Consider the following 55,523-nt stretch of genomic DNA (forward strand, 5'->3'; position numbering starts at 1 on the left):
GCCCGCCCACCTCGACCAGCGCCCTGATCATCCGCAACCGGCGCACATGGGCCTCGGTGTACTGCGCCTGGTTGTAACTGGTGCGCTCACCCGGGAAAAGGAGGCCCTCACGCAGATAGAACTTGATGGTCGGCACGGGAACGTCGGCCCGGCGGCTCAGCTCGGCGATCCGCATGAATCCTCCCTCGCAATCGCCTTGCCAGTCTAACCTCGGGATAGTAGAAAGCGCTTATATCCATTTTGGAGGCAGCCTCATGGAACACCGCCTGTTCGGACGGACGGGAGTGAAGGTCAGCCCGCTCTGCCTCGGCGGAATGATGATCGGTTGGTGGGGCGAGAACGGTTACGAGGAGTCGGCGAAGCTGGTCCGGCGGTCCCTCGACGCCGGGATCAACTTCATCGACACCGCCGACGCCTACTCGCACGGCGAGTCCGAGGAGCTCATCGGCCGCTGCCTGGCCGAGAGCGGGCTGCGCGACCGGGTCGTGCTGGCGACCAAGGTGCACAACGCGATGGGCGACGACCCCAACCAGGGCGGCAACAGCCGGCGCTGGATCATCCGGGCGGTGGAGGACAGCCTGCGCCGGCTGCGCACCGACTGGATCGACCTCTACCAGGTGCACCGCCCCGACCCGGCGGTGGACATCGACGAGACCCTCGGCGCGCTCACCGACCTGGTGCGCGCCGGCAAGGTGCGCTACATCGGCACCTCGACCTTCCCCGCCTACCAGATCGCCGACGCGCAGCGGGTCGCGGAGCAGCGCGGCAGGGAGCGGTTCGCCGCCGAGCAGCCGCCGTACTCGCTGCTGGCCCGGGGCGTCGAAGCCGACGTGCTGCCGCTCTGCCAGCAGTACGGCATGGGCGTGCTGGCCTGGAGCCCGCTGGCCGGCGGCTGGCTCAGCGGGCGCTACCGCGAGGGCGTCGAGCCGCCGCAGAGCAGGCGCGCCCCGCTCGTCCCCGGCCGGTACGACATGGAGCTGCCGGAGAACCACCGCAAGCTCGCGGCGACCGAGCGGCTCGCCCGGCTGGCCGAGGAGAGCGGCCTGACGCTGATCGAGATGGCGCTCGCCTTCGTGATCCAGCACCCGGGCGTGACCTCGGCGATCATCGGCCCGCGCACGATGGACCACCTGGAGAGCCAGCTCACCGCCGCCGGCGTACGGCTCGGCGACGACGTCCTCGACCGGATCGACGAGATCGTGGCGCCGGGCCTGACGATCAACCCCGCCGACGGCGGCTACCGCCCGCCCGCGCTGGTGAACGCGTCGCTGCGGCGGCGCAGGCCGGGCTGAACACGACTCGGAGGAGACCATGACCCTCAGCGGAATTCCCCGGACGACCGAACCCGCGACCCGCCCGCCCGAGGTGGCGACGGCCCGCGAGGACCTCATCACGGTGCTGTGCAGCGCCGTGATGATCAGCGGCCTGGCCGTCGACGGCTGGGCGCACAAGAACGTCATCACCACCCTCGAAGGCTTCTTCACCCCCTACCACGCCCTGATGTACGCGGGCTACGCGCTGACCGCCGCCTGGAGCTTCCGGATGGCCTACCAGCGGCGCCACCGGGTGGAGCTGTGGTGGCGGGACGGCTGGCCGCGCGGCTACCGGCTGGGCGCGCTCGGCGCGCTCATCTTCGGCGTCGGCGGCTTCGGCGACATGATCTGGCACCAGGCGATCGGCATCGAGATCGGCCTGCTCCCGTCGTTCAGCCCCACCCACATCCTGGCCTCGGTCGGCGGCATCATCCTCGGCACCAGCCCGCTGCGCTCCTGGTGGGCCTCCGGCGAGGGCGGCCTGCGCTCGTTCACCGGCGTGGTCGCGATGACGTACGCGGCCATGGGCGCGCTGGTCATGCTCAACTACGGCGCCTCCATGATGACCCTGGCCCCCACCCAGCCGTACGAGCCGGTGCTCGGCGTCGACTACGGCGGGATCATCGACACCGCCGAGGAGTTCCTCGCGGTCCAGGGCGTGTCCAGCTACGTGATCACCACCTTGCTGCTGACCGTCCCGCTGCTGCTGATGCACCGGCGGCGGGCGACCTTCGGGGCGGGGACCGCGCTGGTGGCGGGGGTCTCCCTGCGGCTGATGGTGATCAACGAGTTCCCCGACCCGTACCTGACCGTCTGCGTCGCGGCGGTGTGCGCCGGACTGCTCGCGGACCTGGCCCTGGTCCGGCTGGACGCGGTCCGCGGCCCGGACGCGCCGCTGCGGCTGCCGGCCGCCGGGGCGCTGTACGCGGCCCTGGTCTGCGCGGGTCAGCTCCTCGGGCTGCAGATCGCCGTGGGACTGCGCTGGCCGCCGGAGATGTGGACAGGGACCGTGGTGCTCGTCGCCGGGCTCGGCGCGCTGCTGGGCGGCCTGGCGGCACGCCCGGCGCCGGCGGATACCCGGATCTAACAGGGATGTCACACGGCCGCGACCCCAGACCATTGAAAGTAGATAGCAGATATCGCTACTGTTCATATACGCTCGCCGTTGCCGAGAGAGCTCGACGCGCCGACGGAGAGCGACATCCGTTGTTCACGCCACCTCCAGGGAGATGGGGATGTTCGCGGCAATAGGGAGATTTTGCGCAAGACGTCGCATATGGGTGTTCATAGGCGCGTTGCTGTTCGTCATCCTGGGCGGTGTCTGGGGCTCGGGAGCCGGCGGCATCCTCGGCGGCGGCGCCGGCCTGGACAACCCCAACGGCGAGTCGGCCGAGGCGAACAGCCTGCTGGCGGGCACGCTCGGGCGCCACGTGCCGGACGTGGTGGTCATCTACGAGAGCCCCACGATGACGGTGGACGACCCGGCGTTCCGGCAGAGCGTCGAACAGGTCGTCGCCAAGCTGCCCAGGAACACCTACGAGTGGGTGGAGACCTACTGGTCCACCAACTCGGCCGACTACGTCTCCGAGGACCGGCGCAAGACCTACATCGCCCTCCAACTGCCCGGCGCGGTGGAGGAGGAACAGGTCGTCGTCTACCAGCAGATCGAACCGCTCTTCGACGCGCCCAACCTGACCGAATGGCACGGCGGCCTCACCCCGATCGGCTACGAGTTCAACCAGATCAGCAACCGGGACCTCACCCGGGCCGAGCTGATCTCGTTCCCGCTGCTGCTGATCCTGCTGCTGCTCGTGTTCCGCAGCGTGGTCGCGGCGTCGCTGCCGCTCGCCATCGCGGTCATGGTCGCGGTCGGCTCGCTCGGCGTGCTGCGCGTGGTCGGCAGCCTGGTGGACCTGTCCACCGCGGCCATCAACGTGGTGGTGATCCTCGGCCTCGGCCTCGCCACCGACTACGCGCTGCTCATGGTCAGCAGGTTCCGCGAGGAACTCGCCGCCGGACGTGACGTGGAGGACGCCGTGGTGCGGACCACCGCGACGGCCGGCCGCACGGTGGTGGTGTCCGGCATCACGGTCGCGGTGACGCTCGGCGGGCTGGTGGTCTTCCCGTCCCGGTTCCTCACCTCGCTCGCCTACTCGGGAGCGAGCGTCGTACTGTTCGCGGTGCTGGCGGCGCTGTTCGTGCTGCCCGCGCTGCTGCGCCAGACGGGCCGCAGGATCGACTCGCTGCGCATCCCGCTGCCCTGGGGCCGGAGCGGCACGCAGGGCACCCGCTGGTACCGCACCGCGCACGCGGTCATGCGCCGGCCGGTCGCCGTGACGCTGGCGATCTCCGCGTTGCTGATCGCGCTCGGCACGCCGCTGCTCGGCGCCGTCTGGTCCCGCCCGGCCGAGTGGGCGCTGCCCGCGAGCTCCGACGCCCAGACCTCGACCAGGATGCTCGCCGAGGAGTTCCCCCTCGACCCGACCAAGGTGATCACCACCGTGGTCCGGATGCCCGGCCCGGCGGACACGCCCGAGGCCACGACCGCGCTGACCGAGTTCGCCGCCCGGCTGGACCAGGTCCCGGGCATCGACCGGGCGGCGGTGACCGGCACCCAGGGCGACCTGGCCAGGATCACCCTGGGCTACTCGCTGAGCCCGTACGACTCGGAGATCAGGGACACGGTGCACGCGCTGCGCGCCGAGCCGCCGCCGGCCGGGGCCACCGCGATGTTCACCAACCGCCCGGCCTCGATCGTCGACATGCTGGACATGCTCGCCGCGGGCCTGCCGTGGATGGCGCTCATCATCACGGTGGTCACGTTCGTGGTGCTGTTCCTGGCCTTCGGCTCGATCACGCTGCCGATCAAGACGGTGATCACCAACCTGCTGTCCCTGTCCGCGGCCTTCGGCGCCATCGTGCTGATCTTCCAGGACGGCTGGCTGTCCGGGTTGCTCGGCTTCGAGGCGCCCGGCTTCCTGGACGCGAACATGCCGCTGATGATCGCGGCCATCACGTTCGGCCTGGCCATGGACTACGAGGTGTTCATGCTGGCCAGGATCAGGGAGCACTACCTGGAGACCGGCGACACCACGGAGTCGGTGGCGGTGGGCGTGCAGCACACCGCCCGGATCGTGACGGCCGCCGCGCTGCTGCTGGGCGTGGTGGTGGGAGCCTTCGTCACCACCAACGTCACCGTGCTGAAGATGATCGGCGTCGGCGTCGTGGTCGCCCTGGTGGCGGACGCGACGATCGTCCGCGGGCTGCTGGTCCCCGCCTCCATGCGGGTGCTGGGACGGTGGGCGTGGTGGTCGCCCGCTCCGCTGGCCCGGTGGTGGAGCCGGCACGGGCTGCCCGAGGAGAGCGGCTCGCCGCTTCCCGCGGTCACCCCCGAGGTTCCGAAGCCGCCCGTGCGCGCCTGACCGGCACCAGCATGACCGGACCGTGGCCGTCGGGGCGGCCACGGTCCCGCCATGTGCCCCACCTAGTCAAAATTGCAATTAACACTCTCGTGTAAACAATGTGAATTGCATGAAACAAGAACGTGACAGATAGGCATCACAATGAGACGGAATCCACAGAAAAATAAGAAGTATATCGCCTAGCTTATAGGGGATGCTCGCTAATATAATCGGCAATGTCTCGATTCGGGGGAGCCTCGCACCATGGAGGCTGGGCGCGCACATCACCTGATAACTGCGCCATCGGGGGAACGATGAGCGACAAGACAACATTCGCTTCTAGGGTTGCACCGCAACGCGGGTGGAAGCCGGGGCCGGTTCTCCGCAAGCGTGACCACATCCGGATCCTCATCGCCGACGAACACAAGTTGATGCGGGAGGTGCTGCGCGAGGTCCTGCTCGCCGAGGAGGACTTCCGCGTGGTGGACGACTCCTACGCGCTGGAGTCGCTGGTGGACCTGGTGGCCCGGGTCCGGCCGGACGTCGTCCTCTTCGACATCGACAAACCACACATGACCCCCATCGACGTGGTGCGAAGCCTGCGTCAGGTGTCGCCGGACACGGTCGTGGCCGTGCTGAGCATGTACGACGACATCGAGCTGATCAAGTCGATGCTGCGCGCCGGCGTGCGGTGCTATCTGCACAAGGGCATCGGCAGGCAGGACCTGGTCTCGGCCCTGCGCGGCGTCGTGGACGCGGAGGGGAAGGTCACGCTGGCCGTCCCCAGGGAGACGTTCGTCAACACCGACACCGGTTACTCCGTCCCTCTGTCCGAACGGGAACAGGAAGTCCTCGCCCTGGTGGCGGCCGCGATGAGCAACCGGCAGATCGCCGGGCGGCTGTCGGTGACGGAAGGCACCGTCAAGCGTCACCTGCGCAACATCTTCCACAAGCTGGGCGCGGTCTCCAGGATCGACGCGGTCAACAAGTACAACGCGATCGCGAGCAGCAGGGGCGTCGGATGTCTCCGGCCACCCCTGAAACGGTTACGAAACTGAGCGGTGAAGTATGGCTGAAACCTCTGCTGTCCACTATAACAGATAGCAGAGGTTGCCACTATCCACTCTGTTCCGGAGAGGCCCTGATGAGCAAGCGGGGAAGCGGCGTCGCCACCTTCCTGATCGCCGGCACCGCGGCCTTCATGGCCGCGCTCGACACCCTCGTGGTCACCACCGCCCTGCCGTCCATCCGCACCGAGCTCGCGGCCTCCCTGGAGAGCCTGGAGTGGACGGTCAACGCCTACACCCTCACCTACGCCGTCTGCCTCCTCGCCGCCGCCGTCGTCGGCGACCGGTTCGGCAGGCGCCGGGTCTTCCTCGCCGGGCTCGCGGTCTTCACCGCCGCGTCCGCCGCGGCCGCGCTGGCCGGCTCCGTCGAGGCGCTCATCGCGGCCAGGGTCGTCCAGGGGCTCGGCGCCTCGGTGATCATCCCGCTGACGCTCACCCTCGTAGTGGTGTCGGTGCCGCAGGAACGCCGGGGCCGGGTGATCGCCGGCTTCGGCGCCATGATCGGCCTCGGCATCGCGCTCGGCCCGTGGATCGGCGGCGCGGTCATCGGACACGGAAGCTGGCAGGGCGTCTTCTGGATCAACGTGCCACTCGGCCTGATCCTCCTCCCGCTGGCCGCGCGGTTCCTCGCGGAGAGCCGCGGCCCGCACGACCGGCTGGACACCCGGGGCGTCGCCCTGGTCGTGGCCGGGCTGTTCGGCGTCGTCTTCGGGCTGATCCGCAGCACCACCCTCGGCTGGGCGCACCCGCAGGTGCTGGCGCCCATCGCGGCCGGCGCCCTCGTCCTCGTCTGGTTCGCCCGCTGGGAACGCCGGGCGGCGCACCCGATCGTCCCGCCCACCCTGTTCCGCAACCGCGGCTTCGTGCTGTCCAACGTGCTCGCCCTGCTGGTCCAGGGCGGCGTGCTCGGCTCGGTCTTCCTGCTCACCCAGTTCCTGCAGAACGTGCTGGCCTACCCGCCGTTCGAGGCCGGGGTGCGCACCCTGCCGTGGACGATGCTGCCCGTGCTGGTGGCGCCGGTGGCCGGTGTGCTCGGCGAACGGCTGGGGGTGCGCGGGCTGATGGTGGCCGGCGCCGCGCTCCAGGGCGTCGCGCTGGCCTGGTTCGCCGTCGTCGTCTCCCCCGCCGTGCCGTACGCGCTGCTGCTGCCCGGCATGGTGGTCGCCGGGGCCGGGATGGGGCTGTTCTTCGCGCTCGGCGCCCGGCAGATGCTCGACTTCGTCCCGCCGGCGCAGGAGGGCGTCGCCTCCGGGGCCAACAACGCGATGCGGCAGACCGGCATCGTGATGGGCGTCGCCGTACTGTCCAGCGTCTTCGCCGCCACCGGCGGGTACGGCTCCGCGGCGTCGTTCGTCGCCGGTCTGCGCCCGGCCCTGTGGACGGGCTCCGCGATCCTCGCCGCCGCCGTCGTCGTGGCCCTCCTCATCCCCGCCGCCCCCCTGCCCCCGCCCGCCCCGCCGGCCGAGATGCTCGCGGCGGCCGAATCCTGAACCACGGGAGGGAACGTCACGCCGGGCGGGCGAGCCGGGCGAAGGACAGCACGACCACCGTCGAGAGCAGCCAGCCCAGCAGGCCGGCGATGTTGAGCAACGCCGAGGCCAGCTCCCCCTCCGGCGTCCGCGTCTCGGGGTACCACGTCGCGCGCTGGCCCAGCGAGATGAGCGGGATCACGGTGTCCACCGTGTAGAACACCGGATCGAAGCAGCGCACCTGGCCGTCCCCGCACGGTCCCGGACGCGGCGCCCGCCCGGCCGCGGTGGCGGTGCCGTCCCGGGGCCCGGCCACGTCGTCCACGGTGACGATCCGGCCGTCCACGGCGTAGACGTTCCCCCGCGGATCGGTGGCCCGCAGGGTGTGCTGGACGGCGGGGGTCAGCATCATGACGCCGACCAGGGCGAGCAGGGCGCCCAGCAGCCACAGCACCCGCCCCGGGCGGTAGCCGTACCCGACGGTGAGACCGTAGAGGGCGTCGCGGGCGTCCCTGACCATCCTGCGCGGTGTGCGCCCGCCCGGCGACGGCGTCCGCCTGGCCTGCCGGCGCTGCTCGATGAGCAGCCGCTCCGCCTCCGCCGGGTGGCCGTGCTGGCGGAACACCCGCGCCGCCTGCTCGTACGGCCCGGCGTCGAAGGGGACCATCCGGCGCAGCCAGTCGCGGCGGGCCCGCCAGTCCCACCCACCGGCGAACCGGTCGTAGCCGAACCCGGCGATCGCCGTGTCCGCCGGCCACCTGGCCGGGTCGTCGGCGAGCAGCGAGGTGACCGCGCCGGTGAGGTCCACCCTCGGCGGGACCTCTGCCCAGCGCAGGTGCATGCCGCCGCGTGCCGTGGCCGACACGGCCTTGATCCCCTCGGTGAAGGTGCCGCCCTCGCAGTCGAGCCGCCCCTCGATCACGCATCGGTTCAGCGACACCCGGCCCTCGGCGACGAATCCCCCGGAAAGCAGGATCGACCCGCGGGCCACCACCTGCTGGAGGGACAGCGCCTCACCGCCCGGATGGCGCAGGTGCGCGCCCTGCGCGTCCAGGACGCGGCCGATCGTCGCGGAGCGGAACCTCAGGCGGCCCCCGGCGGCCACCACGTCCCGCAGATCCACCCCGCCGTCGACCACCACGCCCTCGGCGGCGACGAGCACGCCGTCGTGCCCCCGGGTCCAGTTCGTTCCCCTCAGGGTCAGGTCGCCCCGCAGGTGCGCCCCCGCCAGCCGCAACGTGCCCTGGACGGCCACTCCGCGTTCGATGAGGAGCCCGGAGCTCAGCTCGGCGTTGGTCAGGTCCAGGGCGCGTCCGCCGCCGACCGTGAACGAGGAGCCCGCGCAGATCCGGACGGCGCTGTAGGAGCCGCGGGAGAGGTCCACGCCGCCGCCGATCCGGCACTCGCCCTCGACGGCGAGGTCGCCGCCGACGGCGAGCCCGGGGGCGTCGATCGCGGAGCCGCCGCCCCGGCTGCTGGCGTAGCCGGTCCCGTCGGCCGTCTCGGCGGGTTCCAGGGTGGCGTCGCGGATGAGGAACTGGCCGGAGATCCGGGCGTTGCCGAGGGCCACCCGGCCCCGGACGAGCGGACGGCGGCCCGTCTGGTCGCCGATGAGGAAGACGCTGCCGCCGATCCGCGCGTCGCCCAGGTTCAGGGCGAGCCCGCGGTCGGGACGGGTCAGCCGGGCGCCGGTGAGGTCCAGCGAGCCGGCCACCTCGATTCCCAGCAGGCGTACCTCGCCGCGCGCCTCGAAGCCGTGCAGGAACCGGATCGTCCCGCCGACCCGCATCCGGTCGGCCTGGACCGCCCGCCGCGCCGACTCGATCACCGTGTCCAGGCAGAGCAGCCGCCCGCCGATCTCCGACTCGCACAGCCACACCGCCGCGGTACAGGACGTGCTGGCCGAGGTCCACAGGTCGCCGGTGATCCGGGACCTGGACAGGTCCAGGTCGCGGCGGACGCGCAGCCCGTTGGCCCGCAGGCCGGGAAGCGTGCAGCCGTCGAAGGTGAGCAGGTGCAGTTCGGCGCCGTCCAGGTCCACCGGCCCGTCGAACACGCAGCCGGTGAAGCGGAGCGGGAAGGGCACCTCCATGCCGCTCAGGTCGAGCCGTCCGCCGATCCTGGCGCCCTCGATCGCGAGCCCGCGCGGATCGACCTCGTCCGCGCCGCGCCGGCACAGCTCCCGGATCACCCGTCCTTCGACGACGTCGCCGTCCCCCGCCCGCAGGACCTCACCCGCCGAGCAGATCCGTGACAGCGTCTCCTCATCGACCACGATCCCGCTTCCCGACGTCCCTGTGAAACAGCCCGTTCTACGAAGAATCAGGCGTCACGTCAACTTCGCGCCGGGGGGACGCGGCCACCGTGGTGGACGCCGGGGCTGGGCCCTGCGCCGGCAGCCGTACCCGCCCTGGACGGCGGGCAGGCTCATGTGGCCGCGGCGCCGCGACCGGCCCGGGGCCAGGGCGACGACGGAATCCGGCCCCTCCCCCGCGGCGGGGAGGGGCCGGGTCGTCAGCGGACTAGCGGGCCCGGACGAAGATTGGGTTGGAGTAGAACCACAGGTCTTCCCAGGGGCTCTCCTTGCCGTCGGCCAGCGGCTCCATCTCGTCGGTGCTGGTGCCGCGGACGCGCAGGTAGGTGTCCTGCTCCACGTCGCGCAGGGTGTACTTGATGACGTAGTCGGCGCCCTGCCTGCGCCAGTCACGCGGGCCGAACCGCGCCACGACCTTCGTGGTGGGGTTGGTGTCGGCGTCGAGGTCGGCGCTGACGCCGGTCACCTGGCCGACGATCAGGTCCACGCGCCGGACCTCGGGGCGGTCGCCGTTGGCGTTCTTGCCGTTCAGCGGGCGGAACTTGATCTCCACCTCGACGTCGCCGCGGCTGCGGCGGCTGACCGTGAGGGTCTCGCCCACCGCGGCCTCGCGGCCCTGGCTGGCGGCCGTGACGTCCAGGGCGGTGATCAGGTCACCGGTGGTGACGAAGATCCGGCCGTTGCGCAGGCCGTCCATGATGTCGCCGTAGTCCTGGCGGGCCATCACGTAGGTCTTGCTGTACTCGCCCGGCCAGAAGTCCGAACCGCCGCGGGTCCAGTGCACGTGCGAGTCGGAGGTGGCGGTGATCCACCAGTGCCGGCCCTCACCGAGCAGCGAGTCCCACAGACCGCCGACCCGGGCGGTCATCTGGTCGAAGCCGCCGTAGGTCGGGTGGTTGCCGTACCCGCCACGCGCGCCGCCGACGAGCGGGCCCGCCTGGTGACCGGGGGCGCCCTCGAAGCCGACGTAGACGTCGGGGGCGACGTTGTTGCCGTTGCGGAACTCCTTGGGGGTGTCCTGGCCCCACTTGCCCAGGCCGGTGGCCGACCGGGAGGCGTGGTGCGCGATCACCAGCGGCTTCTGCCCCATCCCGCGGGCGGCCTTGAGGAACTCCACCATCTTGGCCTCGGTGTCCCGGCCCGGGTCGGCGGGGAACGGGTCCAGCTTGGCGAAGCGACTCTCCAGTTCGAAGAGCTGCTGGGCCTCGCCGGAGTGGTGCGGGATCATCAGGGTGTGGTGGTCCAGCGCCGGGGCGTCGAACTCCATGCCCCAGAACTGCAGGACCTCGGGAACCATGACGCGCGAGCGCAGCAGGTCGGGGTATGCCTGCTCCAGGTTCACCTTCGAGTGGGTCGGACCGCCGTGGTCGGTGCACATCGCCCAGGTCAGGCCGAAGTACTTCGCCATGATCGCATTGGTCACGATCGGGTAGACGGCGTCGGCGCCCTTGTGGAACGTCGGCGGGTTGGTCTTGGTGTCGAACTCGCCGCTGTACTCCGAGTGCACGTGGTGGTCGCCGGCGCGCCACACCCGGTCACGGGAGCCGCCGCCCTGGCCGCCGGAGCTGTGCCTGTCGTCGTCGGCCTGCGCGGGGGTGCCGCCCACCAGCGGGCTCGCGGCCGCCAGCGTCGCCCCGACGCCGGCGTACTTGACCAGCCGGCGACGCGAGATCGCCGCGTTCTCCCGGTCCTCGGAACTGCTGTCCTTCACTGTGAAGCCTTTCAGTGCTGCTGCGGTCTGGGGGTGCCAACCGCCGAGTGTCGAAGAACGCACTGAACGCGACATGAACATGGATCAGGACAGTCAAGAACACTAGATTCCGGTCCAACAGTTTCCGGGCCGGTCATGCCCCCTGTCACGGTTCACAGCAGCGTGAGCCACAGCTGGAAACGGTGCGCGGCCAGACCCGCGATGACCAGGAACCAGACCGCGAGCACGACCGTGTGGAAGCGGACCGCGAGCGACACCGCTCACCATCCACCATGACCCAAGGGCGTACCGTCAGCGCCCGCGAGGCACGTCCGTCAGCGGGAACGCCAGGCCGGTCTTGACGGTGTCGAAAACCAGCAGAGTCTCATACCGCCTGACGTTGTCATCGCTCTTGAAAAGGCGGTCGCCGAGCCGGCCGCAGTCGCGCATGCTGGGCGCCGTCACGATGACCGCGTAGTCCCAGGGCCCGGCCACCCGGTAGCACTGCTGAACACCCGGCTCCGTGCGCATCCGGTCGGCGAAGACACTGTGATGCTCGAACGACTCGCGGACCAGGGTCACCAGCACCACGGCCTGGACCATGGGACCGAGCCGGTGCGGATCCACGATGGCCGCCTGCCTGACGACGAGGCCGTCCCTGCGATAGCGGGCGATCCGCCGCTGAACGGCACTGGCGGACAGGCCCACCTGCTCGCCGAGATCGAACAGGGTGCGGTCGGCGTCGTGCTGGAGAAGATCGAGAAGCTGTGCGTCGATGTCGTCCAGGTGCGGCGGCGGCTCGGCCATGCATGATTATTGCGTCCCGGCGCGAAAATTCCCAATCGCTGTGATCGGACTTTCGATTAGCGTCGGCCGTGCCTGGTACCGGACGAAAGGGCGCGCATGGATCTGGACGTGACGCGGATCGAGCAAGCCCGCGAAGTGATCGACCCGGTCTTCCTCGACACCCCTCAGTACATCGACGAGCAGTTGTGCCGGGCACTGGGCCGCACGGTGACCGTGAAAGTGGAGACCGCCAACCCGGTGCGCAGCTTCAAAGGCCGCGGCGCCGACCTGATGCTGAGCACACTGCCCGCGGGGACGCGAGTGGTGTGCGCGAGTTCGGGCAACTTCGGGCAGGCGGTCGCCTACGCGGGCCGGTCTCGGGGGATCGAGGTGGAGGTCTTCGTCCCGGAGACGGTCAACCCCGGCAAACGGGAGCGGATGGAGACCTTCGGCGCCCGGGTGATCACGGCCGGCGCAGACGGCTGGCAGGCCCGCGCGGCGGTGGCCGCGTACGCCGGACGCCGGCCCGATCTCGTCTACCTGCGCGACGGCCGGCAGGAGGCCATCGCCGAAGGCGCCGGAACGATCGCGGTCGAGTTGACCCGCGACCCCGGACAGCACTATGACGCGATCGTGCTCCCCGTCGGTGACGGCGCCCTGATCAACGGGGTGGCCCGGTGGATGAAACATCACACGCCGTCGGTCCGGATCGTGGGAGTCAACGCGGCGGGCGCCCCGTCGATGCTGCACAGCCTGCGGGCCGGTCACGCGGTCACCCTCGACAGGACCGACACGTTCGCCGACGGGATCGCCGTCCGCGCTCCGCTCGACGTCTCGGTGCGGCGGGTTCAGGTGCTGGTGGACGAGATCGTCCTGGTGACCGACGAGCAGATCGCCGAGGCGATGGACCTGGTGGCGCGCACCCTGGGCATCATCGTGGAACCGGCCGGCGCGGCCGGCCTGGCGGCGATCGCCGGTGGAACGGTCCGCGGGGACCGTCTGGCGACCGTGCTGACCGGCGCCAACCCCCGCCCGGAACAGCTCAGGCACCTCGCCACCCGGCTGACACGCTGAACGGGGCCTCCCCGGGCGCCCACCCCTCGTAACCGGGGCGATCGTGCCTCCGGCCCTCCGACGACCGGTCCGCCGGGATGTCCAGGGCGTTGAGGAACGCGGCGGCGGCCGGAGAGGGGCGCAGGGAGATCAGGTGTTCCACCCGGGTGGGGGGATCACGGAAGTCGACGAACACCTCGCTGGACAGCCGGTGCAGGTCCACGTCGGACTCGTCGGCCAGCGGGTGGCCGGGTGCGACCACCGCGACCAGATCACCCTGTGCCAGGGCGCGGCCCCGGACGCCCTTCGGGCGCACGCCCGGCTGCCTGCCGGGCGGCGGCAGGAACGCTTCGCCGGCTCCACGGTATCCATCGTGCATCACGATCGCTAGCGTGACAAATATGCGTTGGACTCATTGATCGCCGCTGCCCGAGGCTATGAGGCATGACGAGGGCAGCCGCGCGCCGGGCGCGCCACGGGGACGGTGCGGCAACGCTGAGCCGCGGGTTGCTCCTCCTGATGGCCGCGGCGACGGGGCTCTCGGTCGCCAACAACTACTTCGCCCAGCCGCTGCTGGACCTGCTCGGCCGGGAGCTTCGGCTCGGCGCCACGATGGCCGCACTGCTCGTCACGGCCGCGCAGGTCGGTTACGGGCTGGGGCTGATGCTGCTCGTCCCGCTCGGCGACCTGGTCGAACGCCGCCGGCTCGCCGTCCTGCTGTACGCGGCGACCGCGGTGTTCCTGCTGGTCTCGGCGACCGCGCCGAACGGGCCCATGCTGCTGGCCGGGACCGTGCTCACCGCGTTCACCTCGGTGGCGGCCCAGATCGTGGTGCCGTACGCCGCCACGCTCGCGGCACCGGGGCGGCGCGGCCGGGTGATCGGCATGGTGATGACCGGCCTGATGCTGGGCGCCCTGCTGTCCCGTACCGTGTCGGGCGCGCTCGCCGAACTCGGCGGCTGGCGGACGGTCTACTGGGTGAGCGCGATCCTCGTCGCCGGGGTGACGGTGCTGCTGTGGCGCTTTCTGCCGCGGCTGCACACCCCGATCGGGCTGTCGTACCCGGCGCTGCTGCGCTCCACGATCGCGCTGTTCCGCCACGAACCGGTGTTGCGGTGGCGGGCCGGCATCGCCGCCCTGTCGCTCGCGTCGTTCCAGGTGCTGTGGACGGCCGTGACCTTCCTGCTCGCCGGCCCTCGGTACGGCTGGTCCGAGGCGGCCATCGGGCTGCTCGGGCTGGTCGGCGCGGTGGGCACGGTGACCACGGTGGTGGCCGGCCGCCTGGCTGACCGCGGCCACGTGCAGTGGGTCACCGGGATCGGCACCGCCGCGCTGGCCGCGTCCTGGCTGCTGATCGGCGCGGCCGAGAGCTCGCTGATCTGGCTCGCCGGCGGGTTGATCGTCCTCAACATGGCGCACCAGGCGGTGCTCAACAGCAACCAGAACGTCATCTACGCGCTGCGCCCCGAGATCCGCAACCGGCTCAACTCCGCGTTGACGACGGCGTTCTTCGCCGGCGGCGCCGCAGGATCGGCGCTGGCCGCCGTGGTGTGGACGCGCGGCGGCTGGACCGCCGTGAGCGTCCTGGGCGGCCTGCTGGCCTGCGGGACCTTCGTCCTGTGGGCACTGGAACGAACCAGGCTATCCCGCTCATGACCCGTACCGGGCGACCGAACCACATCCACCATCCAAGAAGGGACAACCAACCATGAACATCTCCCGGCCGGCCACTGTCGCCGATCTGTGGTTCGATCCACGCTGCCCATGGGCGTGGATCACCTCCCGCTGGCTGCTGGAAGTCGAACAGGTGCGACCTGTCGAACCGCGTTTCCACGTGATGAGCCTCTCGGTGCTCAACGAGGGGCGGGAGGTGCCGGAGAAGTACCGCCAGGGCATGGTCGAGGGCTGGGGGCCGGTGCGCGTCTGCGTCGCGGCCGAGCAGCGGCACGGCACCGAGATACTGCGACCGCTCTACACCGCCATGGGAACCCTGATTCACCGGCAGAAGGCCGGCCTGGGCCGGGACATGATGCTCGCCGCCCTCGCCGATGCCGGCCTCCCGGCGGAACTCGCCGACGCGGCGGACGACCCCGGCTACGACGAGGCGCTGCGCGCCAGCCACCACGCCGGCATGGACCCCGTCGGCGCCGAGGTCGGCACGCCCGTCATCCACGTTCCCGGCGCCGACGGCGAACTCATCGCGTTCTTCGGCCCGGTGATCTCCCCCGCCCCGCGCGGCGAGGCCGCCGGCCGCCTCTGGGACGGCGTCCTCGCCGTGGCGGGCACCGACGGCTTCTTCGAGCTCAAGCGCACCCGCACCCGCGACCCGATCTTCGGCTAGCGCACCAGAAAGCCCATACCGTGCACGATCAGAGAGAAGAAATGGTCACACAGGATGTACGCCCGCACTCGACCTTACGGGCGTGGCTCGGCGTTTCCGCGATCACAGCCAGTCTGTTCGTCTTCCTCACCACTGAACTGATGCCCGTCGGCCTGCTCACCCCGGTCAGCTCAAGCCTGGGGATATCCGTGGGCGTCGCCGGGCTGATGGTTACGCTGTACGGCGTCTCAGCCGGGCTCGGCGTGCCGTTCATCACGGCATGGACCAGGCGCGTCAACCGGCGCGTGTTGCTGTCCGCGCTGCTGGCGATACTGGCCGTGGGAAACGTCATCACCGCCGTCTCGCCGAACTACCCGCTGGTACTGACGACGCGGCTCGTCATGGGATTCGCCAGCGGCGTGTTCTGGGCCATCGGCGTGAGCATGGCGATGCGCCTCGTCCCGGCACACCGCGCGAGCAGGGCGGCGGCGGTCGTGATGTCCGGCATCTCGATCGCCGCCGTGGTGGGCATACCGCTGGGGACGCTTCTGGAAAGCCTCACCGACTGGCGCACCACGTTCCTCATCTGGAGCGGCCTCAGCGTGCTGGTGTTCCTCGCGGTCGCCGCCATAATCCCATCGCTGCCCTCGGCGAACGCGGTCTCGGTCCGCGAGGTCTTCGGACTCCCGCTCAGGAACGCGCCGCTCCGCCTGGTGCTCATCACCGTCGTCCTGTTCGTGCTCGGCCATTTCGGGGCCTACACGTTCATACGCCCCTTCCTGGAGGCCAACGCCTCCGCCACGCCCGCCTTCATCACCGTACTGCTGATGATGTACGGCGTCGGCGGCGCCGCCGGGAACTTCATCGCCGGATACACGGTGAACAGAAGCCTGCGCGGCAGCTTCGTCGCCGGCTGCGCGGGACTCGTGGTGTCCCTGCTCCTGCTGCTCACGATCGGTCACGGGCAGGCCGTCTCGATCGTCTCGCTGGTCCTCTGGGGAGTCTCCTTCGGCGTCGTCCAGCTGTGCCAGATCAACATGACGCAGGCCGCCGCACCCGACACCTTCGAAGCCGCGATGTCGCTCAACACCATGGCCTACAACACGTCCATCGCACTCGGAGCGCTTTTCGGCGGGCTGTTCGCCGACCACGCAGGCGTCACCAGTGTCGTCTGGTTCGGCGTGGCACTGACGGCGGCTTCGCTGCTCCTCACCCTCTCGGCGTCGTTCCTCAGGCGTCGCGGCGGGTGATCGCGAAGGCTGCCGCGAGGAGGGAGATCACGACATAGCTCGTGAGGATGGCGACGGCCGGCAAGGGGCCGAAGGCTCCGGCGTCCGGAACGCCGGCCAGTTGCCTCGTCAGCGCCGGGATCGTCAGCGAGCTTGACCAGTCGTTCCACGGGGCGGGGAGGAAGCGCTCGATCACGGTCGGGGACAGCAGGAGGGCGACCAGCGCGACGAGCGCACCCGATGTCGAACGCAGAACCGTGGCCAGGCCCAGCCCCGTCACCGCGGCGACGGCGCAGCCGGCGCCCGTCGCCAGCACCTCGGACAGCGCGGCCGGTTCGGCGAACGAGGCGCCGATCGGACGCCCGCCCACCACCGCCTGTGCGGTGAAGTAGGTGGCGAACGCCAGCACCTGACCCGCGATCGCGGCCACGGCGGCCACCACGGCCGCCTTGGCCGGGATGAGGGTCCACGGGCGCCGGATCGTGGTCAGCGTCAGCCTGATCATGCCGGTGCCGTACTCGCCGGAGATGGCCAGCACGCCCAGCATGCCGAAGAGCACGGGAGGGATGTCGGCGCTGAAGCCGAGCCCCGTGCCGACGGGCTCGCCGCCGGCATGGATGTCGTGGTAGCGCGAGATCGACAGGGCGGCGAAGCCGGTGAGCGCCACGGCCGAGAGCGTGGAGGCCAGGACGTAGTAGGTGGACCGGAGCGAGCGCAGCTTGACCCATTCCGACGCGACGACGTTCATCGGGTTATCTCCATGAAGACCTCTTCCAACGACTTCTGACGCGGCGCCAGCTCGTGGACGGCGCAGCCGTTCGCCAGGGCGGCGTCACCGACGGTGGCCGCGGGCAGGCCGGTCACCAGCAACTCCCCTTCGTCCCCCGGCGTAGAGGCGGTCCGGCGCACGGTCGCTCCCGCCGCTTCGAGCACCCTGGCCAGGCGGGCCGCGTGCGGTGACCGGACCAGGACGTCGCCCTGGAAGCGGGCCAGGAGTCCCGCCGTCGAGGTGTCCTCGATCAGCTGACCGCGGCCGATGATGACGAGCCGGTCGGCGGTAAGCGACATCTCGGTCATCAGATGGCTCGACAGGAGGACGGTCCGCCCCTCGGCCGCCAGAGATCTCAGCAGTGTCCTGAGCCAGCGGATGCCGTCGGGGTCCAGGCCGTTGACCGGTTCGTCGAGAATGAGCACTCCCGGGTCGCCGAGGAGTGCCGCCGCGATGCCGAGACGCTGGCGCATCCCCTGGGAGAACCCGGCGATCCGCTTGCGTGCCGCGCCGGCCAGGCCGACCTCCTCAAGAACCCGGACGACTCTGCGGCGCGCGATCCCACCGGCACAGGCCAGCGCCAGGAGATGATCGAACGCGCTGCGCCCGCCCTGCACCTCGGTGGCGTCGAGCATGGCGCCGACCTCCCGCATCGGATCCTTGAGGTCGCGCCTGCGGACACCGTTGATCAACGCCCTGCCCGAGGTGGGCGCGTGCAGGCCGAGGATCACCCGCATGGTGGTGGACTTGCCGGCCCCGTTGTGCCCGAGGAAGCCGGTGACCTGGCCGGGCTTGACGTCGAACGTCAGTCCCGAGACCGCCCGGGTGGAACCGTACACCTTCGTCAGTTCGACGACCTCGATCATTTCCCCACCCGTTGGATCCGCTCGGCCGGGCAGCGCGTGCCCTGCGCGGGCACCGCCCCCGTCGTCAGGTAGGCGAGGACATGCCGCCGCAGACAGGAGTTGCCTCCCCACGACGCGTGGCCGTCGCCGTGCCACAGGACACGCGCGGAGGGAATCTGCCCGGCCACGTGCCGCTGACCGAGATAGTTGGTGTTGTTGTCGAGCTCCCCGATCGCGAAGAGGATCGGCGGGACGTCCCGCACGCGCAACGGGTGCGACGCCCAGGACGCGCCCCCGCCGCGCCCCCAGCACCGTCCGAGCTCGTAACGTCCCTCGATCCAGCCGAACCTCGGTGCGATCGCCCGGAGTCTGGCCTCGATGCCCTGGAACTCCTCATACGTGGGCAACTTCGGCATGAAGTCGTTGCAGAGGGAGTCCTGGGAGACGGACGAGCTGCCCGGATCCGGCGCGAGCTCGGTCAGGAAGTGCGCGGCGTCGCCGTCGAGGGCCTTCCGGATGGCGGTCGCGAACTGCGGCCAGAGCGCCGGGTTCATGCCCTTGACCGCGCCCGCGTACAGCTGTCCCTCGTCCACCGTTCTGCCGGCCGACGCCGGCAGCGGAGCGCGGCGCGCCCGCGCGGCCAGCTCGTCCCACGCCTCGCCCGCATCCCTGCCGCGCAGGGCGCAGTCCGTACGGCCGGCGCACCAGTCACGGAAGCGGGTGAGATGCCGCTCCTGCACCCGCGCATAATTGCGCACCCAGGGCTCGAACTCCGGCTGGGTGTGATCGGCGGTCCCGTCGAAATACATCCGTTCCACCCGCTGCGGGAACAGCTCCAGATATGCCTGGGCGTAGACGGTCCCGTAGGAGTTGCCCGCATAGCGGAGCTTCTCCTGGCCGAGCGCGGCGCGCAGCGCGTCGATGTCGTGTGCCACGTTCCAGGCCGTCATCCCACGCCATGCCGATCTGGCCGCCTTGCGGCAGCTCGCCTGATGGGCCGCGTTCTTGGCGGCGTGGGCGTCCCAGTCCCGTTTCGTTCGCGCGCCGATCAGTCCGAAGATGGAGGCCGCGGGCTCCGCGCAGCTCACCGCCTTGCCGCTCCTGGGTTCGGACAGCCCGCGCGGATCGATGGCGATGACGTCGAACCGGCTCCGCAGCTCCTTGAGCACCGCCGGCAGTTCGGGCGGGAACTCGGGATCGTCCGACGGCCTGAGCATCGCCGTGCTGGTCCCCGGGCCTCCGAAGTTGACGATCAGGGGTCCCATGCTCCGGCCCGTCGCCGGCAGTTCGGCCACGTGCACCGAGGTCCTGGGCCCGCCCGGGTCGCCCCAGTCCACCGGAACGACCAGCTCGGCGCATCGCAGGCCGTCACCGCACTCCTTCCAGACGAGGCGAAAAGCCTGCGCCGAGGCCAGCGCGATGCCGCCGAGTGACACGGTGAGGCAGCCGGCGAGGCACAGCGCGATGAGTGTGCGTCGATTCATGCGGCCAACGATCCGGCACGTGGCGGTTGCGCACATCGGAGCCGGATCCGGTCTTGCCGATCAGACCGGGGTCATACGGTGCGGGCGTACGAGAGCGGAGTAGGACTCCGGTCCGACAGCTCGTGCTCAGATCCGCTCGCGGTCGTTCCTCGATAGCGTCGGGATGTGAACCTGCTCGCCAGGCGGCCTCCGCTCAGCCTGCTCGTCCTCGCCGACACCGTCGTCGCGGTGCTGCTCGCACGGGTGTCCACGACGGACGCGCCGGGCCTGAACGTGAGCACCGCGGCGGCACTGGCCTGCTGGCTGCCGGTGGCGGTGCGGCGGATCCGGCCGGTGCCCGCATACTGCGGCGCCCTGCTGGCCTGCCTCCTCGCGCCCGCGCTGCAAGTGAACCAGCCGCTGATGATCGTGGCGGTGGCTCTGGCCGTCTACCCGGTGGCGGTCACCCAACCGGCGCGGCGCTCGGCGATCGCCCTCGTCGCGGGCCTGCTCGTGACCGGAGGCGCACTGCTGGTCTCGGCGCTGGGCGCGCCGGGACGGACGAACGGCTGGCCGGACCCCGTCTTCATCGTCGGGATGACCTGTCTGGTCGTGGGAGCGAGCTGGAGCCTCGGTACGGCGGCGCGCACCCGCCGCGAGTTCGCCGCGCGCGAGGCCAGGAGGCAGGCCGAGAAGGCGGTGGCCGACGAACGCCTGCGGATCTCGCGCGAGCTGCACGATGTCGTCGCCCATTCCATGAGCATGATCACCGTCAAGGCGGGGGTGGCGGCCAAGGTCCTGGACAAGCACCCGGAGGAAGGACGCAAGGCGTTGCGGGCCATCGAGGAGATCGGGCGCGGCTCGCTCGTGGAGATGCGCCAGCTCCTCGGCGCCCTGCGCGCACCCGGCGGCGCGCCCGAGCACACGCCGCTCCCCGGCCTCGTCGACCTGCCGTCCCTGGCACACCGAGCAGCGGAGGCCGGCGTGCAGGTGGACCTCTCCGTGAGCGGAGACGTGCCCGGCAGCATGGAACTGTCCGTCTATCGCATTGTGCAGGAGGCGATCACCAACGTCGTCAGGCACGCCGCTCCCGCCCGTTGCCGGGCCAGCGTGTCCGTCGTCGACGGGCTGTTGAGCATCTCCGTGACCGACGACGGACCGGGGCGGCGCGTCCTGCCGGGCGAGACGGGCGGACACGGCCTCGCCGGGATGCGCGAACGGGCCATGATGTACGGCGGCGCCTTCGAGGCCGGCCCCCTGCCAGGGAGCGGGTTCGGCGTGCGCGCGTCATGGGAGATCCCCTGAACGCGCACACTTCCCTCGGTGGAGGTCTCCCTTCGCGAGCCCGGCATCCGTGGTACTGAGTAGAGGGTCCGCGGATCAGGCCGAGCCCGCGTGAGGTGGGCATGTCGTGGGAGATCTCTTGATTCGAGTGCTCGTCGCCGACGATCAGGCACTGCTGCGCGGCAGCTTCCGGCTGCTGATCGACTCGGAGGACGACCTCACCGTGGTCGGGGAAGCGGCCGACGGACTCCAGGCGGTGACGCTCGCGCGGACGGAGTCACCCGATGTGGTTCTCATGGACGTCCGGATGCCGGAGATGGACGGCATCACCGCGACCGGGCAGATCGCCGGCGACACCCGGGTGCTCATCCTGACCACGTTCGACCTCGACGAGTACGTCTATTCGGCGCTGCGGGCGGGCGCCAGCGGTTTCCTCCTCAAGGACGCACCCCCCGACGACCTTCTGAAGGCGATTCGGGTGGTCGCGTCGGGCGAGACCCTGATCGCGCCGAGCGTCACCACCCGACTGATCGCGGAGTTCGTACGGCGCCCCGCCCAGCGGGTCTTCCACGGCCTCGACACGTTGACGGATCGGGAGCGCGAGGTCCTCACCCTCATAGCCCACGGCCTGTCCAACACCGAACTCTGCACCCAACTCCGCCTGAGCCCCGGAACCGTGAAAACACACATCAGCCGCCTACTGGCCAAACTACAAGCCCGAGACCGCGCCCAACTCGTCATAGCCGCCTACGAAGCCGGCCTGGTCACTCCACGTTGACGACTCGCCCCCCGCGGTCGCCACATGATCACGACATGCAAAGAGCCTCTGACCTGCCCAGCAGGTAAGAGGCTCTTTTCGGTGGCGGTGGAGGTGGGATTTGAACCCACGGAAGGTTGCCCTTCACACGCTTTCGAGGCGTGCGCCCTCGGCCACTAGGCGACTCCACCGCGAAAGAGCCTACCGGATAACCGTGGTTACCGGCGAGTCGTGAAGAAACGCCTGAGTACGGCGGCGCAGTCTTCGGCGAGGACGCCCATGACGACCTCGGGGCGGTGGTTGAGGCGGCGGTCGCGGATCACGTCCCACAGGGAGCCGGCGGCGCCGGCCTTCTCGTCCACGGCGCCGTAGACGACGCGGTCGACGCGGGCGAGGACGGCGGCGCCGGCGCACATTGTGCAGGGTTCGAGGGTGACGACGAGGGTGCAGCCGGTGAGGCGCCATTCGCCTCGGGCGCGCGCCGCCGTACGCAGGGCCAGGATCTCGGCGTGCGCGGTGGGGTCGGCGCTCGCCTCCCTGTCGTTGCCGGCGGCGGCGAGCACCTCGCCCTCGGGGCCGAGGACGACGGCGCCGACCGGGACCTCGCCGCGCTCGGCGGCGAGGTCGGCCTGCGCCAGGGCCAGGCGCATCGCCTCGGTGTGGTCCAAGGTCAGTGCAGGCGGTCGAGCTCGTCGGCGAAGGCGAGGCGCTCGGCGATCACGGACAGCGTGTCAGCGGGGAGCATGCCCTCCTCCATGCTGAGCTCGATGAGCTCCTCGGAGGTCACGCCGAGGTCGCTGAGCAGCTCGAAGTCGCCGGCGGGGCGGACGCCGAGGTCGGAGGTCTCCTTGTCGGGGGCGACTCCGGCGAGCTCGGTGAACAACGCGCCGAGCGAGTCGTTGACCCCTGCCTGAACGTCGGAGAGGAACACCCGGGGCTCGTCGTCGTCCTGGTAACGCACGATCGCGAACCATTCGTCCTCGACCTCGACGCAGAGCAGGGTCAGCTCGTCGCCGTCCAGGCCGAGGCGCTCCTGTACGGCGTCGCTGAGATCGTCGACGATCTCGACCTCGCTGAGGTCGACCTCGGCTCCGGTCCAGCCGTCTTCGGTCCGGACGAAGGCAGCGGAGAACAAACTACTTCCTGTCGGTTTGGAGGGCATGGGCTAGCTCCCGGAATCAGCCGAACACCGAGTCGAGGGCGCGTTCGAACGGCTCGGAGAATCCCAGCCGCGCGGCGATGCTGGAGAGCACCTCGTCGGGAAGGAGCTCGAAGTCGCCGGAGAGGGCGCCGAGCTCCATCTCGTCAAGACCGAGGTCAGCGAAGATCGACAGATCCCCGGCCGGGAGGGCGATCTCCTCGTCCTGGAGGATCGCGTCGAGCTCGTCCTCGTCCGGAACCGGCACGTCGAGGTACTCCAGGGCCTGCTGCGCCAAGGGCCAGTCCCACGACGCGGCGATATCGGACAGGAACAGGCTCACTCGCTCGCCAATCACCCGTAGCGCCACGAAGAACTCATCCCCCACGGCGACCAGGCCAATCGTGCCACTGATGCTCGGCTGCTGCCTCATCGCGTGAATCAACCCGTGGAGATCGGAAGTGAGCGCAACCGGGAGCATCTCGGCTTCCCAGTGATCATCCTCCCGATAGACCACGATGGCGAAGTCGAGCGCATCTTCGTCTGTCATCGTCCACCCCACCGACGTGGTCTCTTACGGCCTCTCATGCTCCCAGAAGCATCGAGTGGCCGTACGACCCTCCGACCAAATTGTGATCAAAACAACGGCCCGTATCGGCGCGCCGGTGGTTGAGGATAGCGTTGTCCTTCATGCGTACCCTCGTGGTGGACCACCCTCTCGTCGCCCACAAGCTCACCGTGCTGCGTGATGTGCAGACGGACTCGCCGACGTTCCGCCGGCTGGCCGACGAGCTGGTGACGCTTCTCGCCTACGAGGCCACCCGCGACGTACGCGTGACGGATGTCACCGTCCAGACCCCCCTCGCCCCTGCGCACGGCGTACGGCTGGCCCGCCCGGCCCCGCTCGTCGTGCCGATCCTGCGCGCCGGGCTCGGCATGCTCGACGGCATGACCCGGCTGCTGCCCACGGCGGAGGTCGGCTTCCTCGGGATGATCCGCGACGAGGGCACGCTGACCGCGCAGACGTACGCGACGCGGCTGCCGGAGGACCTCTCCGGGCGCCAGTGCTACGTGGTGGACCCGATGCTGGCCACCGGCGGCACCCTGGCGGCGGCGATCGAGCTGCTCTTCGAGCGGGGCGCCGACGACGTGACGGCGCTGTGCCTGCTGGCCGCGCCCGAGGGGCTGGCGCTGCTGGACAAGACGTTCGGCGAGCCGGCCCGGCCGGTGCGGGTGGTGACCGCCGCCCTGGACGAGCGGCTGAACGAGAACGGCTACATCGTGCCCGGCCTGGGTGACGCCGGAGACCGCCTCTACGGCGTGGTCTGACCCTTTCCACCCCCCGGGAAACCGCCCGCCGCACAATGACTTGCCGCGAAACGGTACCCTCTGCTCGGCCTTCGTTACATACTGTTCAGGTGTGGGTACGTAGAGTGACGAACACATCTCTTCTGTGTCCCGTCCGATTGGACCGGCACACATCTGGGAGAACCATGAGCGAGCAGATCACCGGGCCTCCGCCAGACGCGCGAGCCCGGTCATGAGCGGGCACGTCGACGTCGAGCCCGACCCGTACGCGGATGTCGAAGCCACCTTGCGTGACGAGTTCGCGGGCGTTCATCCGCCGGCGACCGTCACGCGCTGTGTCGAGGCGGCGCATTACGGCGCTCTGGAAGTCACCGGTTGTGCTCATCGGGGCCTGGTCGAGCGGATCGCTCGCCGGCATCTGGAGGTTCTCGCGCTCGTCGCGGCCGAGCACGGATGACCGTGCCGGGGGCGTACGGCGTGGCGGCCGATCACACGGAAGAGAAGAACACGTCAAGACCGGGCAGTCATGATCTCTATTCCGAAGGGATCAGGACTGTGATGCTCTGGCCCGCTTTACCCAAGCAAGCGCGTGGGTAATGTATACGGCGGGTGCAGCGGGTGGATGGGTAGCTGGAGGCTACGGTGCAGGTCAAGAAGATTTTGACATACTCAGGTGTCGGGTTCGTGGCATTCCTGCTCTTCAACCGACCAGGGGATGCGGCGACGGCGGTCAAGGGAGCCATGAAGACGGTTTACAACGCGGCCGACTCACTGGCCCAGTTCGTGGTGCATCTCTCATGAGACTTGTGACCCACGGAGACTCCGCTCCGTCGTCGGTCAACCGCTACCTGCTCCCCCAAGAACAACAAGTCATCATGGTGCGGCGTCACCCGGCCGTGCTGCTCCGACCCATCGGTGAGGTCTTCGGCGGCCTCATCATCGCCGGGCTGCTCAGCAGGTGGCTCGGTGAGACCAGCGGTGGCCAGGCCCTCGTCATCGTGTGGTGGGCCTGGCTACTCCTGTTGATCCGCTTCGTCTGGAAAGTGGCGGAGTGGTCGGTCGACTATTTCGTGGTGACGTCCAAGCGGATGTTGATCACCGACGGGCTGATCACGCGCAAGGTCGCGATGATGCCGCTCGGCAAGGTGACCGACATGAGCTTCGAGCGCTCGCTGCTCGGCCGCATGCTCGGATACGGCGAGTTCGTCCTGGAGTCGGCCGGTCAAGATCAGGCGTTCTCCAGGGTCAAGTACATCCCCTACCCCGAGACTCTGTACCTCGAGGTCTGCCAGATGCTCTTTCCGGGCGGGGATTCGGATGATTAGTACCTGTTCGTCCTGACTTGGCGGGGGTGGACATGGTTCGCCCCCGCAACGATTCCACGCGCAGGGTTACCCGATTCCACGCCTTTATGCAATCATGCAGACAACATTGACCATTACCCCGCCCTGAGAGATCAGATGCCGAGTCAGGGAACCATTGGTGACCGTGTTCGAGGTCTACGGCTGAGCAGGCGAATGTCCCAGGCTCAGCTGGCCGGGCCCGACCTCTCCGACAGTTACGTCTCCCTCATCGAATCCGGGAAGCGGACGCCCACGCCGGTCGTCGCACGCCTCCTGGCAGAGCGTCTCGGGTGCACCACCGAGTTCCTTCTGCACGGCATCGAGCCGCGTCAGCGGATCGACACCGAGCTCGGACTGCGCCACGCAGAGCTTGAGTTGTACCACGGTGATGCCGAAGTCGCAGCCGAGCGCTTCGGGGAGATCATCAAAGCGGCCGGCGAAGAGAATGCGATGCTCGCGGCGCACGCCCGTCACGGCCGTGCCCGCGCGCTGGAGGGCCAGGGCAAGATCGGCCCGGCGGTCGAGGCGTTCGAGCGGCTCAGGCGTGAGGCTGCGGCCCACCCCGAGCGGCTGGCCGACCTGCCGCTGACCGTCGCGCTCAGCCGGTGCTACCAGCGAGCCGGTGACTCGCTGCGCGCCAGGGACCTCGGCGGGCACGCGCTCCGCCAGGTCGCCCGACTCGCCCTCACGCACGGCGAGATCGCCGTCGACCTCGCCTCGGCGCTGGTCGAGGCGGCCGGCGTGCACCCCCAGCAGAACTCCGCACTGTCCTACGTCCGCCAGGTGCTGGCGGACAACGGCGTGCCGCCCGCGGTCGATCGTGAGGCCGAGGTGCACGCCCTGTGGCGGGCCAGCGTGACGGCCGCACAGGGCGAGGACTCCGCACTGGCGGTACGTCTCGCCGACGACGCGCTCGCCACCGGCCGCCCGGCCCGCATGGCCGTACGGCTGGCGCGGATCGCGATGGACTGGTCAAGACTCGCCGTCACCGGTTCTGGCACGCTCCATATCGACGAGGCGCGCGGCTACGCGACCGCCGCGACGGAGATCTTCGCGGTCTTCCCCGCGGCGACACGCGAACACGCGGCGAGCCTCATCGTGCTGGCGCAGGTCCAGTTCAAGGGCCACAAGCCCGCCGAAGCGGCCAAGCTCGCCGCATCCTCGCTCGATGTCCTGTCCGGTGCGGCGAGCGCGACAGCCGCACACGCGCATCTCGTGCTCGCACGGGTCGCACTGGCCCAAGGGGAGGGCGACGTGCCGGTCGCCCTGCGCAGGGCCCGGGACATCCTGGACACGGTCACCTCTCCGGAGGAGCACGACAGGCAGGTCGCTCGCGCCTGGCGCGAGCTGGGGGATCTTTACGGGGAGACGGGGGCGGAAGACGACCAGGCGGCGGCCTACCGTAAGGCGCTTGAGACGGTGGGCGTTCGCTCGGTGCTGAACGGGGTGGCCATGGACACGGCGGTGCTGACGCGTTAAGGCAGGGACCCTCCTCCGGGGCAGTTTTCCGCATCTGGAATAATTGGGGTCTACCAGTCATTGAATCGTAGGATGATTGGTTTCCCCGGAGGAGGCGGACAGTGAGTCTGCGTACGGCGCAGCGGGCTTCCCTCGTCGACCAGGTGATCGACCAACTCAAGGAGCAGATCACCACGGGTTCCTGGCGGCTCAACGCCAAGATCCCGACGGAGACGGCTCTCGCCGAGCAGCTCGGTGTCGGGCGTAACACCGTACGGGAGGCCGTGCGGGCGTTGACCCACGCCGGGCTGCTCGACTGCCGGCAGGGAGACGGCACATACGTGCGGGCCACCAACGAGCTGTCCGGTGCCATGCTCCGGCGGCTTCGCCAGGCCGAGCAGTTGGAGATCCTTGAGGTGCGCAGGGCGCTTGAGGTCGAAGCGGCCCGGCTCGCGGCGACGAGGCGAACCGAAGCGGACATCAAGCTCATCGAAGCGGCCCTGGCCGACCGGGAGCGCGCCTGGGAGAGCGGCGAGCCCAACGCGTTCGTGGAGGCGGACCTCGCCTTCCACATGGCCGTGGTGCACGCCACGCACAACCGGGTGCTGCTCGACCTCTACGAAGACTTCTCAGCCGCGCTGCGGGCCAGCATCACCGCCGCCGGCACCTCGCTGAACAGCACCTACATCCCACACGACGCGATCTCCAGAGCCATCGCCGCCGGCGACGCCGCAGCCGCCGAGCGCGCCGGTCACGCCTGCATGGAACACATCCTCATCGCCCTCACCGAGGACTGAACACCCACCCCCGCCGCCCGTACCTCAAACCACCACCCCACGGGCGACGGCTTCCCGAGACGACTCCGCCCGGTTTCCGGAGCTCCGGCGGTTTCCGGTGGACTCTGCCGGTTTCCGGAGCTCCGGCGGTTTCCGGTGGACTCTGCCGGTTTCCGGAGCTCCGGCGGTTTCCGGTGGACTCTGCCGGTTTCCGGAGCGACTCCGGCCGCCTCCCGGCACCTTCACCCCGGCACCCCCACGCTGCCGCCTTCTCGGCCCCCCACACTGGCACCGTCGCGGCATCCCACACTGGCGCTTCCCGGCCCCCCCAACGGCCGCCTCTATGGCCGTTTCCCACCGAGGCTCAAGCCTGATGGCCTTTCGCTTCAGCCGAGGCGCAGGGACATCACGAGGTAGCGGAAGGCGGGCTGTCCGTCGCCGGGGACGCTGGTGATCAGGGCGGGCCGGGAGGGCGACTCCAGGTTGAGGCGGACCAGCTCGGTGTCGACGCCGGTCAGGCCGTCGAGCAGGAAGTGCGACTGGAAGGCGATCTGGATGTCGTCTCCGGTGAGCTCGGCCTCGACGACCTCCGTGCCCCGCCCGACGTCGCCGCCGCCGGCCTGGATGGTCACCTGGCCGTGCGTGAAGGACAGGCGGATGGCGGTGTTGCGCTCGGCGACCAGGGCCACTCGCTTGATCGCCTCGACGAACGGCGCGGCCCGCACGTCGGCCCGGATCGACCAGGTGTCGGACAGCCGCGAACGGTAGTCGATGAACTGCTCGTCGAGCAGCCGCACCGTGGTGGAACGCCCGGCGCTCTCGAAACCGGCCACCCCGTCCCCCAGCGATAGGGCGACCTCACCGCCGCGCAGGGACCGTGCCACCTCGACCATGACCCGGGCGGGCACCATCGCCGCCTCGGTGAGGCCGGGCCGCTCGGGACGCCAGGTGAAGTCGCGGGCCGCGATGCGGTAGCGATCGGTGGCGGCCATCGCCACGGCCTCGTCGGCGATGTCGATGCGGATCCCGGTCAGCATCGGCAGCGTCTCGTCACGGCTGGCGGCCGGAGCGACCTGGCCGACTGCGGACGCGAAGATCTCGCCGCCCACGGCGCCGATCCGCTGCGGAATCTGCGGCAGCGTCGGGTAGTCCTCCACCGGCATGGTGAGCAGCGCGAACTCGGCACTGCCGCAGGTGAGCAGCGCCTCGGAGCCCGACGAGGTGATCTCGACCGGCTCGGCCGGCAGGCTCTTGCTGATCTCGGCAAGGATCTTGCCGGGAATGAGCACCCTGCCGGGCTCGGCGACCTCGGCTTCGATGGAAGCCCGCGCCGAGACGTCGTAGTCGAACGCGGAGATCGTCAGCTCGTCACCGGCATCGAGGAGCAGCCCGGAGAGCACGGGCACGACCGGCCGGGCGGGCAGCACCCGCGCGGTCCATGCCACGGTGTCGGCCAGGACATCACGATTGACCCGGATCTTCACCTGTCCCCTTCCCTTCATCGCGTTCACACTTCCCTTGAAAGGTATCCGCTCCCCCCGACAGAACGCCCCGTTCCGGCGCCCCGCCCGACAACCGCCCCCAAACGGTGACCGCTCCGTACGGCGCGCGTCCCGGGCCACCCCGGAACAGCTCCGCACCGTGTCCGGCACCGGGGGCTGCCACCCGCCGCCGTACTCACCATCCGTCCCGGCCCCGCTCCCCGGTCAACCCGGGAACAGCCACTCCATCGCCGCGAGGCTCTTGACGGTGTACCTGTCCCTGCCCGTCTCCAGACCGTAGGCCAGGTCTTTGATCACGCAGCACCTGGCGTAGAAGACGGCCCGCTCGACCAGGGTCTTGATGTCGTTGACGTCGGTCCGGTACTCACGCAGGGCCGCGTCGAAGGCCGCGGGGCCGAGGTCGCGGTAGAGCAGGCCGAAGTCGTAGGCGGGGTCGGTGATCGCCGCGTCGCTCCAGTCGATGACACCGGTCACCGTCCAGATGGCCCCGTCGATCAGTACGTGCTCGATCCCGAGGTCGTTGTGCGAGAACACCGGCACGTACTCGCCCGCCGGCGGCGGCGCGGTCAGGAACGCCTCCATGGACGTGCGGTACACCACCGGCACCTCGGCCGCGACGGCCGGATAGACCTCCGCCGCCTCACTCAGCCACAGGGCGGTCGGCTGGACCTCGGTCGCCACCAGATCGGCCACCCGGTCGACGGGGGCGGCGTGCAGCCCGGTGAGCAGCCCGCCGAGCGCCGCCGCGACCGGCTCGCCCCGGACCGCCCGGCGCGACAGGGGCATGTGCAGCAACAGCACGCCCGGCAGCTTGTAGTAGGCCAGGCAGCCCTGATCGGCCACCGTGAACACCGGCTCGGGCACCGGCGCCGTCGATATGCCCGCGACGGCGGCGAGCAGCCGCGCCTCCCGCTCCACCCGTGCCGCCCGGAGCATCGGATCGGACTCCTTGCCGAACCGCACGACCAGCTCGCCGTTGACCTCGTAGGCGACGTTGTCCTCGCTCTCCCCGAGCAGTACGGCGGAGCCGACCCGGTAACCGGCTAATTGCTCTTCCACCATGTCACGGACAGTGTCGACGCGGCTCTGATCTGCCATCCCACCACCCTACGATCGCAACAGCCACCCCGCCCGCCGATCGCCCCGGCCGCTCCACCCCGGTCGGTCTGACCCGGATGCTCCAGGCGTAGTGATGCCGTCGCGGTCGGTTCCGTTGTGGTCAGGATGCGTTGAGGTAGGCGAGGACGGCCAGGACCCTGCGGTTGTCGTCGTCGGAGGGGCTGAGGTCGAGCTTGGCGAAGATGTTGGCGGTGTGCTTGCCGACGGCGCTCTCGCTGAGGAACAGCCGCTGGGCGATCGCGGCGTTGGACCGGCCTTCTGCCATCAACGCCAGCACCTCGCGCTCCCGAGGGGTGAGCTTGCCGAGGGGCTCGTTGCGGGCGTTGCTGGCGAGCAGCTTGGAGATGACCTCGGGATCCATGGCCGTGCCGCCACCCGCGACCCGGCGCACCGCGTCGATGAACTGCTCCGCGTTGAAGACCCGATCCTTGAGGAGATAACCCACCGCCCCCGACCCGTCGGCGAGCAGCTCGCGGGCATAGAGCTGCTCGACATGCTGGGAGAGGACCAGGACGGGAAGCCCTGGGACCTGTTTCCGTGCCGTGAGCGCGGCCTGGAGCCCCTCGTCGGTGAACGTCGGCGGCAGCCGGACGTCCACGATCGCCACGTCCGGTCGCTGCTCGACGAGCGCCTTGAGCAGGTCGGGCCCGGTCTCGACGGCGGCCGTGATCTCCAGCCCGTGTGCCCTGAGGAGATGGACCAAGCCCTCGCGAAGCAGATAGAGGTCTTCGGCGATGACCACTCTCACTCGGCTGCCCCTGGCTCTCGCGCTTCGGAGATCTGGACGGTCAACACGATAGCCGTGAGAAGCAGCGCCGCGCCCAGGGCGATCATCCCGATGATCATGGGCCACTGGTGGAACGACGCGGGAAGACCTGGCCATGGCCACCATCCGGTGTCGGGGACGTGGTGCAGCTTGGCGAACAGGGAGACGAAGCCCAGTGGCAGGAGCGGAAGGGAGAAGAGGCCGAAACACAGGCCGGCCACGACGGACTTCCACCTCGGCGCCACGGCCTTCGCGGACGTGGAAGAGCGCGTTGCCGAGTCGAGCGTCGCGTGCGGCACCACCAGGGTGACCGCGGTGGGGCCGCCGGGTGGGCTGGACAGTGCCAGGGTGCCGTCGAAGGTCGCCATCCGCCGCTCTATGCCGCGCAGGCCGCTGCCCCCGGCCGGGTCGGCGCCTCCCCTGCCGTCGTCGGCGACCGTCACGGCGAGCGCCCCTTCGCGCAGGACGAGGTCGACGGCGACCCGGCCGGCCTGGCCGTGCCGGGCGGCGTTGGTCATCAGCTCGCTGACCGCGAAGTAGACGGCGGACTCGATCGCGGCGTCGCACCGGACGGGCAGGTCGGCCCGCACCGTGACGCTCAGGGGGCTGTCCACGGCGAGGCCGCGCAGGGCCTCGGTGAGCCCGCGCTCGGCGAGGATCGGCGGCCGGATACCGCGCACGAGCTGCCTGAGCTCGTCGAGCGCGGCCGACGACGCCTCGCGCGCCCGCGCGAGGAGCGCCACCGCAGCGTTCGGATCGGTGTCCAGAAGCTGCTCGGCCGCCCCCAGGGTCATGCCCACGGCCACCAGCCGGGCCTGCGCGCCGTCGTGCAGGTCGCGCTCGATTCTGCGGAGCTGCGCCGCCTGGGTGTCCACCGCCTCCGTGCGTGCCTGGGCGAGGTGACGCACCTGACCGGCGAGCCGGTCCTTGTCCCTGGGGCCGAGCAGGAGCCCGATCGACAGCCCGATGACGCGTGACACCGTGGGCGCGATCAGCACGCCCACCACCCCGAGGAACACACCGAGGAGGATCTCTCCCGGCTCCCCCCGCAGGACCCGCAGCACGCCGTACACCACCAGGGCGGCGGGCAGGGCGGCGAACAGGGCGCTCCCGAGCGGGTAGGCGAGCACCCAGCCGAAGTCGCGCCAGGTGGCGGGATCCTTGAACGCCCAGTCCCACCGAGTGTTGTAGGAGCACAGGCGAGCCGACTTGTAGAGCCGGTTGCCTCCGCGATACCAGCCGTCGGGCTGGCGGAGGGGCGGTGGCGGCTCCGCGTGGTAGGCGGTGGGGATCTCCACGCCGGTCGTGACCAGCGTCAGGCGACGGACCAGGATCGTCCACCTACGGGTGGCCATGACCACCGGCACGAAGAAGAAGACGAGGCCCAGGCCGAACGTGACCAGCAGGGCCACCAGGAGCAGCAGCGCCAGCGGAAGTTGCGCCAGGCCCAGCCCGAACATCAGCGTCACGTGCCCCAGCGCGGCACCCGCTCTGCGCAGATAGGTCATCATGTCAGCCCAACCGCAACCAGGGGATGTTGGGGGACACCTCGGACTCCCAGTCGTCCGGCGAATGGGCGACGGAGAGAACCATGGCCGTGCCGTACATGAGCAGGCCGGTGACGATCATGAAGGAGATGGTCGGCCATTGGAGCGGCTCCGCAAGATGGAGGGCGAGGAACCAGCTCGGGTCGTCGGCGCCGACGAGCTTGAAGACCCCCGCCACGATGCCCTGCGGGAAGAGCGGCAGCCAGCCCACCGCGTGCCCGAGCACGATCAGGACCATTTTCCACACCGGCATCTTCGCCGGGACGTCGATGATGGAGCCGGCCAGGGCGTGCGGCAGGTCGATCGTCACCATAGTCGGCCCGACGTAGGGAGCGGAGACGGCGAGCACACCGTCGAAGGCGGCGATGCGGCGCTCGACGTCGCCGAGCCCGCTGTAGACGCCGAAGGCGCCGTTGCCGTCGTCGGTGAGCGTCACGCGCAACCGCGGACCGTGATGGCTGATGTCGATCATCACCGCCTCCGCGTCCTCCTCGCGGGCCGCGTCGGCGAGAAGCTCGCTGATCGCGAAGTAGGCGGCGGACTCGACCGGCGCGTCCGGCCGCACGGGGAGGTCGATGGCGACCTGCACCTTGAGCGGGCTGTCCAGCGCGAGCGCGCGCACGGCGTCGCCGAGCCCGCGCTCGGCGAGCACCGGCGGATGGATGCCGCGCACCACCTGCCTGAGCTCGGCGAGGGCGGCGGACGACTGCTCGCGGGCGTGCGCGATCAACGCCTTGGCCGCGGGCGGGTCGGCCGGGACGAGCCCTTCGGCCGCGCTCAGCGTCATGCCCATCGCGACCAGCCGGGCCTGGGCGCCGTCGTGCAGGTCACGCTCGATCCTGCGCAGCTCGACGGCCTGGGAGTCGACCACTTCCGTCCGCGTCCTGGCCAGGTGGTGCATCTGGCCGGTGAGCGTGGCGCGGTCGCTCGGGGCCAGCAGCCACCTGCTCCACAATGCGTGGGCGCGGATCAGCCACGGGAGGGCGAGCACCCCCGCCGCCGCGACGGCCAGCCCGAGCGGCACGGCGAGCGGCGACCAGTGCATCGGCATGGTCAGCCCGTAGCCGATCGCCAGCAGCGGCAGCCCGGCGAGCACGACCGCGACGAACGGGTCGAGCAGCCGCCAGGTCACGTCGCGCCAGGTGGCCGGATCGCCGAACAGCCACTTCCAGCGCGCGTTGCGGGACACGACGCAGGGCGTCTCGTACAGGATGCGGCCGGAGCGGTAGAACCCGTCGGCCTGGGGCACGGGCGGCGGGGGCTCGGGCCGGTAAGGGGCCGGCACCTCCACCCCCGACCACGCCCGTGCCCGCCCCCGTGCCCGGATCGCGCTCCGCCGTACAGGGAGGACCACTCGGGGAAGCAGGGAGAACGCCCCGAAGCAGAAGGTGGGGATCAGGAGGAGAAGGGTCGTGACGGCCTGTGCCGCGCCCGTGACGGCGTAGTAGAGCAGCGCGAACGCGCGGGCGAACGCGACCCGGTAACGCCTCATGCGACCTCCTTCTGGCTCCGCCCGGCGCGACGTGAGGCGCCGGCGACGGCACCCCGCGGGCTCTTCAAGTCTGTGGCATGGGGGGTTCCGGGGGAATGTCCCTGGACACCGTTCGGGGGTGGAGTTAGGTACACCCCACCTCGGTGTCCAGGCGGATTCTGCGCGGGCCGCCGTCTGTCTACCTTCGGGCACATGGATGTCATCGAGGTGAGCCATCTCCGCAAGCGTTACCGCGACAAGCTTGCCGTGGCCGACGTGTCGTTCACGGTCGGCGAGGGCGAGATCTTCGGCGTGCTCGGCCCCAACGGCGCGGGCAAGACGACCACGGTCGAGTGCGTCGCCGGCCTGCGCACCCCCGACGCCGGGACCGTCTCGGTCCTCGGCCTGGATCCCCGCCGCGACCGGCACGGGATCAAAGAGCACCTCGGCGTGCAGTTACAGAGCGCGGTGCTGCCCGAAAGGATCAGGGTGTGGGAGGCGCTCGACCTCTACGCCTCCTTCTACGACAGACCGGCCGACTGGGAGGAGCTGCTCGAGCGCGTCGGCCTCGCGGACCGGCGGGACGCCGCCTTCGGCAAGCTCTCCGGCGGCCAGCGGCAGCGGCTCTCCATCGCGCTCGCCCTGGTGGGTAACCCGCGGGTGGCGATCCTCGACGAGCTCACCACCGGGCTCGACCCGCAGGCGCGCCGCGACACGTGGGAGCTGATCGAGCAGATCAGGGCCGCCGGCGTGACGATCGTGCTGGTCACCCATTTCATGGAGGAGGCCGAGCGGCTCTGCGACCGGCTCGCGCTGATCGACGACGGTCGCGTGGTCGCCGTGGACAGCCCGGCCGGCCTGATCTCCCGGGTCGAGCACGAGCAGTCCGTCAGGTTCCGCCCCTCGGGCCCGCTGGACGACGTGGCGCTCGACGTGCTGCCCGAGGTCACCGGCGTGACCAGGGCGGGCGGCGACGTGCTGGTGACCGGGACGGGAAACCTGGTGCTCGCGATCAGCCAGGCGCTCGCCGCGCACCAGGTGGTCCCGACCGGCATGCGCGTGGAGCGGGCCACGCTCGACGACGCCTTCCTCGCCCTCACCGGCAAGAAGATCGAGATTTAGGAGCCGTGTGATGACCAAGATTCTCGCCATGGAGACCAAGCTCTACCTGCGGGAGCCGGCCGGGCTCCTCATCTCGCTGCTGCTGCCGCTCGGCCTGTTACTCGGCATCGGCGGCATCAGCGCACCCGACCCGGGCGATCAGCAGACGCTTGAGACCCATCTGCCCGGCATGATGACGACCCTCGCCGTGATGACGCTGGGCTTCACCATCCTGCCCGGCACCCTCGCGGCCTACCGGGAGAGCGGTGTGCTGCGGCGGATGTCCACCACGCCGGTCTCCCCCGGCAAGGTGCTCGTGGTGCAGCTTCTGATCAACCTGGTCGTCGCCGTCCTGGCCGGCGTCGTGCTGATCGTCGCCGGCAACCTGGTGCACGGCATCGCCGTCCCCCGGCAGCCGGGCTGGTTCGTGCTCGCCTTCGTGCTCGGCAGCGCCTCCCTGTTCGCGATCGGCCTGCTGCTCGCCGCCCTCGTGCCGAACGCGAAGCTGGCCAGCGGGATCGGCTCGGTGCTGATGTTCCCGCTGATGTTCGTCAGCGGAATGTGGATGGCCAGGGAGACCATGCCCGAGTTCCTGCGGCGGATCGGCGACTTCCTGCCGGTGGCGCCGTTCGGCCAGGCGCTGAGAGACACCTGGTGGGGCGCCGCGCCCAACCCGCGCGACCTGATCGTCATCACGCTCACCCTGGTGGTGGCCGGTGCGGTCGCCGTCCGGTTCTTCCGTTGGGAGTGAATAATTGACCATACGTTCTGGAATGCCTTAGCTTGGTAGCCATGGCGAGAACCAAGGAGTTCGATCCCGATGTCGCGCTCGGCGCCGCCTTGGAGCTGTTCTGGAAGCAGGGGTACGAAGGCACGTCGATGGCCGATCTTGTGGAGCACCTGGGGGTGGGGCGGGCCAGCCTGTATGCCACCTTCGGTAACAAACAGGAGCTCTACCTGCGCGCACTGCGGCTCTACTTCGACTCCAGCGATCCGAATCCGGTCGAGGTGCTGTCGCAGCCCGGCCCGGCGCTGCCCGCCGTCCGAGCCCTGATCTCCATGTACGCCGAGAGCGCGGTGACCGACCCGCGAGGTTGCATGGTCGTCAACGCGGCCGGCGAGCTTCTGCCCGGCAACGCCGAGGTGACGAGGTTCGTCGAGACCAACTGGGCCACCTTGGAAGGCGCGCTGACCTCGGCGTTCATGCGCGCTCGCGCCCAGGGCGAGCTGGCTCCGGGCAAGGACCCCCAGGCGCTGGCCCGCTTCGCGCTGGTTTTCCTGCAGGGTCTCCGCCTCGTGGGCAAGGGCTCACCCGATCCCGCGCGCGTCCGTGACGCCGCCGCCCAGGCGCTCACACTGCTGACCTGACAGCCGGGCGCCGACACAGTTCCAGAATGAGCGTTCCTGAATAAGGGGGATGAAAAGTGAGATTTCGCGGGAAGGTCGTTCTCGTCACCGGCGGCGGCTCCGGCATCGGGCAGGCCATCGCCCGGGGTTTCGCCCGTGAGGGCGCCGGCGTCGTCGTGGCGGGGCGCAGCCGCGAGCCGCTGGAGCAGACCGTCAAGCTGATCTCCGAGGAGGGCGGTCAGGCCGCGGCGATCACCGTCGACGTCACCGACTCCTCGGACGTGGCGTCCCTGGTCCACGGGATCATCGAGCGCTACTGCCGGCTGGACATCGCCGTCAACTGCGCGGGCACGTTCGCCGTGGGCTCGGTCGTCGAGATGCCCGAGGAGGAGTGGACCCGCGTCATCGAGACCAACACGACGGGCGTCTTCTACGCCATGAAGCACGAGATCGCCGCCATGCGCGGGGCCGGCCAGGGTGTCATCGTCAACGTCAGCTCGCAGGTGGGCCTGCACCGCCGGTTCCCCGGCCTGAGCGCGTACGGCGCCTCCAAGGCCGCCGTCATCGCGCTGACCAGGACGGCGGCGTTGGAGTACATCCGCGAGGGCATCCGGATCAACGCGGTGAGCCCCGGGCCGCACGACACTGCGATGTCGATGCGACCGGGCGAGACCGAGGCCGACCGCGCCGCCAGGCTCAAGCAGCAACTCCCCATCGGCCGGGTCGGCAGCCTCGACGAGATCACCGGCACCGTCCTGTGGCTCGCCTCCGACGACGCCGGTTTCGCCGTGGGTCACGATCTCGTGGTCGACGGAGGCAGTTCCATCTGACTTCTGCGCGGTGGCCCCAGTGGTTGCGGCACCGGACCCAGGGAAGCGGCACCAGGCCCAGAGCGGCACCACGCCCAGTACCCGGCACCAGGCCCAGAGCGGCACCACGCCCAGTACCCGGCACCAGGCCCGGAACGCGGCATCAGGCCCAGAGCGTGGCATCACGCCAGTGCGCAGCATCAGGCCCAGAGCGTGGCATCAGGCTCAGTACGCGGCACCACGCCCAGTACGCGGCATCAGGCCCAGCGCGCGGCATCAGGCCCGGGGGCGCGGGGGATGTGTGACGTTCAGGTGGTCGTCGGGCCTTGGCCCCGGTCGAGGCTGCGGTCTAGGCCATGGGCGAAGCCTCGGTCGAAGTGTGGTGGGGCGCCGTTGACGGTGAGCAGGACCGAGTAGACCGACGTGGTGGCGGTGACGAAGAGGCGGTTGCGTTTGGGGCCGCCGAAGACGAGGTTGGACACCGTCTCCGGGAAGAGGATCTTACCGATCAGTGTGCCGTCCGGGTCGTGACAGTGCACCCCGTCCTCCGCCGCCGCCCAGACCCGCCCCTCGGCGTCAAGCCGGATGCCGTCGAAGACGCCCTTAGTACATCGGGCGAACACGTCGCCCGCCGACAGGGTGCCGTCGTCTCCGACCCGGAAGCGGCGGATGTGGCCTCTCTCGCTGTCCGCGATGTAGATGAACCGCTCGTCGAGGGAGAAGGCGAGGCCGTTCGGCTGCTCGAAGTCGCCGGCCACGAGGTCCACCCGGCCGCTCACCGGGTCCACCCGATAGACATGGCAGCCGCCGATCTCGCTCTCCGCCCGGTGCCCCTCGTAGTCGCTGTCGATGCCGTACGACGGGTCGGTGAACCAGATGGAGCCGTCCGACCTGACCACCACGTCGTTGGGGCTGTTCAGCCGCCTGCCCTGATGGCGATCGGCGATGACGGTGATCGAGCCGTCGTGCTCGGTGCGGGTGACCCGGCGTCCCCCGTGTTCACAGGTCACCAGGCGGCCCTGGCCGTCGAGCGTGTTGCCGTTGGTGTATCCGGCGGGGCGGCGGAACGGGGCCACGGTCCCGGTCTCCTCGTCCCAGCGCAGCATGCGGTCGTTGGGGATGTCGCTCCACACCAGGCTCCGGTGCGCCGGGAAGTACACCGGCCCCTCAGCCCACCGGCACCCGTCGAAGAGCCGCTCGGGCCGCCGGTCGCCACGACACTTCGCGAACCTGTCGTCCAGCGTCTCGAACATGCGCCCTCCTCCGGGGCCGCCGTCGCCCCTCACAGAGATCTTCCTCGCCCGGCGCGTCCAGCGCGAGTACGCATACAAGGTTCAGGGCGAGTACGCGTCCAAAGTTCAGGGCGAGCGCGCATACAAGCTTCAGCGCGAGCGCGCATCCAAAGTCCAACGGGAGTGCGCATACAAGGTTCAGGGCGAGCGCGCATCCAAGGTTCAGCGCGAGTGCAAGTGCACGTCCAGTGTCCAGCGCGAGCGCGAGCCCAAGTACGCGTCCAGCACGAGTGCGAAAACAGCACCGCCGACCCCGAAAGGACGCCACCGGACCCCGAGAAGCCACCGGACCCCGGAAAAGACACCCCGGACCCCGAAAGGGCGCTGCCGGGCCCGGGAGTAGCCTGGCCGGATGCTGACTCTGGCGCATGTGAGCGACATCCACATCGGCGGTTCCGATCAGAGCGTCGAGCGGGCGGCGCGTGTCATGCGCTACCTGGAGACCCTGCCCGGCCCCGTTGACGCGCTCATCGTCACCGGGGACATAGCCGACCACGGAGAGGCCGGGGAGTACGAGATCGCCCGTGATCTGCTGCGGTCGCGTCTGCCCACCGTCATCTGCCCGGGCAACCACGACGTCCGGGCGACCTTCCGCAAGGTGCTGCTCGGCGAGGACGGCGACGGTCCGGTGAACCAGGCGCTGCACCTGGACGGTGTCACGATCGCGTTGTGCGACTCCAGCGTCCCCGGCCGGCCGGAGGGATTCCTCGAAGACGAGACGCTGGCGTGGCTGGAGGACGTGCTGGCCGGCGGGGACACTCCGGCGTTCGTCGGCTTCCATCACCCGCCGGTGCCGCTCGGTGTCCCCTACGTCGACGAGATCCGGCTGCGCGAGCCGTACCGGCTGGAAGAGGTGTTGGCGCGGCACCCGCGGGTGGCGGGGTTGCTGGTGGGGCACGCGCACACGGCGGCGAGCGCGACCTTCGCGGGGCTGCCGGTGCGGGTCGCGCCCGGGGTGATCTCGACCTTGCTGCTGCCGCCGGAGACATCCGCCGAGCGGCCGGTGGACTACGACCAGCCGCCGGCGTTCTCCCTGCACGTCTTCGACGGCGAGCAGTTCGTCACGCACGCCCGCGTCTGCGCCTGAGCCGCGGGGGCCGTCCCTTCATGCGGGGACGGGCGCGTCTCCGCGGTAGCCGGGATAGATGCCGTTGAGCCCCATGGCCGCGCGCATCTCGTGCACGGTCTGCCGGACGATCGCGCGGGTGCGCTCGGTGCCCTGCACGATCAGCCGTTCCACCAGGCCGTCCTCGGCCTCGAAACGCGCCCGGCGCTCGCGCATCGGGTCGAGGAAGGCGTTGATCGCGACGGCGAGCCTGTTCTTGACCTCCACGTCGCCGACCCGGCCCGCGCGGTAGCGCGCCTTGAGCTCCTCGACCTCGCCGCGGTCGGCGTTGAACAGGTCGTGGTACTGGAACACCGGATTGCCCTCGACCCGGCCCGGCACGTCGGCCCTGATCCGGTTCGGGTCGGTGTACATCCCGGCGACCTTGCGGCGCACCTGATCCGGTGTGTCGGAGAGGTAGATCGCGTTGCCGAGGCTCTTGCTCATCTTCGCCTGGCCGTCGGTGCCGATCAGCGTGGGCACGTCCGCGGAGACCAGCCGCGGCACAGGGAACGTGTCGCCATAAAGGTGGTTGAACCGCCGGGCGACCTCCCTGGCCACCTCGACGTGCGGAGCGTTGTCCTTGCCCACCGGTACGGCATCCGCCTTGAGGGACAGGATGTCGGCCGCCTGGAGCACCGGATAGCCGAGCAGGCCGAGCGGCATCTCCTCCTTGCCCGACGCCCGCGCCATGTCGCGCAGGCTCGGGATGCGCTGCAATCGCGGCACGGTGACCAGGCTCTGCAACAGGAGGGCGGCCTCGGCCACCTCGGGCACCGCCGACTGCAGGTAGAAGACCGAGAGGGCGGGCTCGATCCCGGTGGACAGGGCGTCCAGTACGAGATGCCGGGCGTTGACGCCGGCCGCCTCGATATCCGCCCGGGAGTTCCGGGTGGTCAGCATGTGCAGGTCGGCGAGGATGAAGAAGCTCTCGTAGCTGCGCTGGAGGGCGCGCCGGTTGGCGAGGCTGCCGACGTAGTGGCCCAGGTGCAGCCGGCCGGTCGGCCGGTCGCCGCTGAGCATGCGCGGGTTGGTCATGGGTGTTCCTCACATTTCGGTCATGAGACCGCCTTCAAGGAGACCCGGACGTCGAACGGGCCGCCCGAAGGACGGCCCGGATATGCACGCGTATCTCGGTGACCGCCCTAAGACGGCCACCACCAGTTCAGACTGGACACGCGGTTCATGCTGTCGATTGTAGGCGATCTCCGGTGCGCAGCACCGCCCCGACCTCGTGCATGTGCCGCAGCGCCTGCCCGTAGGAGGCGAACAGCCCGCACTCCTGGTACGGCACGCCCAGTTCGGCGCAGTAGTCGCGGACGATGGGCCGGGCCTTGCGCAGGTTCGGCATCGGCATGCTCGGGAACAGATGGTGCTCGATCTGGTAGTTGAGCCCGCCGAGCGCGATGTCGACGACCTGGTTGCCGGTGACGTTGCGGGAGGTCAGCACCTGGCGGCGGAGGAAGTCCAGCTCGTCCTCGGCGGTGAGCATCTGCATGCCCTTGTGGTTGGGCGCGAACGTGCAGCCCAGGTAGAAGCCGAAGACGGCCTGGTTGACGGCGAGGAACACCAGCGCCTTGCCGAACGACATCGTCGTGAAGAGCACCCCGGCGAGGATCAGCAGGTGCCCGGTCAGCAGCACCGCCTCCGTCCAGCGCCGCTTGACCGCCGGCTGGGTCAGCGCCCGGAAGCTGGCGATGTGCAGGTGCACGCCCTCCAGCGTCAGCAGCGGGAAGAACAGGAACGCCTGCATCCGGCAGACGAGCCGGGGCAGCCCCTTGCTCTGCTCCGCCTGCCTCGACGACCAGACGATGACCGCCGGGCTCACGTCGGGATCGTGGTCCTCGTGGTTCGGGTTGGCGTGGTGGCGGGTGTGTTTGTCGGTCCACCAGCCGTAGCCCAGGCCGATCAGCAGGTTGCCGACCACCACGCCGATATTCTCGGTGACGCGTCTGGACCGGAAGACCTGCCGGTGTGCCAGGTCGTGCGCGAGCAGCGCCACCTGAACGAAGACGACGGCGAGGACCGCGGCGACCAGCACCTGGGCCCAGGAGTCGCCGATCAGGAAGACCGCGGCCCAGCCGCCGGCGTAGAGCAGCCCGACGATGCCGAACCGGGTCGCATAGTAGCCTGGCCGCCGATCCATGAGTCCTGCCTCCTGGATCCGGCGGGAGAGACGGGCGAAATCGCTGCCCCGTGTCCCTTCGCGGTTGTCACCTGGTCGATCAGAGGGGTCGATCGTGACTGTGCTGGACACGGGTCTCCTCACATGGGGAATTGGCGACGGCCTCGGACAACGATGGCGAAACAGCCATGGAATGAGGTTGTAAGAGGCTCATTTCCAGTGTCTGCACCCCTGAGGTGGCGAAACAGCCCGCACGCACCCCGACAGATGGTATGGCCAGCCCTACCATCGTCCGCGCCGGAAGTCCCGAGAATCCGCCCGATCGGCTGATCAACGAGATCCGGCGCCTAAGCGTACGGGCGTGGCCTGCGGAGGGGCATGCGGTGCCATGGTGGAACACTCCCACAGGGGATAAGACGTCGTGCGTGACAGCACAGGCTAACCGACGCGTCTCTCAGGCAGCCAGATCTTGATATATGAGGTCATGGGATACATGCTGGACCTTCCGGCAGGTGCCGAGACGCTCACGCCAGAGCGGTCACCAGGTCCTCCAGTGACCGGATCACCGTCACCCCGTCCGCCGGAACGACTCCGGTGGCCGCCCGGTCGAGCCAGAAGGCGCGCAACCCCGCGTCCCGGGCGCCGAGGGCGTCGATGTCGTACTTGTCGCCGACGTACGCCACCTCGTGCGGCGGCAGGCCGAGCAGCTCGCAGCCCGCGAGGAAGATGCCCGGGTGCGGCTTGGGCAGGCCGTGCTCGACGGAGCAGACGATCGCCTCGCCGAAGTGGGCGAGCAGCCCGATCACCCCCAGCTTGTGCCGCTGGAAGGCCAGCGTCGAGTTGGAGACGACCCCGAGCCGGAAGTGCGCGAGCGACCGCAGCGCGGCGTCCGCCTCCGGGAAGGCGGACCACTGCGCGTTCCGGAACGCCGCGCCCCGCTCGAACCAGGCGAACGCCTCCTCGTCCGACAGCCCCCCGTGCCCGACGTGAGTCAGGAACCGCCTGGCCCGGACGAGCTGATGCCCGGTGAAGGTCAGCTCGCCGGCCAGGAAGCGCGCGTACTCCTCCTCCATGATCGCCCGCCACATCGCCACCGCGTCGGCCGGCGTCGGGAACAGCTCCAGCAGCCCCTCGGAAGCCAGGTGCTCGATCAGGCCGACCCGCTCGGAGGTCGTGTAGTCGAAGAGGGTGTCGTCCACGTCGAACAACACCCCCCGGACGGGGGCGGACGGGATGGAGGACGACACGTTGCCGCAATCTACTAGCCGGCGGCGCGCGCGTCACGGCCGGGACCCCACCGTCACCCCGCCGTCGCCGGCAACCTGCGCGTCGTGCAACCGCTCGATGATGGCGTCGTGCGAAGGGTCGGCGAGCGGGAAGCGGTGCAGCAGCTCCTCCGGGATGGCGAAGGCGTCGGTCAGGACCCGCGCGTGCGGCGCGAGCTCCGCGACGGTCGCGTCGAGGAGGACGGGCAGTTGCCCGACGAGCTCCGCGGGCAGCCGCCCGGCGGCGACGAGGTCGCCCGCGCACGCGGAGATCCTGGGCAGCGCGAACAGCCGGTGCAGCAGACGCAGCAGGCGGGCCGCCTCGGCGTGCGGCGTGCGCTCGGCGGCGGTCGCCATCGCGTCGCCGGCCAGACGTTGCGCGTGCGCGCCGACGAACTGGAGCGCCGGGGCGCTCGCCGCGTTCCACCGGCCGAGCGGGTCGGGGTCGGCGCACCGTTCGAGCGCCGTGCGCGCCCGCCGGTCCCAGATCTCCTCGGCCCCGGCCAGCAGGTGCTGCAGGAAGCGCGGATCGGTGAGGTCGGCGGCGGCCGGGGCCGGCGGCGGGACCGGAGCCTGACCGAGGATCATCCGCCCGGCCGCCTTGAGCCAGATGGGCAGGTTGTCGCCCTCGGCGGTGATCGCCAGCTCGTTGGAGGTCAGGTAGCCGGCGATGCCGTTGAGCCAGAACAGTCCCTGGGCGCCGCACCGCTCGCGGCACTCGGTCAGCACCTCGCGCGCCTGCCAGGTGACCCAGCCCTTCGCGATCCCGACGAGGTTCTCGGCCTCGGCCCGGTCTCCGGCGGAGCACCCGGCCCACCGGCGCACGGCTGTCCGGTGCAGCAGGGTGGCCGCGTACGTCGTGGCGAGGGCGCCCAGCAACCGCGCGTGATGACTGCGGTAGGCGAACAGCGGCACCTGGCCCCCGGACAACCCCGAAGTATGCCGCGTATGGGCATAACGGATGGCGATCGCCATGGCCATCCGGGTGCCGCCGAGACTGCACGCGCTCATGCACAGCTTCCCGGTGGTCACCCGGGCGATGGACCCCAGGAACCGCCGCCTGGGATTGTCCACCGCACTCGTGAAGAAGCCGCCCTCGACCAGCCGCCCGCGATCGGACTCCAGCAGGGCGTGCCGCGGCAGCCGTACCCGGTCGAACGAGGTGAGGCAGTGGTCCACCGGCGCGCCCATCCGGCCGGGCAGCCGGCTGACGCGGACGCCGGGCAGGTGGCCCCGCTCGTCGCTCAGCGGGGTGAGGAACAGGAAGACCCCGCGATCCTCTCCGTCGACGACGAGCCGCGCGGCGACCACCGCGCTCTTCGGCCCGCCCACCAGGCTGGTGTTCGGCATGTACTTCTGGGCGCCCGGATGGGGGGTGTGCAGCACGAACCCGTTGGCGGCGGCGTCGAACTCCGCCGTCGTCTCCAACTGCGCCGCGCCGTTCCCGTGCGCCAGCTCCGTGCACAAGAACACTCCCGTACGGCGCAGCGTGACGAACTCCCGCAGGCTTCGCGACTCGTGCGGATCATGGTCGAGCAGGCTGCCGAGGAACAGGTTGTAGTGGATGCCGGCGATGACGGCCAGCCCGCAGTCCACCACGGCGGCCCATTCGTGCATCCCCGCGAGCAGCTCCACATCCGTCACGAGCCGCTCGGCCGACGGGATGCCGGCGTTGAGGTGGCCGAGCCGCCGGTAGGCCCGCTGCCCGCTCTCCTCGGGAGGCGGCTCCCGGTCGTCGCGGAACGGCTCGGTCGCGAAGAGCCGCCGCCACGGGTCGTGGGTCTCGCCGAATCGCTCTCCGAAGAGCACGCCGGTCAGTGCGGTCACGGTGTCCAATGCGACCCTCGTCTCCGTGGCGGCGGCGCGTGTCAGAATCGCCCGAACAGGCTGTTGCCGGGCGCCGCCGGGTCGTCGCCGAGGAAGTATTCCGCGGTGGCCCGCTGCAGCTCGGCCCGGGTGAGGTGGCCCTTGGCGCCGGTGTCGAGTGAGGTGAACGCCGCCGCGCACTGCTCGGCGGGAACGCCGAACCCGCCGGAGATCGCCCGGACGAACTCCTCCTGGGTGACCTTCCCGTCGCCGTCGGTGTCCGCGATGGAGATGATGGCGTCGCCGATGGGCTCGATCCGGGCGTAACCGTCGGCCGCGATGCCCTGGCGGTAGGCAGCGGCGTATTCCTCGAAGGTGACGTGCCCGTCGCCGTCCAGGTCGGCGGGGGCGACGACGTGCCGCCAGAAGCCGATCAGGGAGTCACCCACGGCCTTGTGCTCGACGGAACCGGAGGCGAAGCCGAACGACTCGCTGACCCGGTCCGCGGCGTGCAGGTAGTCCTCGACCTCAAGGGTGTCGCTGCCGTCGCGATCCATGAGGCCGAAGAAGTGCCTCAGTTTCTGCTCCAGGAAGTCGGCCATGGGAATTCCTTCCGTCCGCGTTACGATTGCTTCACTCATGGTAAGCATATGGTAACGCTTTGTGAATAGCTCGGACGGGTTTGACCTTGGCCCGCCGGCAGCGAGACGGGGCCTAGTGGGGGGCCATGTCGACGAACCGGCTGTAGTGGCCCTGGAAGGCGACGGTCACCACTGCGGTCGGGCCGTTACGGTGCTTGGCCACGATCAGGTCGGCCTCGCCCGCCCGCGGCGACTCCCGCTCGTAGGCGTCCTCCCGGTGCAGGAGGATGACCATGTCGGCGTCCTGCTCGATCGATCCACTTTCCCGCAGGTCGCTGACCTGCGGGCGCTTGTCGGTGCGCTGCTCGGGGCCTCGGTTGAGCTGGGAGATGGCGATGACCGGGACCTCCAGCTCCTTGGCCAGCAGCTTGAGCGCCCGGGAGATCTCGGAGACCTCCTGCTGGCGGCTCTCCGTCTTCTTTGGAGAGCTCATGAGCTGGAGATAGTCGATGATCACGAAGCGCAGGTCCTGGCGCTGTTTGAGCCGCCGGCACTTGGCCCGGATCTCCATCATCGACATGTTGGGCGAGTCGTCGATGAACAGCGGCGCCTCGGCCACCTCGCTCATCCGGCGGGCCAGCCTGGTCCAGTCGTCGTCGCTCATCGTGCCCGAGCGCATGGACTGCAGGCTGACCCGGGCCTCCGCGGAGAGCAGACGCATCGTGATCTCGTTGCGCGACATCTCCAGGGAGAAGATGACCGTGGTCATCCGGTGCTTGATCGCCGCCGACCTCGCGAAGTCCAGCCCGAGCGTGCTCTTGCCGATCGCCGGGCGGGCGGCGACGACGATCATCTGGCCGGGGTGCAGGCCGTTGGTGAGGTGGTCGAGGTCCTGGAACCCGGTGGGGACGCCGACCATCTGGCCACTGCGGTTGCCGATGGCCTCGAGCTCGTCGAGGGCGCCCTGCATGATCTCGTTGAGCGGGAGGTAGTCCTCCGAGGTGCGCCGCTCGGTGACCTTGTAGATCTCGGCCTGGGCGCGGTCGACCAGGTCGTCGACCTCTTCGTTCTGCCCGCCGTAGCCGTAGGAGACGATGCGGGTGCCGGCCTCGATGAGACGGCGCAGGATGGCCTGCTCGCGGACGATCTTGGCGTAGTAACCGGCGTTGGCGGCGGTGGGCACCACGGCGGTGAGCGTGTGCACGTAGGCGCCGCCGCCCACCCGGGCGATCTCGCCGCGTTTCTGCAGCTCGTCGAGGACCGTGATGGCGTCGGCGGGCTCGCCCCGGCCGTAGAGGTCGGTGACGATGTCGTAGACGATCTGGTGGGCCGGGCGGTAGAAGTCGTCGGAGCGCAGCACCTCGACGACGTCGGCGATGGCGTCCTTGGACAGGAGCATGCCGCCGAGGACGGACTGCTCCGCCTCGATGTTGTTCGGCGGGGTGCGCTCGAACCCGGGCCCGAAGACCGGCGCCTCATCGTCCACCACGCACCCCCTCGATCCGGCGGTCGCCCCACCCCCGTTTGTAGTCGACCGGTGAGACAGTTTCGCGCCACGGGAGCCACGTGGCAATGCGGGCTGTGGATGAGGCTGTGGCTAAGGTGTGCAGTTCTGCCCCCAAGGTGTGCAGGGCCTGGGGACGAGCCTGGGGATAACTCATCCACAGATCACGAAATCCCCGCTCTAGCTGCGAGAACAGTTTCCACCGGCTGTGGATGAAAGAAACTGGACCCGACACGCCGAACCCGGTCTAGATCATCTACACGTAATGGGCAAAATGGAGACATGCCCCTTACCTCCCCCGCAGGGCGAGCACAAGATCGGGAGATCCTGCGGCTGGCCGTACCCGCCTTCGGCGCGCTCGTCGCCGAGCCCCTCTTCCTGCTGACCGACTATGCCATCGTGGGCCGCCTCGGCACCACGTCGCTCGGCGCGCTCGGGGTGGCGGGGGCGGCGCTCACCACGCTGGTGAACCTGTGCGTCTTCCTCGCCTACGGGACCACGGCGTCGGTCGCCCGGCAGATCGGCGCCGGGAACACCCGCCGGGCGCTCGGCCAGGGCATCGACGGACTCTGGCTGGCGCTCGCCATCGGCGTCGCGATCATCGTCGTGGCCTGGCCGCTCGCCCCGGAGATCGTCGCCGTGTTCGGGGCCTCGGCCGATCTCGCCGGCCAGGCGGTCACCTACCTGCGGATCAGCCTCATCGGCACACCCGCCCTGCTCGTCGTGCTGGCCGGCACCGGCGTGCTGCGCGGCATGCAGGACACCGTCACGCCGCTGGTGGTCTCCATCGGCTCGTTCGCGCTCAACGCCGTGCTCAACGCCTGGTTCGTGCTCGGGCTCGACCTCGGCATCGCCGGCTCGGCCTGGGGGACCGTACTCGCCCAGGCGCTCGGCGCGGCCGTCTACCTGGTCGTCGTCGTGCGCGGGGCACGGCGGCACGGCGCGCCGCTGCGGCCGGACCTGGCCGGCATCCGGGCGGCCGGCACCGCGGGCGTCGCGCTGCTCATCCGCACCCTGTGCCTGCGCGTCGTGCTCGTCATCGCCACCGTGGTGGCCACCAGGATGGGCGACGCGCAGATCGCCGCGCACGCCATCGCCATGCAGATCTGGACCCTGCTCGCCTTCGCCCTCGACGCGATCGCCATCGCCGGACAGGCGATCACCGGCCGCGCCCTGGGCGCCGGCGACGTCGCGGCCACCCGGGCGGCGACCCGGCGCATGGTGCTGTGGGGGGTGGGCAGCGGCGCGGTCCTCGGCGCGGCGGTGCTCGCCTGCGGGCCGCTGCTGCCGGGGCTGTTCGACGCCGAGCCCGTCGTCGCCGCGCAACTGCTGGCCGTCCTGTGGCCGGTCACCCTCTTCCAGCCGGTCGCGGGGGTCGTCTTCGTCCTGGACGGCGTGCTCATCGGGGCGGGCGACCGCCGCTACCTCGCCTGGGCGGGGGTGTGGACGACCCTCGCCTACCTGCCGGCCGCGCTGCTCGTCGTGGCGCTCGGCGGCGGCCTCGTCGCGCTGTGGCTCGCCCTCGGCGTGTGGATGGCCGCCCGCCTCGTCACCCTGGGCGCCCGCGCGTACGGCACCGCCTGGCTCGTCACAGGGGCGTGACATGCCGGTTTTCAGCATTTGACGGCTACATGTGGCTCCTTGTCGGTCCACGATGGTTCGAGAGAAGGTTGTCCCCCAGCCAACAGCCGTACATCTTCCCGAGAAGGTCTCGTGTCAGCTCAGCGTTCGCCGTCGATGCTGCGCAGGTTGCCGATCGCGGACGCGACGGGACTGCGTACCGGTGCCAGGCACGAGTTGCCGCAGGTGTTCCGGCGCGGCGATCTGATCGTGCTCGGTCTCGGCGTCATGATCGGCGCGGGCGTGTTCAGCATCGCCGGCCGCCAGGCCGCCGCCGTGGCCGGTCCCGGCGTCGTCCTCTCCTTCATGATCGCCGGGATCGCCAGCCTGCTGGCCGCGTTCTGCTACGCCGAGCTGGCCTCCACCATGCCGACCTCGGGCAGCGCGTACACCTTCACCTACGTGATCTTCGGGGAGGTGTGGGCGTGGATCATCGGCTGCGCGCTGATCCTGGAGATGCAGCTCGCCGTCGCCGTGGTCGCCCGCGCCTGGTCCGTCTACGCCGCCCAGTTGCTCGGCGACCTCGGCGTGCGCCTGCCGGAGCCGCTCGCCGGGATGGTCGGCCAGTCCCAGGGATTCGACCTGTTCACGCTGGTCATCGTGGTGGGGCTGACCCTGCTGGTCGCCATGAGCGCCCGGGTGGGGCTGCGCACGCTGTGGGTGATCGTCGTGGCGAAGCTGCTGGCCATCGGGGCGGTCATCGTCCTCGGCGCCGTGCACTTCGACGCGGCCAACATCGACGGCGTGATCCCGGCGCCGGTCGGCCCGCCCGTCGCGCAGCACGGCGTCCTCACCTCGACCGTGCTCGGCGCGGTGTTCGGCGACGCGCACACCTTCGGCTGGCTCGGCATCTTCGCCGCCGCCCCCACCATCGCCTTCGCCTACGTCGGCTGGGACCTCATCGCCACCGCCGCCGAGGAGACCACCGACGCGCCGCGCGCCATCCCGCGGGGCATGATCCGCAGCCTCGTGCTGGCCACCGTCCTCTACATCGCCGTCGCCGTGGTGATGGTCGGCCTGGTCCCCTACGACCGGATGGACCCCGCCGCGCCGCTGGCCGACGCCTTCCGCCAGGTCGGCGCCGGGTTCATGGTGCACGTCATCAACGTCGGCGCGGTGCTCGGGCTCACCACCGTCGTCCTGGTGCTGCTGGTCGGGCAGACCCGGGTGCTCTTCTCCATGGCGCGCGACGGCCTGCTGCCGCGCAGCCTGGCCGTACTCAGCCCGCGCTACCACACGCCTTCCCGGGCCACCCTGGTCACCGGCCTGGTGGCGCTGGTGCTCGCCGAGACCGTGCCGGTGCTCACCCTGGAGCAGCTCGTCGTGATCGGCGCGCTGTTCGCCTTCCTGTTCACGGCGGCCGGTGTGATCACGATGCGCCGTACGATGCCCGAGCTGCCGCGCGGCTTCCGGGTGCCGCTCTCCCCCGTGGTGCCGATGCTGTCGCTGGCGGCCACCCTGTGGCTGATGCTGAACCTGCAGCTCATGACGTGGCTCTACTTCGCCGCCTGGATGCTCGCCGGCTTCCTCGCCTACCTCGCGTACGGCAGGCGGCGCAGCGCGCTGGCCCCCGGCGCCCCGCCCAGGATGCCGGACCGCGGCCGGCACCGCAGGTGAGCCGCCTCAGAGCCGGCGCGACTCAAGGACGCTGCGCAGGAACTCCCGGGTGCGCGGCTCGCGGGGCGCGGTGAAGATCTCCTCCGGGGTGCCGCGTTCCAGCAGCACGCCGCCGTCCAGGAAGCACACCGTGTCCGCGATCTCCCGGGCGAAGCCCATCTCGTGGGTGGCGAGGATCATGGTCATGCCGCCCTCCTTGAGCTCCCTGATCACCCCGAGGACGTCGGTGACCAGGGCCGGGTCGAGGGCCGAGGTCACCTCGTCCAGCAGGATGAGCCGGGGCTGGGTGGCCAGCGCGCGGATGATCGCGACCCGTTGCTGCTGACCACCGGACAGCCGGTCGGGGTAGGCGTTCGCCTTGTCCGCCAGGCCGAACCGGGCGAGCAGGTCGCGGGCGTCGCCCTCGGCCCGGGAACGGCCCACCTTGTGCACCTTGCGCGGGGCCAGGCAGATGTTCTCCAGCACCGTCATGTGCGGGAAGAGGTTGTACGCCTGGAACACCATGCCGATGCGCTTGCGCACCTCGTCCGCGTCGGTCCGGACGGCCGTGATGTCCTGATCGTCGAGATAGATGACCCCGTCGTCCACGGTCTCCAGCAGGTTGACGCAGCGCAGCAGCGTGGACTTGCCGGAGCCGGAGGAGCCGATCAGGCAGACCACCTCGTGCGGCCGGACCGCGAGATCGACGCCGCGCAGCACGTCGTGGTCGTGGTATCGCTTCCACACGTTCTCGATCCGGAGCAGCGTCATGCCCCTCGCCGCCTCTCGGAGCGCGCGGCCAGGTAGTCGGTGAACCGGGCCATCGGGATCGTGAGCAGGATGAACAACAGGGCGGCCACCAGGTAAGGGGTGTAGTTGAACTTGCTGCTCGCGTAGATCTGCGCCTGCCGCAACGACTCGATGACGCCGATCGTGGACACCAGCGCGGTGTCCTTCTGCAGCGAGACGAAGTCGTTGAGCAGCGGCGGCACGACCCTGCGCACCGCCTGCGGCAGCACGACGTGCCGCATGGTCTGGCCGTGGCTCAGCCCGAGCGACCGCGCGGCCGAGCGCTGGCTCGGGTGCACGGTGCCGATGCCGGCCCGGAACACCTCGGCGACATAGGCGCTGTAGGAGAGGGTGAGCGCGATCACGCCGAGCGCGATCTCGTCCTTGGGCACGCCCTGGAGCTGGAGCGCGGGCAGCCCGAAGCCGACCAGCAGGATGATCAGCAGGGTCGGCACGCCCCTGAACACGTCGACGTAGACCACGGCGAGGGCGCGCAGCGGGAAGAAGACCGGCGCCTTGACCTCCCTGACCAGCGCGATCAGCAGGCCGATCAGCAGGATGAGCGGCTCGGCGATGAGGAAGATCTGGATGTTGGTCCAGAATCCCGCGACCACGTCGGGCAGCGCCTCGGTGAACGCCTCCCAGCTGAAGAAGGTCTCCCTGACCCGGTCCCAGCCCGGCGAGTTGGTGATCAGCAGGACGACGAGGACGAGGAAGACGAACGTCGAGGCCGAGGCGATCGAGCCGGAGCGGAGGGCGCGCTTCCTGCGCAGCTTCTCCCGCTCCACCTGGCGCTCGCTCTTGACCCGGCCGGCGGTCCCCTTCATCACGCCCCGGCCCGTGTCGTTCCCCGCTCCACCGTCGCGTCCGCCGTCACTTCAGCTCCGGCGCGCCCGCCGCGGAGCCGAGCCACTCGGTCTCGATCTTCTGCAGGTCACCCGAGGACCTGACCTTCTCCAGCGCCTGGTCCACGCAGGAGACCAGGCCGTTGCCCTTCTCGAAGACGAGGCCGAACTCCTCCGGGGCGCCGGAGGTGGCGGCGAACTGCCCGACGATCTTGGAGTTGTCCACCTGGGCGGCGGTGACGTAGAACGCGGTGGGCAGGTCCACCACGATGGCGTCGACCTGCTTGTTCTTCAGCGCGTTCACCGCGTCGACCTGCATGTTGTAGACCTTGGGCTCGGTGGCGGGCTGGATCAGGTCCTTGACCGCCTGGAGGGACGTGGTGCCCACCTGGACGCCGATCGTGGCGTCCTTGAGGTCGGCGAGGCTGGTCGCCGAGGCGTACTTCGACCCGTCGATCGCGACGACGGCCTGCTTGACGGTGTAGTAGCCCTTGCTGAAGTCGACGACCTTGGCGCGGTCCGGGGTGATCGAGACCTGGTTGACGTCGAAGTCGAACTTCTTGGCGCCCGGCGCGAAGGCCGCGTCGAACGGGACGGTGATCCAGTCGACCTCGTCCCTGGTGTAACCGAGCTGACCGGCCACCGCGTAGGCGACGGCGCTCTCGAAGCCCTCGCCGCTCTTGGGGTCGTCGTTCTTGAACCACGGCTCGTAGGCGGGCTTGTCGGTCCCGATGGTGAGCCGGCCCGGCGTCTTGACGGCGAGCTGGTCCTTGGCGCAGGACGCGGCCGCGGTGGGGGCGGCCGAGCCTCCGGCGCCCGCCGTGCCGGTCGTTTCCGGAGCACAGGCGACCGCCGCCGTGGCGAGCAGGCCGACAGCCAGCAGCATCGAGGGACGGATCATTACCCAGCCTCCAGGGGGATTGCACCACGAACGTGCAAAGTGTACGGCAGCGCCTCCCAGCCCGGTCGCCTGACCAGCGCCAACGCGCACGGAGGCGGCGGGAACGGCGGAGGGGCCCCCTCCCGGCACGGGAGAGGGCCCCTCGGACGGCCGTGAACGATCAGCCGGCGATGACCTCGACCTCGATCGCGGCCGAGACCTCCGGGTGCAGCTTCACGGAGATCCGGTGCGAGCCGAGGCTCTTGATCGCGTTGACGATCTCGATGCGACGGCGGTCGAGCTGCGGGCCGCCGGCGGCCTTGACCGCGTCGGCGATGTCGCCCGTGGTGACCGAGCCGAAGAGACGGCCGGACTCGCCGGCGCGGGTCCTCAGCTTCACCTTGAGGGCCGCCAGCTGGCCGGCGACCTCCTTGGCGGTGCCCAGGTCGCGGATCTCGCGGGCGTCACGCGCCTTCTTGATCGACGCGATCTGCTTCTCGGCGCCGCGGGTCCACAGGATCGCGAAGCCGCGGGGCAGGAGGTAGTTACGGCCGTAGCCGTTCTTCACCTCGACGATGTCGCCGGGGCCGCCGAGGCCGGTTACTTCACTGGTGAGAATGAGCTTCATTGGTCCGGACCTCCCTTAGCGCGCGGTGCTCGTGTACGGCAGCAGGGCCATCTCACGCGCGTTCTTGATCGCGGTCGCCACGTCGCGCTGGTGCTGGGTGCAGTTGCCCGTCACCCGGCGCGCACGGATCTTGCCGCGGTCGGAGATGAACTTCCGCAGCAGCGCCGTGTCCTTGTAGTCGACGTAGGAGATCTTGTCGTGGCAGAACAGGCAAACCTTCTTCTTTGGCTTGCGCAGTGCCGGCTTGGCCATCGTGGTGCTCCTTTCAGAGCCCCGCCGTGCGGGCGGGAATGGTCATTTCGGATGGATGGATGGAATCGCCCCGAAGGGCGAGGGTCACGCTAGAACGGGGGCTCGTCGGTGTAGTCGCCACCGCCGCCGAAGCCGCCCCCGCCACCGCCGAAGCCGCCGCCCTGGCCGCCACCGCCACCGCCGCCGCCGAAGCCGCCACCGCCGCTGGGCGGGGTGGGGCTGGCGGAGGCCCACGGGTCGTCGGCGGGACCGCCGCCGAAGCCGCCTCCGCCTCCGCCGCCCTGACGGGCGGTGCGGTTGACCTTGGCGGTCGCGTTACGCAGGGACGGGCCGACCTCGTCGACCTCGACCTCGTAAACCGTGCGCTTCTCGCCTTCCTTGGTCTCGTAGGACCGCTGGCGGAGCCGGCCCTGGAGAATGACCCGCATGCCGCGCTGGAGGCTCTCGGCGACGTTTTCCGCCGCCTGCCGCCAGACGTTGCAGGTCAGGAAGAGCGCCTCACCGTCTTTCCACTCGTTGCTCTGCCGGTCGAGAAACCGGGGAGTGGACGCGATGCGGAACCGGGCCACGGCTGTCCCCGTCGGGGTGAAACGCAGCTCCGGGTCGTCGACGAGGTTGCCGACGATTGTGATCTGGGTGTCGCCTGCCATGGCTCCGTTCGCCTCTCTCGGGCTTTGCTAACGGTTACGGCTCAGCCTACGACCGGTGTCCGACAAAAAGCGGGGACCGCTCAGTGGACGTCGGGGCGCAGGACCTTGGTCCGCAGGATGCCCTCGTTGAGGTTCATCTGGCGGTCGAGCTCCTTCACCGTGGCCGGCTCGGCGGTCAGGTCGATCACCGCGTAGATGCCCTCGGGCTTCTTGGCGATGTCGTAGGACAGACGGCGGCGGCCCCAGACGTCGACCTTCTCCACCGTGCCGCCGTCGTTGCGGACCACCGTGAGGAACTGGTCGAGGGACGGTGCCACAGTACGCTCGTCGAGCGACGGGTCGAGGATGACCATCATTTCGTAGCGACGCATGCGGACTTCCAACCTCCTCTGGACTCTTGCGGTCACGACACCGTGCCGTGACAGGAGGATGCCGACGTCTTCGCGGAAGCGCCCCTTCTCGGCGGAATCCCGCGACGCGGGTGCAGGGCACCCATCACAACGTGGCCGACCCAGGCTATCAGCCCAGGCAGGGTCCGCACGCAGGGTTGCCGGAGGGCCATCCGGGAACGCTTCACCAGATAAACCCCTGTACGTCACAGTCCCTAGGGGGGTGGCACATGCCACAGATGCTGGACCCCACGCCGAGCAGGCCGTTCCGGCTGTCGCTGAACACCGACGGGAGATCCCATCCCCGGGAGAACGCGCTCTCCGTCCTGACCGTGCTGCTCGGCGTCGTGGCCTTCTTCACCGCGTTCGTCGAGAGCGCGCACGTCGTGGCCTCGTGGGCGGGGCTCGCCGGATTCCTCATCGGCCTCTACTCCCAGTACGTCTCGGAGACCACCCCCCAGCGGTCTCTGAACGTCGTGGGGCTCGTGGGCGCGTTCGTCGGGGTCGCGCTGGGGATCTTCCACGGCGGCTTCCTGCCCTGAGGGCTCCGTCAACGAAGAAATCCGTCCACAGGGCGTGCCCCGCGGACGGATCCGGGTGCCGGCTCAGGCGCTGAGATGGAGATCCACCCCCAGCAGGGGCAGGAACCACAGCAGGACCGCCAGCAACGCCTCGGCGAGGTCCCGCAGCAGCGCGGGGGTGATGTAGTCGTATATCCAGGCCACGTACAGGCCGACCGCGATGTAGATCA

General features: G+C 70.1%; 56 protein-coding genes, 1 tRNA gene and 1 pseudogene (1 of these 58 running past the window's edge). 26 read left to right on the plus strand and 32 right to left on the minus strand.

The window, feature by feature from the left end; translation table 11 throughout:
• Nucleotides 1-175: MerR family transcriptional regulator (locus QSK26_RS37160; RefSeq protein WP_285780144.1), on the minus strand; the 175-nt coding region annotated here is incomplete at its 3' end.
• Between the two features lie 79 nt (nt 176-254).
• Between QSK26_RS37160 and QSK26_RS37165 the strand changes: the two genes are divergently transcribed.
• The 5 genes from QSK26_RS37165 to QSK26_RS37185 all read left to right on the plus strand — a co-directional run bounded on the left by QSK26_RS37165 (nt 255) and on the right by QSK26_RS37185 (nt 7,271).
• Complete coding sequence (locus tag QSK26_RS37165; protein ID WP_285780042.1) at nt 255-1,292, plus strand: aldo/keto reductase; 1,038 nt, start codon at nt 255-257, stop codon at nt 1,290-1,292.
• Nucleotides 1,293-1,311: 19 nt separating this feature from the next.
• Nucleotides 1,312-2,400 carry a hypothetical protein gene (locus QSK26_RS37170; protein ID WP_285780043.1) on the plus strand — a complete coding sequence of 363 codons (1,089 nt, stop codon included), beginning with the start codon at nt 1,312-1,314 and terminating at the stop codon, nt 2,398-2,400.
• A gap of 208 nt (nt 2,401-2,608) precedes the next feature.
• Nucleotides 2,609-4,735 carry an MMPL family transporter gene (locus tag QSK26_RS37175; protein WP_285780044.1) on the plus strand — a complete coding sequence of 709 codons (2,127 nt, stop codon included), beginning with the start codon at nt 2,609-2,611 and terminating at the stop codon, nt 4,733-4,735.
• 293 nt (nt 4,736-5,028) lie between these two features.
• Nucleotides 5,029-5,772: a response regulator gene (locus QSK26_RS37180; protein ID WP_285780045.1), complete on the plus strand. Its 744-nt coding sequence runs from the start codon at nt 5,029-5,031 to the stop codon at nt 5,770-5,772.
• Between the two features lie 86 nt (nt 5,773-5,858).
• Nucleotides 5,859-7,271 carry a DHA2 family efflux MFS transporter permease subunit gene (locus QSK26_RS37185; RefSeq protein WP_285780046.1) on the plus strand — a complete coding sequence of 471 codons (1,413 nt, stop codon included), beginning with the start codon at nt 5,859-5,861 and terminating at the stop codon, nt 7,269-7,271.
• Nucleotides 7,272-7,287: 16 nt separating this feature from the next.
• Here QSK26_RS37185 and QSK26_RS37190 read toward each other — a convergent pair whose 3' ends face one another.
• From QSK26_RS37190 to QSK26_RS37200, 3 genes are all read right to left on the minus strand, one after another.
• Nucleotides 7,288-9,525 (minus strand): translocation/assembly module TamB domain-containing protein, encoded by a 2,238-nt coding sequence (locus QSK26_RS37190; RefSeq protein WP_285780047.1) that lies wholly within the window; start codon nt 9,523-9,525, stop codon nt 7,288-7,290.
• 247 nt (nt 9,526-9,772) lie between these two features.
• Complete coding sequence (locus tag QSK26_RS37195) at nt 9,773-11,275, minus strand: CehA/McbA family metallohydrolase domain-containing protein (RefSeq protein ID WP_285780048.1); 1,503 nt, start codon at nt 11,273-11,275, stop codon at nt 9,773-9,775.
• A gap of 291 nt (nt 11,276-11,566) precedes the next feature.
• Nucleotides 11,567-12,061, minus strand: coding sequence for an Lrp/AsnC family transcriptional regulator (locus tag QSK26_RS37200; protein ID WP_285780049.1), 495 nt, complete (start codon nt 12,059-12,061; stop codon nt 11,567-11,569).
• Nucleotides 12,062-12,157: 96 nt separating this feature from the next.
• Here QSK26_RS37200 and QSK26_RS37205 point away from each other — a divergent pair, with 96 nt between their 5' ends.
• Nucleotides 12,158-13,114, plus strand: a complete 957-nt coding sequence (locus QSK26_RS37205) for a threonine ammonia-lyase (RefSeq protein ID WP_285780050.1) — start codon at nt 12,158-12,160, stop codon at nt 13,112-13,114.
• Here the strand turns inward: QSK26_RS37205 and QSK26_RS37210 are convergent.
• Nucleotides 13,083-13,475, minus strand: a complete 393-nt coding sequence (locus QSK26_RS37210) for a type 2 periplasmic-binding domain-containing protein (protein ID WP_285780051.1) — start codon at nt 13,473-13,475, stop codon at nt 13,083-13,085. The two genes, QSK26_RS37205 and QSK26_RS37210, sit on opposite strands and share 32 nt — an antisense overlap.
• A 62-nt stretch (nt 13,476-13,537) precedes the next feature.
• Here QSK26_RS37210 and QSK26_RS37215 point away from each other — a divergent pair, with 62 nt between their 5' ends.
• The 3 genes from QSK26_RS37215 to QSK26_RS37225 are packed head-to-tail and all read left to right on the plus strand — an operon-like array spanning nt 13,538 to nt 16,663.
• Nucleotides 13,538-14,749: an MFS transporter gene (locus QSK26_RS37215; protein ID WP_285780052.1), complete on the plus strand. Its 1,212-nt coding sequence runs from the start codon at nt 13,538-13,540 to the stop codon at nt 14,747-14,749.
• 52 nt (nt 14,750-14,801) lie between these two features.
• On the plus strand, nt 14,802-15,434 hold the full coding sequence (locus tag QSK26_RS37220; protein WP_285780053.1) for a mycothiol-dependent nitroreductase Rv2466c family protein: 633 nt from the start codon (nt 14,802-14,804) through the stop codon (nt 15,432-15,434).
• 41 nt (nt 15,435-15,475) lie between these two features.
• Nucleotides 15,476-16,663 carry an MFS transporter gene (locus QSK26_RS37225; protein WP_285780054.1) on the plus strand — a complete coding sequence of 396 codons (1,188 nt, stop codon included), beginning with the start codon at nt 15,476-15,478 and terminating at the stop codon, nt 16,661-16,663.
• Here the strand turns inward: QSK26_RS37225 and QSK26_RS37230 are convergent.
• Genes QSK26_RS37230 through QSK26_RS37240 form a run of 3 tightly spaced genes read right to left on the minus strand, consistent with a single transcriptional unit; the run spans nt 16,644 to nt 19,740 of the window.
• Entirely contained in the window at nt 16,644-17,390 is a 747-nt protein-coding gene (locus tag QSK26_RS37230) for a hypothetical protein (RefSeq protein WP_285780055.1), read from the minus strand. The genes QSK26_RS37225 and QSK26_RS37230 overlap by 20 nt on opposite strands.
• On the minus strand, nt 17,387-18,277 hold the full coding sequence (locus QSK26_RS37235) for an ATP-binding cassette domain-containing protein (RefSeq protein WP_285780056.1): 891 nt from the start codon (nt 18,275-18,277) through the stop codon (nt 17,387-17,389). Before QSK26_RS37235 ends, QSK26_RS37230 begins: the two co-directional genes overlap by 4 nt.
• A complete protein-coding gene (locus tag QSK26_RS37240; protein WP_285780057.1) occupies nt 18,274-19,740 on the minus strand; it encodes an alpha/beta fold hydrolase in 1,467 nt (488 codons plus the stop codon). The genes QSK26_RS37235 and QSK26_RS37240 overlap by 4 nt, the downstream gene beginning before the upstream one ends.
• A 165-nt stretch (nt 19,741-19,905) precedes the next feature.
• On the opposite strand from QSK26_RS37240, the gene QSK26_RS37245 reads away from it, so the two are divergent.
• A complete protein-coding gene (locus QSK26_RS37245; protein WP_285780058.1) occupies nt 19,906-21,024 on the plus strand; it encodes a sensor histidine kinase in 1,119 nt (372 codons plus the stop codon).
• A 118-nt stretch (nt 21,025-21,142) separates the two neighbouring features.
• Entirely contained in the window at nt 21,143-21,781 is a 639-nt protein-coding gene (locus QSK26_RS37250; RefSeq protein WP_285780145.1) for a response regulator, read from the plus strand.
• An 82-nt stretch (nt 21,782-21,863) separates the two neighbouring features.
• Here the strand turns inward: QSK26_RS37250 and QSK26_RS37255 are convergent.
• The 4 genes from QSK26_RS37255 to QSK26_RS37270 all read right to left on the minus strand — a co-directional run bounded on the left by QSK26_RS37255 (nt 21,864) and on the right by QSK26_RS37270 (nt 23,448).
• A tRNA-Ser gene (locus QSK26_RS37255) sits at nt 21,864-21,951 on the minus strand.
• A gap of 27 nt (nt 21,952-21,978) precedes the next feature.
• Nucleotides 21,979-22,428 carry a tRNA adenosine(34) deaminase TadA gene (tadA, locus tag QSK26_RS37260; protein WP_502888796.1) on the minus strand — a complete coding sequence of 150 codons (450 nt, stop codon included), beginning with the start codon at nt 22,426-22,428 and terminating at the stop codon, nt 21,979-21,981.
• Nucleotides 22,429-22,430: 2 nt separating this feature from the next.
• Nucleotides 22,431-22,895 carry a tRNA adenosine deaminase-associated protein gene (locus QSK26_RS37265; RefSeq protein WP_285780059.1) on the minus strand — a complete coding sequence of 155 codons (465 nt, stop codon included), beginning with the start codon at nt 22,893-22,895 and terminating at the stop codon, nt 22,431-22,433.
• Between the two features lie 43 nt (nt 22,896-22,938).
• A complete protein-coding gene (locus QSK26_RS37270; protein ID WP_285780060.1) occupies nt 22,939-23,448 on the minus strand; it encodes a tRNA adenosine deaminase-associated protein in 510 nt (169 codons plus the stop codon).
• A 140-nt stretch (nt 23,449-23,588) separates the two neighbouring features.
• On the opposite strand from QSK26_RS37270, the gene upp reads away from it, so the two are divergent.
• The 7 genes and pseudogenes from upp to QSK26_RS37305 all read left to right on the plus strand — a co-directional run bounded on the left by upp (nt 23,589) and on the right by QSK26_RS37305 (nt 27,804).
• Nucleotides 23,589-24,227, plus strand: coding sequence for a uracil phosphoribosyltransferase (upp, locus tag QSK26_RS37275; RefSeq protein ID WP_285780061.1), 639 nt, complete (start codon nt 23,589-23,591; stop codon nt 24,225-24,227).
• A gap of 211 nt (nt 24,228-24,438) precedes the next feature.
• A complete protein-coding gene (locus QSK26_RS37280; protein ID WP_285780062.1) occupies nt 24,439-24,663 on the plus strand; it encodes a hypothetical protein in 225 nt (74 codons plus the stop codon).
• Nucleotides 24,664-24,848: 185 nt separating this feature from the next.
• Complete coding sequence (locus tag QSK26_RS37285; protein ID WP_285780063.1) at nt 24,849-25,007, plus strand: hypothetical protein; 159 nt, start codon at nt 24,849-24,851, stop codon at nt 25,005-25,007.
• Complete coding sequence (locus QSK26_RS37290) at nt 25,004-25,531, plus strand: PH domain-containing protein (RefSeq protein ID WP_285780064.1); 528 nt, start codon at nt 25,004-25,006, stop codon at nt 25,529-25,531. The genes QSK26_RS37285 and QSK26_RS37290 overlap by 4 nt, the downstream gene beginning before the upstream one ends.
• Before the next feature lie 192 nt (nt 25,532-25,723).
• Nucleotides 25,724-25,798: pseudogene (locus QSK26_RS37295) on the plus strand (hypothetical protein); the annotation flags it as partial.
• A 201-nt stretch (nt 25,799-25,999) separates the two neighbouring features.
• Nucleotides 26,000-27,028 (plus strand): transcriptional regulator, encoded by a 1,029-nt coding sequence (locus QSK26_RS37300; protein WP_285780153.1) that lies wholly within the window; start codon nt 26,000-26,002, stop codon nt 27,026-27,028.
• A 101-nt stretch (nt 27,029-27,129) separates the two neighbouring features.
• Complete coding sequence (locus tag QSK26_RS37305) at nt 27,130-27,804, plus strand: FadR/GntR family transcriptional regulator (protein ID WP_285780065.1); 675 nt, start codon at nt 27,130-27,132, stop codon at nt 27,802-27,804.
• A 365-nt stretch (nt 27,805-28,169) separates the two neighbouring features.
• Here QSK26_RS37305 and dnaN read toward each other — a convergent pair whose 3' ends face one another.
• The 5 genes from dnaN to QSK26_RS37330 form a co-directional block, all read right to left on the minus strand.
• Nucleotides 28,170-29,267: a DNA polymerase III subunit beta gene (gene dnaN, locus QSK26_RS37310; RefSeq protein WP_285780147.1), complete on the minus strand. Its 1,098-nt coding sequence runs from the start codon at nt 29,265-29,267 to the stop codon at nt 28,170-28,172.
• Between the two features lie 222 nt (nt 29,268-29,489).
• The gene (locus tag QSK26_RS37315) at nt 29,490-30,383 is read right to left on the minus strand and encodes a phosphotransferase family protein (RefSeq protein ID WP_285780066.1); all 894 of its coding nucleotides are present in this window, start codon (nt 30,381-30,383) and stop codon (nt 29,490-29,492) included.
• 121 nt (nt 30,384-30,504) lie between these two features.
• Nucleotides 30,505-31,152, minus strand: a complete 648-nt coding sequence (locus QSK26_RS37320) for a response regulator transcription factor (protein ID WP_285780067.1) — start codon at nt 31,150-31,152, stop codon at nt 30,505-30,507.
• Nucleotides 31,149-32,681 (minus strand): sensor histidine kinase, encoded by a 1,533-nt coding sequence (locus QSK26_RS37325; protein ID WP_285780068.1) that lies wholly within the window; start codon nt 32,679-32,681, stop codon nt 31,149-31,151. The genes QSK26_RS37320 and QSK26_RS37325 overlap by 4 nt, the downstream gene beginning before the upstream one ends.
• 1 nt (nt 32,682) lies before the next feature.
• Nucleotides 32,683-34,209, minus strand: a complete 1,527-nt coding sequence (locus QSK26_RS37330) for a sensor histidine kinase (RefSeq protein WP_285780069.1) — start codon at nt 34,207-34,209, stop codon at nt 32,683-32,685.
• Nucleotides 34,210-34,401: 192 nt separating this feature from the next.
• Here QSK26_RS37330 and QSK26_RS37335 point away from each other — a divergent pair, with 192 nt between their 5' ends.
• The 4 genes from QSK26_RS37335 to QSK26_RS37350 are packed head-to-tail and all read left to right on the plus strand — an operon-like array spanning nt 34,402 to nt 37,466.
• Nucleotides 34,402-35,310, plus strand: a complete 909-nt coding sequence (locus QSK26_RS37335; RefSeq protein WP_285780070.1) for an ABC transporter ATP-binding protein — start codon at nt 34,402-34,404, stop codon at nt 35,308-35,310.
• 10 nt (nt 35,311-35,320) lie between these two features.
• Nucleotides 35,321-36,040: an ABC transporter permease gene (locus QSK26_RS37340; protein WP_285780071.1), complete on the plus strand. Its 720-nt coding sequence runs from the start codon at nt 35,321-35,323 to the stop codon at nt 36,038-36,040.
• Nucleotides 36,041-36,081: 41 nt separating this feature from the next.
• Entirely contained in the window at nt 36,082-36,657 is a 576-nt protein-coding gene (locus QSK26_RS37345) for a TetR/AcrR family transcriptional regulator (protein WP_285780072.1), read from the plus strand.
• A 56-nt stretch (nt 36,658-36,713) separates the two neighbouring features.
• Nucleotides 36,714-37,466: an SDR family NAD(P)-dependent oxidoreductase gene (locus QSK26_RS37350; protein ID WP_285780073.1), complete on the plus strand. Its 753-nt coding sequence runs from the start codon at nt 36,714-36,716 to the stop codon at nt 37,464-37,466.
• A 287-nt stretch (nt 37,467-37,753) separates the two neighbouring features.
• Here QSK26_RS37350 and QSK26_RS37355 read toward each other — a convergent pair whose 3' ends face one another.
• On the minus strand, nt 37,754-38,698 hold the full coding sequence (locus tag QSK26_RS37355; RefSeq protein ID WP_285780074.1) for an SMP-30/gluconolactonase/LRE family protein: 945 nt from the start codon (nt 38,696-38,698) through the stop codon (nt 37,754-37,756).
• A 391-nt stretch (nt 38,699-39,089) separates the two neighbouring features.
• Between QSK26_RS37355 and QSK26_RS37360 the strand changes: the two genes are divergently transcribed.
• Complete coding sequence (locus QSK26_RS37360) at nt 39,090-39,824, plus strand: metallophosphoesterase (RefSeq protein WP_285780075.1); 735 nt, start codon at nt 39,090-39,092, stop codon at nt 39,822-39,824.
• A gap of 18 nt (nt 39,825-39,842) precedes the next feature.
• Here the strand turns inward: QSK26_RS37360 and trpS are convergent, their stop codons facing one another.
• From trpS to dnaB, 6 genes are all read right to left on the minus strand, one after another.
• Complete coding sequence (trpS, locus tag QSK26_RS37365) at nt 39,843-40,880, minus strand: tryptophan--tRNA ligase (protein ID WP_285780076.1); 1,038 nt, start codon at nt 40,878-40,880, stop codon at nt 39,843-39,845.
• Between the two features lie 145 nt (nt 40,881-41,025).
• On the minus strand, nt 41,026-41,988 hold the full coding sequence (locus QSK26_RS37370; protein WP_285780077.1) for a fatty acid desaturase family protein: 963 nt from the start codon (nt 41,986-41,988) through the stop codon (nt 41,026-41,028).
• Nucleotides 41,989-42,491: 503 nt separating this feature from the next.
• Nucleotides 42,492-43,214: an HAD family hydrolase gene (locus tag QSK26_RS37375; RefSeq protein ID WP_285780078.1), complete on the minus strand. Its 723-nt coding sequence runs from the start codon at nt 43,212-43,214 to the stop codon at nt 42,492-42,494.
• Between the two features lie 33 nt (nt 43,215-43,247).
• Nucleotides 43,248-45,059, minus strand: coding sequence for an acyl-CoA dehydrogenase family protein (locus QSK26_RS37380; RefSeq protein ID WP_285780079.1), 1,812 nt, complete (start codon nt 45,057-45,059; stop codon nt 43,248-43,250).
• Between the two features lie 41 nt (nt 45,060-45,100).
• Entirely contained in the window at nt 45,101-45,640 is a 540-nt protein-coding gene (locus QSK26_RS37385; protein WP_285780080.1) for an EF-hand domain-containing protein, read from the minus strand.
• A 112-nt stretch (nt 45,641-45,752) separates the two neighbouring features.
• The gene (gene dnaB / locus QSK26_RS37390) at nt 45,753-47,105 is read right to left on the minus strand and encodes a replicative DNA helicase (RefSeq protein WP_285780081.1); all 1,353 of its coding nucleotides are present in this window, start codon (nt 47,103-47,105) and stop codon (nt 45,753-45,755) included.
• Between the two features lie 300 nt (nt 47,106-47,405).
• Here dnaB and QSK26_RS37395 point away from each other — a divergent pair, with 300 nt between their 5' ends.
• Both QSK26_RS37395 and QSK26_RS37400 read left to right on the plus strand, forming a co-directional pair.
• Nucleotides 47,406-48,725 carry an MATE family efflux transporter gene (locus tag QSK26_RS37395; protein WP_285780082.1) on the plus strand — a complete coding sequence of 440 codons (1,320 nt, stop codon included), beginning with the start codon at nt 47,406-47,408 and terminating at the stop codon, nt 48,723-48,725.
• A gap of 111 nt (nt 48,726-48,836) precedes the next feature.
• Nucleotides 48,837-50,360, plus strand: coding sequence for an APC family permease (locus QSK26_RS37400; RefSeq protein ID WP_285780083.1), 1,524 nt, complete (start codon nt 48,837-48,839; stop codon nt 50,358-50,360).
• 6 nt (nt 50,361-50,366) lie between these two features.
• Here QSK26_RS37400 and QSK26_RS37405 read toward each other — a convergent pair whose 3' ends face one another.
• From QSK26_RS37405 to rpsF, 7 genes are all read right to left on the minus strand, one after another.
• Nucleotides 50,367-51,110: an amino acid ABC transporter ATP-binding protein gene (locus QSK26_RS37405; RefSeq protein WP_285780084.1), complete on the minus strand. Its 744-nt coding sequence runs from the start codon at nt 51,108-51,110 to the stop codon at nt 50,367-50,369.
• Nucleotides 51,107-51,955 carry an amino acid ABC transporter permease gene (locus QSK26_RS37410; protein ID WP_285780085.1) on the minus strand — a complete coding sequence of 283 codons (849 nt, stop codon included), beginning with the start codon at nt 51,953-51,955 and terminating at the stop codon, nt 51,107-51,109. Before QSK26_RS37410 ends, QSK26_RS37405 begins: the two co-directional genes overlap by 4 nt.
• A gap of 46 nt (nt 51,956-52,001) precedes the next feature.
• Complete coding sequence (locus tag QSK26_RS37415; protein WP_285780086.1) at nt 52,002-52,859, minus strand: ABC transporter substrate-binding protein; 858 nt, start codon at nt 52,857-52,859, stop codon at nt 52,002-52,004.
• A 175-nt stretch (nt 52,860-53,034) separates the two neighbouring features.
• Entirely contained in the window at nt 53,035-53,481 is a 447-nt protein-coding gene (rplI, locus tag QSK26_RS37420; RefSeq protein WP_285780087.1) for a 50S ribosomal protein L9, read from the minus strand.
• Between the two features lie 15 nt (nt 53,482-53,496).
• On the minus strand, nt 53,497-53,733 hold the full coding sequence (gene rpsR / locus QSK26_RS37425) for a 30S ribosomal protein S18 (protein ID WP_061256131.1): 237 nt from the start codon (nt 53,731-53,733) through the stop codon (nt 53,497-53,499).
• 89 nt (nt 53,734-53,822) lie between these two features.
• Entirely contained in the window at nt 53,823-54,383 is a 561-nt protein-coding gene (locus QSK26_RS37430; protein WP_285780088.1) for a single-stranded DNA-binding protein, read from the minus strand.
• Nucleotides 54,384-54,463: 80 nt separating this feature from the next.
• Complete coding sequence (gene rpsF / locus QSK26_RS37435) at nt 54,464-54,754, minus strand: 30S ribosomal protein S6 (RefSeq protein ID WP_196439166.1); 291 nt, start codon at nt 54,752-54,754, stop codon at nt 54,464-54,466.
• 248 nt (nt 54,755-55,002) lie between these two features.
• Here rpsF and QSK26_RS37440 point away from each other — a divergent pair, with 248 nt between their 5' ends.
• Entirely contained in the window at nt 55,003-55,314 is a 312-nt protein-coding gene (locus tag QSK26_RS37440) for a hypothetical protein (protein ID WP_285780089.1), read from the plus strand.
• Nucleotides 55,315-55,377: 63 nt separating this feature from the next.
• On the opposite strand, the gene QSK26_RS37445 is transcribed toward QSK26_RS37440, so the two are convergent.
• Nucleotides 55,378-55,523 carry the 3' portion of a hypothetical protein gene (locus QSK26_RS37445; protein WP_285780090.1) on the minus strand. Its footprint extends 40 nt past the window's final position, so the window shows 146 of its 186 coding nt (coding positions 41-186); the start codon falls outside the window, past its right edge; its stop codon occupies nt 55,378-55,380.

The sequence above is a fragment of the Microtetraspora sp. NBRC 13810 genome (genome assembly GCF_030268685.1).
Lineage (GTDB): Bacteria > Actinomycetota > Actinomycetes > Streptosporangiales > Streptosporangiaceae > BSRQ01.

Excerpts from the sequence above, each read along its gene's own strand:
- trpS (WP_285780076.1), bottom strand. The coding sequence starts at position 40,880 with ATGACCAACCCGCGCATGCTCAGCGGCGACCGGCCGACCGGCCGGCTG.
- QSK26_RS37415 (WP_285780086.1), bottom strand. The coding sequence starts at position 52,859 with ATGCTGCTGGCTGTCGGCCTGCTCGCCACGGCGGCGGTCGCCTGTGCT.
- QSK26_RS37315 (WP_285780066.1), bottom strand. The coding sequence starts at position 30,383 with ATGGCAGATCAGAGCCGCGTCGACACTGTCCGTGACATGGTGGAAGAG.
- QSK26_RS37430 (WP_285780088.1), bottom strand. The coding sequence starts at position 54,383 with ATGGCAGGCGACACCCAGATCACAATCGTCGGCAACCTCGTCGACGAC.
- QSK26_RS37355 (WP_285780074.1), bottom strand. The coding sequence starts at position 38,698 with ATGTTCGAGACGCTGGACGACAGGTTCGCGAAGTGTCGTGGCGACCGG.
- QSK26_RS37405 (WP_285780084.1), bottom strand. The coding sequence starts at position 51,110 with ATGACGCTGCTCCGGATCGAGAACGTGTGGAAGCGATACCACGACCAC.
- QSK26_RS37180 (WP_285780045.1), top strand. The coding sequence starts at position 5,029 with ATGAGCGACAAGACAACATTCGCTTCTAGGGTTGCACCGCAACGCGGG.
- QSK26_RS37240 (WP_285780057.1), bottom strand. The coding sequence starts at position 19,740 with ATGAATCGACGCACACTCATCGCGCTGTGCCTCGCCGGCTGCCTCACC.
- QSK26_RS37325 (WP_285780068.1), bottom strand. The coding sequence starts at position 32,681 with ATGATGACCTATCTGCGCAGAGCGGGTGCCGCGCTGGGGCACGTGACG.
- rpsF (WP_196439166.1), bottom strand. The coding sequence starts at position 54,754 with ATGCGTCGCTACGAAATGATGGTCATCCTCGACCCGTCGCTCGACGAG.
- QSK26_RS37410 (WP_285780085.1), bottom strand. The coding sequence starts at position 51,955 with ATGAAGGGGACCGCCGGCCGGGTCAAGAGCGAGCGCCAGGTGGAGCGG.
- QSK26_RS37230 (WP_285780055.1), bottom strand. The coding sequence starts at position 17,390 with ATGAACGTCGTCGCGTCGGAATGGGTCAAGCTGCGCTCGCTCCGGTCC.
- QSK26_RS37280 (WP_285780062.1), top strand. The coding sequence starts at position 24,439 with ATGAGCGGGCACGTCGACGTCGAGCCCGACCCGTACGCGGATGTCGAA.
- QSK26_RS37330 (WP_285780069.1), bottom strand. The coding sequence starts at position 34,209 with ATGAGGCGTTACCGGGTCGCGTTCGCCCGCGCGTTCGCGCTGCTCTAC.
- QSK26_RS37360 (WP_285780075.1), top strand. The coding sequence starts at position 39,090 with ATGCTGACTCTGGCGCATGTGAGCGACATCCACATCGGCGGTTCCGAT.
- QSK26_RS37200 (WP_285780049.1), bottom strand. The coding sequence starts at position 12,061 with ATGGCCGAGCCGCCGCCGCACCTGGACGACATCGACGCACAGCTTCTC.
- QSK26_RS37385 (WP_285780080.1), bottom strand. The coding sequence starts at position 45,640 with ATGGCCGACTTCCTGGAGCAGAAACTGAGGCACTTCTTCGGCCTCATG.
- rpsR (WP_061256131.1), bottom strand. The coding sequence starts at position 53,733 with ATGGCCAAGCCGGCACTGCGCAAGCCAAAGAAGAAGGTTTGCCTGTTC.
- QSK26_RS37235 (WP_285780056.1), bottom strand. The coding sequence starts at position 18,277 with ATGATCGAGGTCGTCGAACTGACGAAGGTGTACGGTTCCACCCGGGCG.
- QSK26_RS37300 (WP_285780153.1), top strand. The coding sequence starts at position 26,000 with ATGCTCGCGGCGCACGCCCGTCACGGCCGTGCCCGCGCGCTGGAGGGC.
- QSK26_RS37395 (WP_285780082.1), top strand. The coding sequence starts at position 47,406 with ATGCCCCTTACCTCCCCCGCAGGGCGAGCACAAGATCGGGAGATCCTG.
- QSK26_RS37335 (WP_285780070.1), top strand. The coding sequence starts at position 34,402 with ATGGATGTCATCGAGGTGAGCCATCTCCGCAAGCGTTACCGCGACAAG.
- QSK26_RS37205 (WP_285780050.1), top strand. The coding sequence starts at position 12,158 with ATGGATCTGGACGTGACGCGGATCGAGCAAGCCCGCGAAGTGATCGAC.
- QSK26_RS37290 (WP_285780064.1), top strand. The coding sequence starts at position 25,004 with ATGAGACTTGTGACCCACGGAGACTCCGCTCCGTCGTCGGTCAACCGC.
- QSK26_RS37165 (WP_285780042.1), top strand. The coding sequence starts at position 255 with ATGGAACACCGCCTGTTCGGACGGACGGGAGTGAAGGTCAGCCCGCTC.
- QSK26_RS37370 (WP_285780077.1), bottom strand. The coding sequence starts at position 41,988 with ATGGATCGGCGGCCAGGCTACTATGCGACCCGGTTCGGCATCGTCGGG.
- QSK26_RS37185 (WP_285780046.1), top strand. The coding sequence starts at position 5,859 with ATGAGCAAGCGGGGAAGCGGCGTCGCCACCTTCCTGATCGCCGGCACC.
- QSK26_RS37345 (WP_285780072.1), top strand. The coding sequence starts at position 36,082 with ATGGCGAGAACCAAGGAGTTCGATCCCGATGTCGCGCTCGGCGCCGCC.
- QSK26_RS37170 (WP_285780043.1), top strand. The coding sequence starts at position 1,312 with ATGACCCTCAGCGGAATTCCCCGGACGACCGAACCCGCGACCCGCCCG.
- QSK26_RS37220 (WP_285780053.1), top strand. The coding sequence starts at position 14,802 with ATGAACATCTCCCGGCCGGCCACTGTCGCCGATCTGTGGTTCGATCCA.
- QSK26_RS37215 (WP_285780052.1), top strand. The coding sequence starts at position 13,538 with ATGACGAGGGCAGCCGCGCGCCGGGCGCGCCACGGGGACGGTGCGGCA.
- rplI (WP_285780087.1), bottom strand. The coding sequence starts at position 53,481 with ATGAAGCTCATTCTCACCAGTGAAGTAACCGGCCTCGGCGGCCCCGGC.
- QSK26_RS37270 (WP_285780060.1), bottom strand. The coding sequence starts at position 23,448 with ATGACAGACGAAGATGCGCTCGACTTCGCCATCGTGGTCTATCGGGAG.
- upp (WP_285780061.1), top strand. The coding sequence starts at position 23,589 with ATGCGTACCCTCGTGGTGGACCACCCTCTCGTCGCCCACAAGCTCACC.
- QSK26_RS37340 (WP_285780071.1), top strand. The coding sequence starts at position 35,321 with ATGACCAAGATTCTCGCCATGGAGACCAAGCTCTACCTGCGGGAGCCG.
- QSK26_RS37440 (WP_285780089.1), top strand. The coding sequence starts at position 55,003 with ATGCCACAGATGCTGGACCCCACGCCGAGCAGGCCGTTCCGGCTGTCG.
- QSK26_RS37225 (WP_285780054.1), top strand. The coding sequence starts at position 15,476 with ATGGTCACACAGGATGTACGCCCGCACTCGACCTTACGGGCGTGGCTC.